Source organism: Aliidiomarina sp., from assembly GCF_047920995.1.
Lineage (GTDB): Bacteria > Pseudomonadota > Gammaproteobacteria > Enterobacterales > Alteromonadaceae > Aliidiomarina.
In genome coordinates this window covers 57672-115342 of the sequence record NZ_JBLRWZ010000003.1, presented here as the reverse complement: position 1 = coordinate 115342, position 57671 = coordinate 57672, and the positions used below count along the sequence as shown (strand labels likewise).

Here is a 57671-nt window from a genome sequence, read left to right as displayed (position 1 = left end):
TATCGAATTCACGAGCGTGATTATCGCGGCAATGCATTAGGGCTGCAGCAGCCCCGCGAAGATCGGCACAACGTGCTGGATGCTCGCTTTGAAGTTCCGGTTTGGCAGCGTTTAATGGCAATTACCCAGCTTGAACATGGCGATTATCAATCTAATTTAGCCAGCGCAGATTATTCAGAAACACGCATTTCTTTGGGTGTTGCACTGCATTTCTAATTGTTTTACGGGTGCAGTAGGCCAAAGCCAAACACGCTATCGCGGCCTGTGGCACCCATTTCTCTTGCGTGTTCACGCAAACTAGCTCTGGTGCTTTCTACGCTCTCTTGTGCATGGCAAGCCGCAAACGCGCTTACAACCGGTGCGGCGATTGAAGTTCCTGATTCTTCGCCCCAAAAACCTTCAGCTTGCGCAGTAAGTACGCCAACACCGAATGCTGAGAACTCTATATACTCCCCCTGATTTGCCCAGCGATAGATGTTCTTCGATTTATCTACGGCCGTTACCGCAATCACTTCCGGATATGCAGCCGGATATAAAGGCTCAGCAAATGGCCCGGCATTGCCGGCGGCCGCTACAATGGTGATATTTTCTGCATACAGCCTGCGAACTACACTGTGTAACGTATTATTAGCAGGGCCTGTGAGGCTCAAATTAACCACTTGCACATTGCTTTCAATTAACCAATTGAGTGCGCTGAGTAAATGCGTAAGCGTAGCGCCCTGATGTTCTGGCGATTGGCTGTAGAATGCCTCGGCATGAAAAATGTGCGCATTGGGCACTAGCCCTTGCAGCTCATTAGCTTGCGAAATCAATAAGCTGGTTATCGCAGTACCATGATGTTGCTGTTGAGTAATACTGGTATCAAGAATCGCTTTGCGAACCAAGCGCTGCTCTGCAAGAGCTGTTTTAAAAGCGGGATGGTTTTCCTGCAATTGCGTATCTACCACGCCAATGCGAACGTTATCATTGCAAACTGCATCAGCAGGCCATGTTAATTCGGGGGGATTTTCTTGGCGAGGCTGCGCTGAACTGGTTGCCTGATACACGTGATTTCTATCGAGGTAAGGATGATAGGCCGCAGGTAACAATCTCTCTACACCTTCGCGATTATCTAAATGCCGAGGTACGGAGAAACTGAGCATCACTTGGCCTAGCGCTGTTAATGGTTGGTAGCTACTTAGGTAACGCCATAATTCTGGCGCTTGCTCAGCGAATACTTGGCGATCTTCATAATCGATTAGTAACACCCATTCGCGTTCAATCGCTCGGCGGCCAGGCTCTATTTCCACCTCAATGAAGCGTTCAAAGCCCTTGGCATCAATGATACGCAGCTGCGCCGGCAGGTTGCCTACGTGCTCAGGCAGGGCGGCGAGAGTGAAGGCGAGCTCTGCGCCATTCTCTGCAGCTGCAAGAATACGCTGTTGCGCGGAATCCGGAATTACAGTGCGTGCTCGCTCAATACGCTCTATTTGTCGTGCGGCCCGCTCAATATTGCGTTCAGCCGCTCGCTCCGCCGGCGTAGGCACCGGTGGAATAGGTAATGTAGGCCGTTGTTGCGCAACGGCACTTGTGGCCATAACAAGGGCAACAAAGAGAATGCCGTAACGCCACGCGCGTAAAACTAACTTCATGTATTTCAATGCCTCAATATGATTCGCAGTACAGGGCTTAATTCTGTAGTACGTTACTTCTACTATAGTAACGAATCAGTGCATACTTTATTTCATTTTATGTTTGTTTTAAGGAATAACTTACACTGTGAATCGTTAACAGTGCATGTAGGCATGCTTGTTATATAGCTTTATAAGGATTCGATCATGCGGAAAAGTTCGGCATTGCAGGCGGAAATAGCCAGCGTGCTACCCACATTACGGCGCTTTGCATTTTCTTTAACAACATCAATTGCGGATGCAGATGATTTAGCGCAACAAACGGTAGAAAAGCTGCTAACCAAGCCGATACCTGAAGATGCCGTATTACTGCAATGGGCGTTTCGTGTATGCCGCAATTTATGGATTGATGAATTTAGATCACGCAAGGTTCGCGAGAACACACGATTTGATAGCGAGCTGGCGCAAACGCAAGAAGTAGACGAAGGAAAAACCATTGAGCTGCAACAGGAATTGCAGGCGGTAGGCAATGCAATGCAGTTACTGCCGGAAGATCAGAAGGCTATTTTGGCATTGGTTGCGATGCAAGGTATGTCATATCGCGAAGTTTCGGAAACACTTGAGATTCCGATTGGCACTGTAATGAGCCGCCTTGCCAGAGCGCGGGGAGCGTTAGCAAAACAGCTCTACGGTAAAACAGAGGAGTTACACTAATGTATTATTCTGATGAAGAGCTATCGGCTTTTTTAGACCAAGAGCTTCCAGCGGAGAAAATGCATGCGATTCGCGAGAGCATTGTAAATGATGATTCATTGGCGGATCGATTGGCAATATTAAGCCAAGTTGATACGAGTGTGTGCGAATTCATTCACCACATCGACCGTGTGCCTGCGCCGCAAGCATTGCTGGAAAAGGTAACGGCGCCCTTCGCACAGCCGGAAGCGCAAGCCGCGGATGCAGCCGCAAATAACGTAGTGGCGTTTGGCATCTGGCGTAAAACTGAAAACTTTATGCGTGATCATATCGCCATGGCGGCAAGTGTGGCGTTAATTGTAGGGGTTACGGCTGGCAGCCTGCTGTTGGAAAATCCGATGCGTTCGGAAAACTCGCAATGGGCAGAATTCAACCAGGTGCTGAATTCATTGCCAAGTGGTGAATACACAGTGTTAGCATCAGGTGATGAGCTGCAAGCGCAGTTCTCATTTACTACTGCAACGAACGAATTATGCCGTAGCTATTTAGTGAGCAACCAACGAGTTAGGCAAGAGGTTGCGTGTCGTGCAGAAAAAACCTGGCAAGTAATTGCTTCAGCGTATCAAGCGAGCCCAGAATTAGGTGAGTACGGGGTAGCATCGGCATCACCGGTGGTAGATGCAGTGCTTCTACAATTGGGAGCCGGGGCAACATTATCGCTTGCAGAGGAAAACGCCCTGCTGAAGGGTACAACACAGCGATAAGCGTATGCGTATCGCTGTGTTTAGTTTACCCAAGTGACCTGTTAGGAAGTACTTTCCGCAGCCGATTCTACGGGCGTATCTGTGTTAGCCCGAATGGGCCCGATGATCAGGATAGTAGCAACGGCTACCACTGCTAAAATAAAGCAATAGAAGGTATTTACACTAACCGCTAATGGCGAAATCCCGAAAGTAGCCCCCATTAATAATGCTTGTGCACCATAAGGCAGCACTCCTTGCACCACACACGCAAAGATATCCAAGTAACTTGCCGCCTGTTTAGGCGCTACATTGCCTTCTTTAGCAAGCCTTTTACTTACTTCTCCAGATAGCAAAATGGTAACGGTGTTGTTGGCAACGGCAAGATTGGTAAAGGCGGTAAGGCCTGCGATACCAAACGAAGCGGAACGCTCTGGGCGCTTACTTAACCGGCTAGTGATGCGTTCAACAGTATTTGATAAAAACGCTAAACCACCTTGCTGGCGAATGAGTGCCGATAAGCCACCAATTAATAGCGAAAGCAAGAAGATTTCCTGCATGCTGGCAAAGCCGGTATAGATATCTTGGCTAAATGCCACAATTTCATAATCTACCGCCACGATGCCAAACAGCGCCGCCAGAATAATACCAAGTGTAAGCACTACGAATACATTTAAGCCGGTTACCGCGAGGGCGATGATAAAGAAGTAAGGTAACGCCAGCCAATAATTGGCCTCTGGAACTTCTATTGGTGCATTTCCCGTATCGAAGAACGCCAATACAATTACCGTAATTACCGCGGCCGGCACAGCAATGCGTAAATTGGCGCGAAACTTATCTTTCATTTCACAGCCTTGGGTGCGGGTTGCAGCAATGGTGGTATCGGAAATAAAAGAAAGGTTATCGCCGAACATTGCGCCACTTACGAGCACACCAGCCATTAGTGCTGGGTTGATACCCGCGGCTTGGCTTAAACCTAAGGCAACGGGCGCAAGGGCAGCTAAAGTACCCATCGAAGTACCCATGGCGGTTGAAACCACCGCTGCAATTAAAAAGATACCGGGCAAGATAAAGGATGCCGGAATAATACTCAGGCCAAGGGCCACCATTGCATCTACACCACCGGTGGCAGCCGCTACCGTAGAAAATGCACCAGCTAGCAAATAAATCAAACACATGGTGATGATATTGTTGTGGCCAACACCTTCCACAAAGGTTTGGATGCGCTGATTAAGCTCTTGCTTGCTTAAAAACACCGCTAAAATAATAGCCGGTAAAATTGCTACCGGGCTGGCAAGCTGGTAGAACGCCATTTCCACGCCATTGAGGTGAAAATAGATACCAGTGCCGAGAAACAGCGATAGAAAAACTGCTAGTGGCAGCAATGCAATGGCGCGCGGTTGAACAGAGGTTACGGGTGTTTGTTGCATGAGTTTGATTGCATCCTCAATGGAGGGTGTACTGCCAATTACTACAGCGCACCGAAATTTCATATGTACGTTTAGACGTCCAGAAGCATAAACATCTTGAGCCATTCATGCAAGTAGCAAATCCAGCAATATTTTCCGTGTTACGGTGAATCGGTGTACACTGAACGCTCTTAAATAGTTCAATGAGGGAAGCCAATGAGCCCAGAAGATCTGCATTTACAACTCCGAAATCTGCGCGATGAAGATTATCCTCAGCTAAAGCAGTTAATGGATAGAGTGTACGATGATATTGGCGGTGCTTGGGAAGAGCATACCATTCATGCACTTATTCGGGATTTTCCGGAAGGCCAGATTTGTTTAGAAGACAATGGAGTGATTGTAGGTGTAGCACTTACGGTACAGGTTATTTACGACAAATTCAGCAACCCCCACCAATACGACGATTTGCTGAGTAAACGCGATAAAATTCTTAATCAGGCTGAGGGCGATGCGCTCTACGGGCTCGATGTGTTAATTCACCCAGATTATCGCGGCTACCGGCTGGGCCGGCGCTTATATGATGCGCGGAAAGAACTCTGTATTCAGCAAAACCTGAAAGCTATTTTGGCGGGTGGCCGAATTGTTAATTTCCATAAGTACGCGGATGAGATAACGGCCAGCCAGTACCTTGAAAAAGTGCGCCGACGGGAAGTATATGATCCTATTTTAAGCTTCCAGCTTTCCAATGATTTTGTGGTAAAGCGCTTGTTGTACAAGTATTTGCCAGAAGATAAGCGCTCGAAGGGCTATGCCACTTTATTGGAATGGAGCAATTTTCTTTACGAAGCTTCGGAAACAGTAATTCACTCGCGTTCACGTAATGTGCGGGTAGGCGCAGTGCAGTGGCAAATGCGGGCGGTAAATTCGGTGGAAGAATTACTGCAGCAGGTAGAATATTTCGTAGATGCGGTATCGAGCTATAAAAGCGATTTCGCGCTGTTCCCCGAGTTTTTTAATGCCCCGCTTATGGGCCTTACTGATAAAAGTGAGCAGATGAGTGCTATTCGCTTCTTGGCTGGATTTACGGAACGTTTCCGCAAAGAAATGTCGCAAATGGCGGTGAGTTACAACGTTAATATCATTACCGGTTCAATGCCCCTGAGCGAAGGCGATTCTTTGTATAACGTTACTTACTTGTGCCGCCGCGATGGCTCGGTAGAAGAGCAACGCAAGATTCATATTACTCCCCACGAAAAACGCGATTGGGTAATTGAGGGCGGCGATCGCGTAAAAGTGTTTCAAACCGATGCCGGCAAAGTAGGAATTCTGATTTGTTACGATGTCGAGTTCCCAGAGCTCGGCCGGCTAATGGCTGAAGAAGGTTTGGAAATTCTCTTTGTGCCGTTCTGGACCGATACTCGCAATGCCTACTTGCGTGTGCGCCACTGTGCCCAAGCGCGAGCAGTAGAGAATGAGTGTTATGTGGTAATTTGTGGCAGTGTTGGTAACTTGCCAGAGGTAGAAAGTTTGGATGTGCAATACGCCCAATCATCGGTGTTCTCGCCATCAGATTTTGCTTTCCCGCACGATGCAGTAATGTCGGAAACTACACCGAACACGGAAATGTTGATGTTTTCCGATCTGAACTTGGATGAATTGCGTTATTTGCACCACGAAGGCTCGGTTACCAATCTAAAAGATCGCCGTACTGATTTATATGATGTGGTACGTAAATGGCACGATTAGTTCGCGTGAAACGTTAGGAGCACAAGATGCCACGTGCGGCGCTGGCGGAAATCCCAATTACCAACCTGAAAGGCGTTGGGCCAAAAATGGCCGAGCGCCTTGCGCGTTTGGGCTTGAACACGGTGCAAGATGCATTGTTGCATTTACCTGCCCGGTATCAAGATCGTACTAAAATAACCCCCATCGCAGCACTGCGAGTGGGTGAGTATGCCACCATTGTTGCAGATGTACTTGATAATCGAGTACACATGGGGCGCCGCCGTTCTTTGTTGGTGCGGGTAAATGATCGTTCGGGCACTCTTACGCTGCGGTTTTTTCGCTTTAGCGCGGCGCAGCAAAAGCAATTTACTACCGGCACAACCCTGCAATTGTATGGCGAAGTTCGGCCTGGCCCAACCGGGCCCGAGTTGGTGCATCCGGAATACAAATCACTAGCTGCTGGCGCAGCCATTGAAGTTGAAGAAACCCTTACGCCAATCTATCCGGCCACAGAAGGTGTGCACCAACTAACCCTGCGCAATATTGCCAGCCAAGCACTCACTTACCTAAATGCGGGCAGCGTGCCCGAGCTATTACCGGCAAGCTTACGTACTGGCCTGCCTACGCTTGAACAATCGATACGAGTGTTACACGAGCCTCCTACATCGGCAGACCAACATCAGTTGCTGGAGGGAATGCACCCAGCGCAGCGGCGTTTAGCGCTTGAAGAACTGCTCGCCCACCAGCTCAGCATGTTGTATGTGCGCCAACAAGCACAGGCAGTACAAGCTCCACCTATTCAGCCAGGGCAGCAACTGAAGCAAGCATTATTGGCGCAATTGCCATTCTCACCTACGAGCGCGCAAGCTCGGGTAGTAGCGGAAATAGAGGCCGATTTACAGCAAGAAATGCCGATGTTGCGCTTAGTGCAAGGTGATGTAGGTTCAGGTAAAACCTTAGTTGCAGCGCTTGCTGCAGTATCAGCATTGGAAGCAGGCTATCAAGTAGCGTTGATGGCCCCTACAGAATTGTTAGCCGAACAACATGCGCGCAGTTTTGCGATGTGGCTTGAGCCTTTAGGTGTTCGTGTAGGTTGGCTGGCCGGTAAATTGAAAGGTAAGGCTCGTGAACACACCCTGCAGGGGCTTGCCAGCGGCGAACTTCAGTTTGTAGTAGGAACGCACGCGTTGTTTCAAACCGCTGTGCAGTTTGCCAATTTAGCGTTGGTAATTATTGATGAGCAGCATCGTTTCGGCGTACATCAGCGTTTGGCATTGCGGGAAAAAGGTGAGCAGCAAGGCCGTCATCCCCACCAACTGGTAATGACCGCTACCCCGATTCCGCGTACGTTGGCGATGACGGCTTATGCGGATTTAGCCACCTCAATTATTGACGAACTGCCCCCTGGGCGAACCCCGGTGCAAACGGTGGCGATTCCGGATAGCCGCCGCGAGCAAGTAATTCAGCGTTTGCAGGATACGGTGCAGAACGAAGGGCGGCAAGTGTATTGGGTGTGTACGCTGATAGAAGAATCGGAGTCCTTGCAATGCCAAGCGGCGGAAGATACCGCAACCTATTTACAGCAGTATTTGCCTAATTTGCGCATTGGCTTGGTGCATGGGCGTATGAAAAGCGCTGAAAAAGAAGCAGTGATGCAACAGTTTAAAGCGCATGAACTGGATTTGTTGGTGGCCACTACGGTAATTGAAGTAGGCGTAGATGTACCGAACGCCAGCCTGATGATTATCGAAAACCCAGAGCGTTTGGGGTTGGCACAATTACACCAATTACGCGGCCGGGTTGGCCGTGGCTCGGTGGCAAGCCATTGTGTATTGCTGTATAAAAGCCCGCTTTCGCAACAAGCCAATGAGCGATTAGCAGTGTTGCGTGATACCAATGATGGCTTTGTTATTGCTGAGCGCGATCTAGAATTACGCGGGCCCGGAGAGCTTTTGGGTGCGCGGCAAACAGGGTTGGTGCAAATGAAAGTGGCCGATTTGGTACGTGATCATGATTTGCTGCCACAAATTCGTGCACTCGCTGAACGTTTGTTTGTAGATTACCCAGATTTAAGCGAGGCATTGATGCAGCGCTGGTTACCGGATAAAGATCGTTACGCGCAAGTGTAGGAATACCTGCCCTTAGTTATTGGGCAAATCGCTTGCATCGTTTACACTAGGCTAGAATTTTCAGTAGTAGGCATTGGGCATGAACAACAATATGAACGACCAAAACGACGATACGCACTTTGGCTTTAAAACCGTAGCGAAAGATCAGAAAGCGAACTTAGTAGCAGGTGTATTTCACTCGGTAGCGGGTAAGTATGATCTGATGAACGATGTGATGTCGTTTGGTATTCACCGCCTTTGGAAACGCTACACCATTGATTGCAGTGGCGTTCGGCCAGGCCAGAAAGTACTTGATTTGGCCGGTGGTACCGGCGATTTAGCCGCTAAATTTGCGCGCATTGTAGGCCCTACAGGTGAGGTAGTGCTTGCCGATATTAATGATTCGATGTTGCGGGTGGGCCGCGATAAGCTGCGCGATAAGGGCATTGTGGGTAATGTAAGCTATGTTCAGGCCGATGCCGAGAAACTGCCCTTTGAAGACAATACCTTTGATTTAATTACCATCGCGTTTGGTTTGCGCAATGTTACCGATAAAGATGCTGCGCTGCGCTCAATGTTACGTGTGTTGAAGCCAGGCGGGCGCTTGTTGGTGCTAGAGTTTTCTAAGCCAAATGTAGAAATGCTCTCAAAAGCATACGATCTGTACTCATTCCATATTATGCCGAAAATGGGTGAGTTTATCGCGCAAGATAAAGATAGCTATCAGTACCTTGCTGAATCAATTCGCATGCATCCCGATCAGGATACGCTAAAGGGAATGATGGAGAGTGCCGGGTTTGAAAAAGTGGATTACCACAACCTTACCGGCGGGATTGTAGCACTGCATCGAGGCTTTAAATTTTAATGAGTGTTATGCAAGTACTTCGCGCTAGTGCTGAACGCACGATTAACTTTGCCCTTGCGAATGATGCAGGGGCAGAGCAGCGCTTGGCTGCAGTGCAAGGTAAAAGCTTTCGTTTAACGGCGAAAGGCTTGCCCGACCCTATTACCATTGTGTTTTTAGCGGACCGAGTAAGCCTTATGGGCCCGCTTTATGAAGCAGTGGATTGCGAAGTAACCGCCGCGTTAGCGGATTTACCAGAGTTAAGTGATGCCAGTAATGTTACGCATATGCTGCAAAGTGGCCGCGTGAGCATTGTGGGAGATCCGGTACTAGCGCAGCAAGCTGCCAATGTATTTACCAAGCTAGATGTAGATTGGGAAGAATTATTGGCAAGCTACCTTGGTGATGTACCCGGCTATTGGGCCAGCCAAGCGATACAAAAGCTTCAGGGCCTGAAACCCAGCACGCAGGCATGGCAAACGCGTGCCAGTGAGTTTTTAACCCAAGAGTATAATGTAGCGGCAAGCCCGCTTAGTATGGCGTTGTTAAGCGATGATGTGAAAGCGTTGGAACGGCGTTTAACGCGGCTAGAGCAGCGCGCGCAGGATTTTGTTAGCGCGCCGCAAAATAACGATAAAAAAGGGTTAGCCTAGTGCGAGCAGTTCGATTTTATAAAATATTAAGCACCCTGTTACAGCACGGTATTGATGAAATGATACCGCGCCGCTGGTTGCCTTGGTATGTGCGGTTTGCTCGGCGCTGCGCCTTTTGGCTACGCAATAAACACACCGATAAGCCCCTTGGTGTGCGCTTACGCTTGGCGCTCGAAACCCTTGGCCCAGTGTATGTAAAGTTGGGGCAGATGCTATCAACGCGGCAAGATTTACTGCACCCGGATATGATTATTCAGCTGGCGATGCTGCAAGATCGGGTACCGCCATTTCCTGGCGAAGAAGCCCAAGCTATTGTTTGTAAAGCGCTTGAACTGAAAGATATTACCGATGTATTTACCGATTTTGCGGTGCAACCGTTAGCCTCAGCATCGATTGCACAAGTGCACACTGCTACCATTAAGCGGCCCGATAACGGTGCATTGCAAGAGGTAGTGGTAAAAGTGCTGCGCCCTGGTATCAACCACACGATCGATGCCGATCTAGAATTAATGGAAGCTGTAGCAAAATTAGCGGCACGTTATTTGCCAGATGGCCGCCGCTTGAAGCCAGTAGAAGTAATAAAAGAGTATCAAAAAACGCTGTATAACGAGTTGAATCTAGACCGTGAAGCGGCAAATGCGATTCAGTTACGCCGTAACTTTACTAATTCTGAGTTGCTCTACATTCCGGAAGTATTTAGTGATTTCACGCGCCATAATGTAATGGTTATGGAGCGTATCTACGGTATACCGATCAACGATATAACTGCCTTGCAGCAACGCGGTATCGATTTAAAAGTGCTAGCTGAACGCGGTGTTGAGGTGTTTTTCACGCAAGTATTTCGCGATAGTTTCTTCCATGCGGATATGCATCCGGGAAATATTTTTGTTGATCCGAAATCCGGCAATAACCCGCGTTACTTCGCCGTTGATTTTGGTATCGTGGGTACCTTAAATAAAGAAGATAAGCGTTATCTTGCCGCTAACTTCATAGCCTTCTTCAATCGCGATTATCGCAAAGTGGCAGAGCTGCATATTGATTCAGGTTGGGTGCCTAGCCACGTAAATGTGGAAGAGTTCGAATCGGCAATTCGTACGGTATGTGAGCCTATTTTTGAGAAGCCTTTAGCCGATATTTCTTTCGCCCATGTGTTGTTGAACTTGTTTAATACGGCGCGCCGCTTTGAAATGGAAGTGCAGCCACAGTTAGTGCTGTTACAAAAAACCTTACTGTACGTAGAGGGCCTTGGAAGGCAGCTATACCCGCAACTTGATTTGTGGAAAACCGCTAAGCCTTTCCTAGAGCGCTGGATGGATGAGCAAATGGGCTGGCGCGCTCTAGTGCGTAACGTGCGCGAGCAAGCGCCGTTTTGGGCCGAGAAACTGCCAGAAATGCCCGGCTTACTGTACGATACACTGCAAGAAGTTCGCCGCGGTAGCCACACGCAAAAAGAATGGGCGGAAAAGTTTATTGAACATCAACGTAAAGCTGCAATTAGCCGTTGGTGGAGTTTGCTAGCGGCCAGCTTAACAGTATCTGCAGCCATGCTGGTGTATGCTAGTGATACGGTGCTGTGGCCTGCAGCTGCCGGTGCCGCGGCGGCATTCAGCTGGCTGCAAGCATGGTTTTGTAAGCCATAGGAATTCGAAAACCATATAAATTCGGGAGCCACAGTAAGTAATGGCCCCATGTTATTACTGGCATATTTTTGGCAAACAAGTTAATCATGAGTTTGCCAATTGGTAAAAGGGGAATGAAATGGGTGGCATAAGTTTTTGGCAAGTACTGGTTATATTAGCGGTTATCGTGCTGTTGTTTGGCGGCAAGCGCTTGCGTAGCTTTGGCTCTGATTTAGGCACTGCAATTAAGGGCTTTAAAAAAGAGATGGATGCAGAGAAGAAAGAAGGCGAAGACAAGCCGCAAATCGATAAGAACGATGATGATGAGCCTACCAAGCACTAATGCAAACGTGCTTATCAGTACAAATTTAGGCGTAGCCAATGTTTGATATCGGATTCTGGGAGTTATTGGTAGTAGCTGCGATTGGCCTGTTTGTGCTGGGGCCAGAGCGGCTGCCGGGCGCTATTCGTTCGCTGCAGCGTACGATTGCGCAGGTGAAATCGTTCGGTAGCAAGATGGAAGCCGAGCTTAACCATGAGCTGCGGGTAAAAGAGTTGCATGAGCATTTAAAGCAAATTGAATCAGCGGCTGATATGGAGAACCTATCTCCAGAACTAAAGCGTTCGCTACAAGAATTAGAAAATGCCGCGGCTTCGGTACGCACTCCTTACGCGGCAAAAGATATGGATAAAGCAGTTGCTGAGCTGGAAGCGGAAGCCGATGGCAGTAGTGTAAGCGATGGCAACGCCACAAATACCGATACGCCAGCTGCTGATACAACAGCGGTTGAGCAAACGAAGCCTACTCATGCTGCTACCGAGAAAAAGGATAAGTAACCATGGAAAGCCAAACAGGGTTACTTGATCATTTGGTAGATCTGCGCAAAACCCTATTGCGTTCATTCGCTGCGGTAGCCCTGATATTTTTATCGCTGATTTATTTCGCTCGGGATCTTTACCGTTTCTTAGCCGAGCCATTAATGGTGCATTTGCCTGAAGGCACCAGCATGATTGCCACCGATGTAGGTGCGCCATTTTTTGCGCCCTTTAAGTTAACCTTAATGGTGGCTGTGTTACTGGCCATTCCCTTTTTATTGCACCAAATTTGGCGTTTTATTGCCCCTGGCTTATATAAGCATGAGCGTAGGCTTATTGCGCCATTGTTGATTAGCAGTAGCTTGCTGTTTTATGCGGGTATTGCCTTTGCGTATTATGTGGTGTTGCCGTTAGCTTTTGGGTTTTTCACCAGCATGGCACCAGAAGGGGTAGCCATCGCCACAGATATCTCCAGCTACCTTGATTTTGTAATGAAGATTTTCTTTGCTTTTGGTATCGCCTTTGAAATCCCTGTAGCAATACTCCTATTATGTTGGAGCGGTGTAGTTACTCCTGCTCAGCTTCGCGCTAAGCGGCCGTATGTGATTGTGATTTTGTTTGTGGTGGGAATGTTGCTTACGCCGCCGGATATTATTTCACAAACGTTACTTGCGGTACCCATGTGGATTCTGTTTGAGTTAGGCGTGTTTTTAGCGCGGTTCTATACGAAAAAAAGCATCACAACCGAAGAGGAATAAACTGATGAATAAGCTATTCAACATGAAATTTAAAGGAGCGGTGGTAGCCCTCGCCTCGGGATTTGTAGTGTTAGCAACGCCGGTAGTGGCGGGGCAAGGTAACTCACAAGCAAATGAGCGAGCTCAAGATGAACATCAACTCGCGCAACAACTCAGAGCCTGTGCGCGCATTAATAGTGCCATTGAGCGGCTCACTTGCTTTGATCAGTTGGTAACAGAGTTACCCGCTGCAGCTAGAGGGCCTGCAGAGCAAGGCCAACGAGGCGCTGGCCAGGGGCGCGGCGCTAATCAACAGATTCCGCCAGGGGCAGCTCGTGGTGAAGAGCGCTCTGAGCGGGCGCAGCAAGAGGCAGAGGAACGAGCAGCAGCCGCGGAAAGGCGTGCCGAGGAAGCAGAACGGCGATTGGCTCAACAACGAGCAGAACAGGCGCAACGGCAAGCTGCGCAACAACAGGCAGAAGAAGAGGCGCGTAAAAACCGACCACCTACTGAAAAAACGTATTACACTATTGCCGAAGTATGGCAAAACCCACGCGGCTTGCAACGAGTGCGTTTAGATAATGGCCAAGTATGGGAACAGATTTCATCAGATGGTAATTTTGCGGTACGCGAAGGCGAGCAGTATTATATTGAACCTGCTCGCTTTGGTGGCTTCTTTCTCGGTACCGATGGCTCAAATAGACGCATGCGCGTTCGGCCTAGTAACTAATCTGCTATGGGGCTTATTGATGTTGGCGTGAACCTCACTGCAGCTTCGCTTCATAAGCGAGCTGCTGAGGTAATTGCAAATGCTAGCGCCGTAGGCGTAACCCGAAATGTAATTATTGGTACCAGTATTGATGCATCCACTGCGGCAGTGCAATTAGCGGAACAATTGCTAGGTTGCATCGCCACCGCTGGAGTGCACCCGCACGATGCTAAATCTGTTAGCGCTGATTTTATTGAGCAATTGCGCAGCTTAGCCCAGCATCCGCAGGTGCGAGCTATTGGTGAATGCGGCCTCGATTATAACCGCAATTTTTCTCCGCCAGATGTGCAACGAAAGGTATTTGCAGCGCAACTTGAGCTTGCAGCAGAGTTGGCAATGCCGGTTTATTTGCACGAACGCGATGCCATTGGTGATCAATTAGCAATTTTAGATCAGTACATTGCACAACTGCCAGCGGTAATTGTGCATTGCTTTACTGGCGATAAAACCGCACTTTCAGCATATCAAGAGCGTGATTGCTATATTGGCATTACCGGTTGGGTATGTGATGAGCGTCGTGGTTTTGATTTGCAGCAAGCGGTGCCGCACATCCATGATAACCGGTTGTTATTAGAAACTGATTCTCCCTATTTAATGCCCCGAACGATTAGGCCAAAGCCGAAAAGCGGTACTAACACACCCGCGAACTTACCGTGGGTATTAGCTAAAGTGGCTGAATTGCGTAAGCAAACTGCGGAAGAATTAACAGCCCTTACCACTACCAATGCGATACGGGTATTTTCGGCTTGGCCGGAGGCAACTAAATAATCGCGATAAAAGGCAGGGGCAGGCAGTTACCTATATTATGAGCTAATTGTTACTTGTAGTTGATTGCGATGTCGCAAACATTGGAAAAACTGCCACTGTCATTTAATTGTCACATTACAGCACTATGATACTTCCAGTTTAATTCGCAATATCTGTGCCTTCTATAGGAACTGGAGAGAGACATGAAGAAGACAATTATAGCAACTCTAACGGCCGCAGTGTTCACTATGAGCGTCTCAGCGTCAGCGAGTGTTGACCCCCGTTTACCTGAGTATCAGCGTGTGTCTGGTGTATCTGGCAACATGAACTCTATCGGTTCAGATACGTTGAATAACTTAATGACGTTGTGGGCTGAAGAGTTCAATAAGTTCTATCCAAATGTAAACGTACAAATTCAAGGTGCTGGCTCATCAACTGCGCCGCCGGCTATCACCGAAGGAACAGCGAACTTCGCACCAATGAGTCGGGCGATGCGCCAATCTGAAATCGAAACTTTTGAAGCGCGCCATGGTTATGCACCATACGCTATGCCAGTGGCTATAGATATGCTGGCGGTATACGTAAATAACGATAACCCAATTGAGTGCTTATCATTGCAACAAGTTGATGCCATTTTCTCTGCTACTCGCCGCGGTGGTTATGAGCAAGATATTACTCGTTGGGGTCAAGTTGGTTTAACTGGTTCATGGGCGAATCGTGATTTCGCTTTGTACAGCCGTAATGCTGTATCTGGCACCTACGGTTACTTTAAAGACAACGCCTTGTTCGGCGGTGATTTCAAATCGAGCATCAATGAGCAGCCTGGCTCCTCTTCTGTAGTACAAGGTGTAACTGAATCATTAAACGGTATTGGTTACTCAGGTATTGGCTACCGTACTTCTGGTGTTCGTGCTATCGCTTTATCTGCAACCGAAGGCGGCGAGTGTTTCGAACCAACAGCAGAGAATGCTGCTACCGGCAATTATCCACTCGCCCGTTACTTGTACGTGTATGTAAACAAGCACCCAAATCGTGATTTCGATCCAATGACGCGCGAATTCGTAAAAATGCTGTACTCAAAAGTAGGCCAAGAAGTTGTTGACCGTGACGGTTACGTGCCATTGCCTGAATCATTGGCAGCGCGTATTCGCGGTGAATTGAACGTGCAATAACTGGATGATGTTATGCACCATAAAAGAGGCACAAAACGTGCCTCTTTTTGTATTTAATAGACAAAGGAAATATGACAAATATGTGACGTTTTTATGTTGCTGTCATATTGCTGTCACAATAGTTGACTATATTTGCGTTCAAGATATCCATCTATCTGCCACAATGAGACTTTCGTATCATGACAGATTTTACTGCTAGCTCACTGCGCCCTACGCGTGAGTCCCGATTGCCGAATTCGGAGTTGCGCGCCAAGCGTCGCCGTATTCGGATGTTTAAAAATGGTTTCTCGCGCTGGGGAATTACTGCTGCCGGATTCGGTGTGGTGTTATCATTAGCAACGATATTTATTTACCTGTTTTATGAGGTAATGCCGATTTTTAAAGGTGCTGAGGTTACTCATGAAACAACCTTCCAGCTGCCTGGTGAATCACCCTCCTTACACCTCACTATAGAGCGTTACCAAGAGCTGGGCCTCAATTTTGATGCGGGCGGCCAGGTTACCTTCTTTGCGCTTGATTCCGGTCAGGTGCGTTATCAAGACCAAGTTACTGGCAACGAAGGTGCCGCTATTAGCACCTTTGCGAAAGGTGAAGATATTGGTGGATTGGTTGGTTTTGCCTATACCGACGGTAGTGTTACTTTAGCCCGCGCAGAATACCAAATAACTTTTCCAGACGATCAGCGTTTAATTACGCCATCTATTGCTCGCCCCTATGGCAACGAGCCTATTCAACTTGATCCTGAAGGGCGGCCAATTACGCTGATGAGCCTACAAGAAAGCACTCGCGGCGCTCGCTCGGCGATGTTGGTAGGCTATACCGATGATGGCCGTTATGTTACGGCGCGCCTTACAACGCGGGAAAACCTCTTTACTGGCGAAGTTGAAACCCAGATATCCCGTGGCATTCTTCCTGAGTTGCCAGCTGCTCCCGTGGGCATTTTGGTTGATAAAGAAATGCGCAGCGTGTTTGTGGCGGATACTGCCGGCTATCTGCACTACATTGATATTCGCAACCCTCGTGAACCTGAATTAGTACATAGCATTAGAGCGGCAGAAGGTGAATATGTTACTGCCATGGATTTTCTAGTGGGTTCAGTATCGATTATCGTGGGTACCGATAAGGGAACACTAAGTCAGTGGTTCTTGGTGCGCGATGATGAGAACAACCGCGTACTCGTTCGTATTCGTGATTTCAAATCGCATCAGGCTGCTATTACGCATATTGCCCCCGAACATACACGGAAAGGGTTTCTTGTTGGTGATGCTAAGGGCAGCATTGGTGTGCACTACGGCACGTCTGCCCGTACTTTATTGCAACAGCAGTTGCTGGATGAACCGGTACAAGGTATCGCTTTATCGCCCGTTAATCGTCGCATAATGGTATTGGATAAGAGCAACCAGTTGCACGTAAACGAACTGTGGAACCGTCATCCGCAAATCTCGTTCTCAGCGATGTGGAACAAGGTTTGGTACGAGGGGCGCACTGATCCAGAATATATTTGGCAATCATCGTCGGCCAGTGATGAATTTGAATCTAAATTCAGCTTAGTGCCTCTATCGATTGGTACGTTAAAAGCGGCGTTCTTTGCCATGTTGTTCGCGATGCCTTTGGCCATTATGGGTGCTATCTACACGGCTTACTTCATGACGCCGAAACTGCGTGGCATGGTGAAGCCCACTATCGAAATCATGGAAGCCTTGCCTACGGTTATTTTGGGCTTCTTAGCTGGCTTATGGTTGGCACCATTTATGGAAAATAACCTGCCGGCAGTATTCTCGTTGCTCATTGGGATGCCCATCGTTATGTTACTGATGGCGTTTCTGTGGCGCTATCTTCCTGTAATGCTGCGCAACCGCGTTCCAGATGGCTGGGAAGCCGCCATTCTAGTGCCAGTTGTGCTGGTTTTTGGCTGGAGCATGGTAACCCTTAGCCCCTACGTTGAAATTTGGTTCTTCGATGGCAGCATGCGGCAATGGTTTACCGATAACGGCATTACCTACGATCAACGCAACGCCATGGTGGTTGGTGTAGCGATGGGCTTTGCCGTTATTCCTACTATCTACTCTATTGCTGAAGATGCAGTGTTCAACGTGCCACGGCATTTAACCCAAGGCTCATTGGCACTTGGGGCTACGCCATGGCAAACCGTGCTAGGTGTGGTTATCCCCACTGCCAGCCCCGGTATCTTCTCTGCGATTATGATTGGCTTCGGCCGGGCGGTAGGTGAAACCATGATTGTATTAATGGCAACGGGTAATAGCCCTATCGTGAACTTCAATATCTTTGAAGGTATGCGCACCTTGTCGGCCAACATTGCAGTGGAGTTGCCAGAAACTGCTGTGGGCAGCACGCACTTTAGAATTTTGTTCTTAGCCGCACTAGTGCTACTTACCTTCACCTTTATTCTAAACACTATCGCTGAAGTGGTTCGTCAGCGATTACGTAAACGTTACAGCAGCCTGTAATTACAAGGGGTAGATAAACGATGAAACAATGGTTTAGAAGCGGTACACCTTGGATTTGGTTAACCGGCGGTGCGGTAACTATTAGTATTGTGATGGTGGTTGGGCTTCTCAGCTTGATCGCCGTGCGCGGCCTCAGCCATTTTTGGCCCGGTAATGTAGCCGAAGTGGAAATCACCAACTTTCGCACTGGCGAAGTAAGTTCGGTAATGGGCGAGATAGTGCGCAGTGAAACGATCACTGCCACTTTGGCCCGAGAAGGCGGTAATCCAATCGATGAAGACCAAGATTTGGTAACGCGGTACTTGTTCAAGCAAGGCAACCGGGATCAACTCGGTACCGATTTTGTGTGGCACTTTGGTAATACCATGCAAACGGTGAATTACCCGAAAGGCGCATTTGTGGTTGAGCGCCGAGAGTGGGGAAATTTCTATGGTTTTCCAGTTGCTTTAATGACCGATGGGTTAGTAACGGTAACAGCCGATGAAGAAGCGTTTCCTGAGCAATTGTCGGTAGCGCTAGAACGTGCAATATCGCGTGCTAATGAGCAGCGCCAAATTGAACGCCGGGAAGTAGGGCGCATTAACACAGCAATGGAGCGCATTCGCTTGGAACTGCGCGGCATGGAATTGCAGGGCTTAGATGAAGCTCAGGTTGCTGCGCGCCGCGCGGAGTTGGATCAGCAAACTGCTGCGTTAGATGCTGAATACGATGTGCTGCGGCAACAAATGGACGCGTTGCAGCAGGAGCGTCGCCGCGATGCGTTGGTGATGCGCATGACCGATGGACGCGAAGTAACTCTAAACCTGAGCACCATCATTGCTATTACTCAGCCGAATGATATGTCGTTGATGGCTAAGTTTGGTCAGTATTTTGCCAAAATCTGGGAGTTTCTAACTACCGAACCGCGGGAAGCGAATACTGAAGGCGGTATTTTCCCAGCTATATTCGGCACCATTACCATGGTGTTTATTATGTCGATTATGGTAACGCCTTTCGGTATTTTGGCCGCCATATACTTGCGCGAATACGCCAAGCAGGGGCCGCTTACCCGTATCATCCGTATCAGCGTGTATAACCTTGCTGGCGTACCATCTATTGTATTTGGGGTGTTTGGTTTAGGGTTCTTCGTTTATTTCCTTGGTGGTAACATCGATCGGATATTCTACGAAGCAGCGTTGCCTTCACCTACCTATGGTACCCCAGGTTTATTCTGGGCGTCTTTAACCTTAGCCTTACTTACTTTGCCGGTGGTAATCGTATCTACCGAAGAAGGTTTAGCCCGGATTCCAAGTACCGTGCGGCAGGGTTCGCTGGCGCTTGGGGCAACGAAATCAGAAACCTTATGGCGTGTGGTAGTGCCGTTGGCAACGCCGGGAATGATGACAGGGTTAATTCTTGCCATTGCGCGTGCGGCCGGTGAAGTAGCGCCACTAATGTTGGTAGGTGTGGTGAAGCTGGCGCCAAACTTGCCAGTAGATGGCGAGTTCCCTTTCATTCACTTAGAGCGGAAGATTATGCACTTAGGCTTCCATATTTTTGATGTGGGCTTCCAAAGCCCGAACGTTGAAGCCTCAAGGCCTTTGGTTTACGCAACCGCCTTAGTTTTAGTGCTGTTGATTGTGATGTTGAATCTAACCGCAATTAGTATCCGCAACCGTTTGCGTGAAAAGTATCGCAGTGACTCGGATTAATCCGAGTTGCCGAATCGCTGCAATGAATTCAACTTGAGAGCAAAGTGAATACTATGGAAAAACAAACTGAAAAGCTAACCATTAAAACCCATTTGTCGGCGCCGAGTGAAGTAGATATCAATAGCTTGCCGAGCAAATTGGAAGTGAAAAATCTACGCTTATCGTACGGCAAAGACGAGGCGTTGAAGGGGATTGATCTAGTAATTCCTGAAAAGAGAGTAACCGCTTTTATCGGGCCTTCGGGTTGCGGTAAATCAACCTTGTTACGCTGCTTTAATCGGATGAATGATTTGGTGGATAGCTGCACCATTACCGGTGAGATTTTGTTGGATGGCGATAATATTTATAAGCCTGGTGTAGATGTAGCCGAGTTGCGCCGGCAAATCGGTATGGTGTTCCAGAAGCCGAACCCATTCCCGAAATCGATATACGAAAACGTGGCTTATGGGTTGCGTTTGCAAGGTGTAAATGATCGCCGCACCCTAGATGAAGTAGTTGAACAATCGCTGCGTGGCGCTGCCTTATGGGATGAAGTGAAAGATCGCTTAAACGACAATGCCTTTGGTTTGTCTGGTGGTCAGCAGCAGCGTTTGGTGATTGCGCGTGCCATTGCCATTGAGCCTGAAGTATTACTGCTAGATGAACCAGCATCCGCTTTGGACCCGATTTCAACGCTGAAAATTGAAGAGTTAATTAACGATCTCAAAGAGCAATACACCATTGTGATCGTTACCCACAATATGCAACAGGCAGCAAGGGTTTCAGACCAAACAGCCTTCTTGTATATGGGTGAATTGATAGAGTACGCCGACACCAATACGTTGTTTACCACGCCGGCGAAAAAACAAACTGAAGATTACATTACCGGACGCTACGGTTAAGCGCGATAGAGGTGAGTTATGGAAAATAAAGGCAAACACATTTCCGAACAGTTCGACAACGAACTAAAAAGCGTTCGTAACGCGGTGCTTTCGATGGGTGGCATGGTTGAGAAGCAGCTAACCGATGCATTGCTGGCGATTGAGAGCAATGATGGCGAATTAGCCGATGCGGTGCTTTCAAACGACAAGAAGATCAATTCATTGGAGATGGATATTGATGGCGCTTGCACACGCATTATTGCCAAACGCCAGCCAACGGCCAGTGATTTACGTTTGATTGTGGCAACTTTAAAAACGATTGCCGATCTGGAACGCATTGGTGATGAAGTAAAACGCTTAGCCAGAGTGGCAAAAGAGAGTTTCAGTAGCGATCAGAAACATTTATTGGTGAGTTTAGAAAACTTGGGGCAGTTGGTAATTCATATGTTGCGCCAAGCCTTAGATGCCTTCGCGCGTATGGATGGCGAGGCGGCGTTTGAAGTGCACAAGGCAGATGGCAATATCGATCGCCAGTATGAGGCTATGATGCGGCAGTTAATGACCTATATGATGGAGGATCCGCGCAGTATTCCGAAGATTATGGATGTGGTGTGGTCGGCTCGCTCTTTGGAGCGTATCGGGGATCGTTGTCAAAATATTGCCGAATACATCATTTATAATGTGTACGGTAAAGACGTACGCCATATGTCGAGTGAGAACATGGCAGACACGGTGCAGCGCAAGCGCTAAGCAAATAAACCACCATTACTGTACATGCATTACGTGTATTCGGAACTAGCTCGGTTTACAATAGCAATGAAATTATTGTTTCGTGCCTAGCGCGGATTGTGGTTTTATTGTTTGTGTTGTTTCGCAAGCATGTTGTTCATGGAGATATGGTATGTACCCCTACGGTGGTTTCCCGATTCGGCGTTTACGCCGCTTGCGTAAGCACGATTTTAGCCGGCGCTTAGTAGCTGAACATCAGCTTTCTGTAGCTGATTTAATTTATCCGATGTTCGTATTACCTGGCGAAGGCCAGCGTGAAGCGATTGCTTCAATGCCGGGTATCGAGAGGCTTTCGATAGATTTGCTGGTTGCTGAAGCAAAAGCAGTGCATGCGTTGGGTATTCCAATGATCGCGCTGTTTCCGGTTACTCCTGCTAAGGCGAAATCGCTGATGGCAGAGGAAGCCTACAATCCAGATGGCTTGGCGCAAGAAGCGGTGCGCGCAGTTAAAGCGGCAGTGCCAGAACTAGGCGTAATGACGGATATTGCCCTTGATCCATTCACTAGCCATGGCCAAGACGGCATTATTGATGACGATGGTTATGTGCTCAATGACATCACCACGGAAATACTAAAATTACAGGCGATTTCCCACGCTGAGGCCGGCGCTGATGTGGTGGCACCTTCCGATATGATGGATGGCCGCATTGGTGCTATTCGTGAAGCGTTAGAAATGGCGGGCCATGTGAATGTACAAATTATGGCGTACTCGGCTAAGTATGCTTCTCACTACTACGGCCCATTCCGTGATGCGGTAGGTTCAGCTGGCAATTTAAAAGGTGCTGATAAGAAAACTTACCAAATGGACCCCGCCAACTCAGACGAGGCATTGCATGAGGTAGCTCTTGATATTGAAGAGGGAGCCGATATGGTGATGGTGAAGCCGGGCATGCCATACCTAGATGTAGTGCGCCGCGTGAAAGACACCTTCAAAGTACCTACGTTTGCCTACCAAGTTAGCGGTGAATATGCGATGCATATGGCGGCAATTGAAAATGGTTGGCTTGGCGAAGAGGTAATCCATGAATCACTGTTAGCCTTCAAACGCGCTGGCGCCGATGGCATTCTTACCTATTTCGCTAAGCGCGTAGCGCAGGATTTGGCTAAGTAAATTAGCTTTTAAACATACCCGTGAAGGGCTTTTGCAACCGCTGCTCTAGCAATGCAAAAATAAGCCCTTCGCGAAGCGCTCCTTCGGTGGCTTCAAGGCTATCAATCTGCAGTGCTCGGAAAAGGCCGATCAGTATACATAAACCGGAAATAAAGGTTGGTTGGCGGCTGCTTAGTAATCCTCGGATATCCAATTCAGTGATATTGGTAAACTGTAATGATTCTTCTAGCAACTCTTCAAGCCAAGGTAATGTGATTAGCCCAGCCATTTTTCGAGCGAAGGCTACTTCTTGTAGTGCCTTAAAGGTTCCTGATGCACCCAGAACAACATCCCAACCATGCTCGCGATAAAGCGGCGCATGTTCAGCAGTAATACTTGTTACCTCAGCAATTGCATCGCTACAACCTTGCTCGCTAATGAGTTGGTTTGGGAAAAAACGAGTATTCCAAGTTACACAACCAAAATCTAAACTGCGTAATAGCTGAGGCTGAAAATCTTGCCCTAACGCTAGCTCGGTACTGGCTCCGCCTATATCGATCGCTAGCAACCGGCCATTATGGGCGGTGGTATGTGCAATACCTTGGAATATTGTAGCAGCCTCTTCCTCACCACTAATTACCCGCAAGGGGTGGCCTAAGGTTTGCTGAATTTGTGCCAGAAAAGGATCGTTCGAATTGATTTTTCTCAGTGTAGCGGTGCCCACGGCGGTAATATTCTCTGCGGGAATGCCTTTTACTTGTTCGGCAAAAATCGCTAAGCAATCGAGGGCACGAACACGGGCGCTTGCTGAGAGGCCACCATTGTTGGTTAAGCCACTCGCCAAACGCACTTTACGACGTGTTTTTGATACCACTTCAATAGAACCTGCTACTACGCGAACTACCAACATATGAAAGCTATTAGAGCCTAAATCGATAGCGGCGTAGTAATCGGTTGAACGCATTAGCACTGTTCCTTCATTGCGCGAGCGCGGTTGTTAGCTGCGGCGCTGGCGTGGGCCAGAACTGCGCCGGTTACCGCCCTGTGGGCGGCGTTTCTGCGGAATGTGTGGGCGTTTTAAATCGCTTAACAATGCCTCAGAATCATACTTAGTAACCGGAATTTCGTGCTGAATATAAGCTTCGATTGCCGGTAAGTTATACACGTATTCTTCACATGCAAAACTAATGGCTTTGCCGCTAGCGCCAGCCCGGCCAGTTCTGCCAATACGGTGCACGTAATCTTCGCAATCGTCTGGTAAATCGTAGTTAAATACATGACTAACCGCTGGAATATGCAAACCACGTGCGGCCACATCGGTAGCAACGAGAATATCGAGTTTACCTGAGGTGAAATCTTCTAAGATTTTTAACCGCTTACGCTGAGGCACATCACCCGTGAGTAAGCCAACTCGATGTTTATCAGCTAATAACCAGTGATATACGTAACTGCAGCCATGCTTAGTGTTACTAAACACAATAGCTTTATCGGGCCAATCTTCTTCCATGAGCGAAAGCAGTAATTTAATTTTCTCTGGCTTGGAAGGATAAAATAACTCTTCCTCAATGCGTGCACCGGTCATTTGCTCTGGCTCGATCTCTACGCTTGTAGGATCGTTCATTTGCTCGTAAGCAAGCTCACGTACGCGGAACGAAAGCGTTGCTGAGAAGAGTAAATTCAAACGCTCTTCAGCAGGAGGCATAGCCCGCAGCATGTAACGAACATCATCGATAAAACCAAGATCGTACATACGATCGGCTTCATCAAGCACTACTACATCGATATTATTAAGTTTGTAAGCGCCTTGCTTGAAGTAATCAATTAAACGGCCACAGGTACCGATGAGTACATCAACACCCTCTTGTAATTCTGCTCGCTGCGATTCATAGCCTTCACCACCGTACACTACAGCCATTTTTAGGCCACAGCTGGCGGCAATTTTTTCAGCATCGTTAGCGATCTGAACGGCAAGTTCCCGCGTAGGTGCCATAACGAGAGCGCGAGGCTGTGTTTCACCGGGTACTCGTTGCGGTTGAATCATTAAATGGTTGAATAATGCGACGAGAAAAGCGATAGTTTTCCCGGTGCCGGTTTGTGCTTGACCGGCCACATCTTTGCCCTGTACAGCAATAGGCAAGCTCATTGCTTGAATTGGTGTACAGTACTCATAGCCGATTTGATTGAGGGCATCTAGCACTTTAGGATGCAATCCGAGCTCGGCAAACTTGGTTTCAGTTAAATGTTTTTTACTCATAAGTCGCAAGTTTAACAGGTTTAGACTTGCATTAAAAAACAGAATATAATGCAATGCGTTAAAAGATACCCACGAATGCAACCAATTGGAGATGCAACATGAGTGATAATATTGTTCAGCTAAGCGACGGCAGCTTTGAAGCAGACGTACTAAACGCTGATCAACCAGTTTTGGTCGACTTCTGGGCCGAATGGTGTGGACCATGTAAAATGATCGCGCCAATCTTAGATGAAGTGGCAGCAGAATACTCCGGTAAGTTGAAAGTTGGCAAGCTGAATGTAGATCATAACAACGAAACACCTCCTAAATACGGTATCCGTGGTATTCCTACCCTGCTACTGTTCAAGAATGGTGAAGTGGTTGGCACTAAAGTTGGTGCAATGTCGAAAACTCAACTTGCTGAGTTCTTAAACGAACACGTTTAAGCCTGAGTAAACAAACAGTTCTGAACGCTTTTGCGCGAAAATATATAAGTATTCGCGCAGAGGCGTTTAAAAACTGGACGATTTTTAGTTTTAGTGTTAAATTTATTTCGCAGCGTTTGAGTTCCTATCTAGCTGCCGTTTGTAAACAAACCTGTTACAAACTTGAAATCCGAATTTTGAAATATCAATACGAGCAGATTAACCAACGCAACCTAGTCGTGAGAGCGTATCCTTTAACGCACGATTCTGAGTGCATGGTCTGAATAACCAGCGTACTAAGGCACGTGTAAAAAGGTCGGTGTATCCGAACCTACTTAGAGCTGGTTGCCCACATCCCAAAACCTAGATAAACCTACCTACTATGAATCTAACCGAATTAAAGAATAAGCCTGTAAATGAACTGGTAAACCTCGCCGCCGAAATGGGCTTGGATAATATGGCGCGCTTGCGCAAGCAAGACATCATCTTTGCAATTTTAAAAGCGCACTCGAAGAGTGGCGAAGATATTTTTGGCGATGGTGCACTCGAAATTCTGCAGGACGGCTTCGGCTTTTTACGTTCGGCAGATTCGTCTTATTTAGCTGGGCCAGATGATATTTATGTATCGCCAAGCCAAATACGCCGATTTAACTTGCGTACGGGTGATACTGTAGCCGGTAAAATTCGCCCACCGAAAGAAGGTGAGCGGTACTTTGCACTACTTAAAATCCGCGAAGTAAACTTCGATAAGCCAGAGAACTCGCGCAATAAAATATTGTTCGAAAACTTAACTCCGTTACATGCAAATGAGCGTTTGCGCATGGAGCGTGGTAATGGTTCTACCGAAGATATTACCGCCCGTATTTTAGATTTAGCCTCGCCAATTGGTAAAGGGCAACGTGGTTTGATTGTTGCACCGCCAAAGGCTGGTAAAACCCTATTATTACAGAACATTGCACAATCAATTGCGGCGAACCACCCAGATTGTGAGCTGATGGTATTGCTAATCGATGAACGCCCAGAAGAAGTAACAGATATGCATCGTTTGGTAAAAGGTGAAGTAATTGCTTCAACCTTTGATGAGCCGGCGAGCCGTCACGTGCAAGTAGCGGAAATGGTAATCGAGAAAGCGAAGCGCTTAGTTGAACACAAGAAAGACGTAGTGATTTTGCTGGATTCTATTACTCGTTTAGCGCGAGCTTATAACACTGTAATTCCTAGCTCAGGCAAGGTATTAACTGGTGGTGTAGATGCCAACGCACTGCATAAACCAAAGCGTTTCTTTGGTGCTGCACGAAATGTAGAAGAGGGTGGTTCTTTAACCATTATTGCAACTGCGTTAATCGACACTGGTTCGAAAATGGACGAAGTAATCTATGAAGAATTTAAGGGCACCGGTAACATGGAGTTGCACTTAAATCGGAAAATTGCTGAGAAGCGTGTATTCCCAGCTATCGATTACAACCGCTCAGGTACGCGTCGTGAAGAGTTACTTACTTCACCAGAAGAACTACAAAAAATGTGGATCTTGCGGAAAATTGTGCACCCAATGGGTGAAATTGAAGCAATGGAATTCCTCATCGATAAATTATCGATGACCAAAACCAACGATGAGTTCTTTGAATCGATGAAGCGTTCTAAGTAGTATTTCGGAACGAGCAAAAAACCCGCTGCGGCGGGTTTTTTAATTATTGAGATCCCTTTCATAGTTAGCACCGTTCTTAACTGCGCACCCTACATCTACATTGGCTGCAGCAAAACTGATATACTTCATTCACTTTTAACCGAATTGGCAGTACGCATGAAATATCGTGATTTACGGGATTTTATTGCCCAACTTGAAGAACGCGGCGAATTAAAGCGTATCACTCAAGAAATAGACCCCTATTTGGAAATGACCGAAATTGCCGACCGCACTTTGAAAGCGGGCGGGCCTGCGCTGTTATTTGAAAACCCCAAAGGCCATAGTATTCCTGTATTGGCCAACTTGTTTGGCACGCCAGAGCGTGTGGCTATGGGCATGGGCCAAAATGATGTAGCTGCTTTGCGAGAAGTGGGTAAGTTACTTGCATATCTGAAGGAGCCAGAGCCACCTGCTGGCTTTAAAGATGCTATGAGCAAGCTACCGCTGCTGAAAAAAGTGCTGAGTATGGCGCCAAAACAGTTAAAGAACGCGCCGTGCCAAGAAGTAGTAATGAGTGGCGATGAGATAGATTTAAATCAGATTCCAATTCAACATTGCTGGCCAGGCGATGTAGCGCCATTGGTAACGTGGGGCTTAACGGTAACTAAAGGGCCGCATAAGAAGCGCCAGAATCTCGGTATTTATCGGCAGCAGCTTATAGGCAAGAATAAATTAATTATGCGCTGGCTTAGCCACCGCGGTGGTGCCTTAGATTTCCGTGAATTTTGCCAACAGAATCCAGGCGAACGCTTTCCTGTAGCGGTAGCGCTAGGCGCCGACCCGGCAACTATTTTGGGTGCGGTTACCCCGGTACCTGATACGCTTTCTGAATATGCATTTGCTGGTTTACTGCGCGATAGTAAAACCGAAGTGGTAAAATGCGTGAGTAATGATTTACAAGTGCCTGCTCATGCTGAGTTTGTGCTGGAAGGTTATATTGAGCCGGGTGAAATGGCAGCTGAAGGGCCATACGGCGATCATACCGGTTACTACAATGAAGTAGATGAGTTCCCTGTATTTACGGTAACGCATATTACTCACCGTAAAAATCCGATTTATCACAGCACCTATACTGGGCGGCCGCCAGATGAGCCAGCAATTTTGGGTGTGGCATTAAATGAAGTGTTTGTGCCCATTTTGCAGAAGCAATTCCCGGAAATTGTTGATTTTTATTTGCCACCGGAAGGCTGCTCGTACCGTATGGCTGTGGTAACGATGAAGAAATCTTACCCAGGCCACGCGAAGCGAGTAATGCTTGGTGTATGGAGCTTCTTGCGCCAGTTTATGTACACAAAGTTTGTGATTGTATGCGATGACGATGTAAATGCGCGAGATTGGAAAGATGTGATTTGGGCGATTACTACTCGTATGGACCCCGCCCGAGACACAGTAATGATTGAAAATACACCGATCGATTATCTTGATTTTGCATCACCAGTATCAGGTTTAGGCTCGAAAATGGGCCTAGATGCCACCAACAAGTGGCCTGGTGAAACAAATCGCGAGTGGGGCACACCCATCGTAATGGATAGCGCTGTGAAAGAGCGTATCGATACCCTGTGGGATGAACTAGGAATTCTGGATTCGTAACCTATGCCAATTGTAAAAAGCCAAGTTCGCCGCTGTGAGGCGGTGAACGAATTTGTGTATCTTGTTGATATCGAACTACCAGAACCCATTCAGTTTATCGCTGGCCAATATTTAATGGTGGCCATGGCTGCAGATGATTTGCGGCCTTTCTCGATAGCATCTAGCCCGCATGCGGGCGGCAGTACGCATGTGCAATTGCACATTGGTGCTAGCCCAGACAATCCGTATGCCTGGCAAGTTATTGAACGTATTCATGCCGAAGGTGAGCTTACTTTGCATATACCAGCAGGAGATGCTGGCTATCGTAGTGATAGTGAACGGCCGTTGTTGTTGGTAGCTGGCGGTACCGGTTTTTCTTATACTTGGAGCATACTGAAAGCGCATTTAGCGAGCAGCTGTAAGCGTTCACTTACGCTGTATTGGGGCGTTAGAAACGCCAACGATCTTTATATGCATCAAGAACTGCGTCAGCTAGCAGAGCAACACGCGCATTTTACCTATATTCCGGTAATCGAAAACATGCCTACGCCGGCTATTGGCAATGGTGTTGCGGGTACACTGATCCCTGCGGTGTTAAATAGTGGTTTAGTGCTGGCAGATTATGATGTGTATATCGCTGGGCGTTTTGAAATGGTAGGCGTTGCCCGCGATGCATTTAGCAAAGCGGGCTTACCGAAAAGCCAATTGTTTGGCGATGCATTAGCCTTTATTTAAAGATTCCACATACTCGATTTTGTGTAAGCGAGATTAGTTTTTAACGATTGTTTGCTGGTAATTTGTCGCCGAAATCTTGCAAACATTGCGGCTTTCGTTATACTGCCGCCGCTGCAGTGAAAAACTGACAGTAATTACCAAAGGGGTGCCGCGCTTCGAAATTGGAAGCAAGGCTGAGATACAGATGTGAACCCTTTGTACCTGATCCGGTTAATACTGGCGTAGGGATTGGTAATCACCTTTGCTATTAGTGCTATCGATGTTTGTTATAATTGATACTGCGAATACGCTCACCAATACGGCGCTTAACCGGATCTCATCTTTTAAAGCATTAACAAAAGAAGAGATCCTTATGAAGTTTGCAAAACTTTCCATCGCGGTTGCCGCGGCCTTATCCACAACTCTCGTTGTTCCGAGCACCAGTTTCGCTACCGAAGAGGCGATTGAGCGCATTACTGTGCGTGGTGATTTCCGCAGCCGCGATATTGATGATGTTGCGGGCAGCATTTCTGTGCTGAGTGCGCACGATATTGAAAATCGCTCTGCCGCACATTTAGAAGAAGCATTAATGCTGGCGCCGAATGTAAATTTAGCCTCTGGCGCATCGCGCGCAAGCTTTTTACAAATTCGCGGTATCGGTGAGCGCAGCCAATTTGTTGATCCCATTAACCCTTCTGTAGGTTTGGTAATTGATGGCATCAATTACAGTGGCATTGGTGCTGCCGGCACCTTATTCGATATCGGCCAAGTAGAAGTATTTCGGGGGCCGCAAAGCACGCGCTTTGGTGCCGATGCTATGGCGGGCGTAGTGTATTTGCATAGCGTGGAACCCACCTATGCGCCAAGTGGCCAAGTAGAGGCGATGTGGGCGAATTACAACTCGTATGCTGCTGGGGTGGCGTTTGGCAATCGCGTTACTGATAACTTCGCAGTGCGTGGCTCGCTATATTCCAATACCAGCGATGGGTTCACCGAAAATACCTTTCTAGAGCGTAAAGACACCCAAAATATTGATGAGCTTACCCTACGTTTGAATGGCGTTTGGGAAGTAAGTGATGATTGGCAATTGCAGCTTACCTACCATCGTTTTGATATCGATAATGGCTACGATGCATTTAGTTTAGATCGTACGCGGGAAACCCTTTCCGATACTCCTGGCAGAGATACCTTAGATAGCCACGCTGGCCGCATTGCTGCAACTTACTCAGGTGCAGAAAGCTTTGCTGTGCAATTGTTCGCGAGCTATTTAACTGCTGATTCAGAATATAGCTACGATGAAGATTGGGCTTTTGAAGGGATTCGGCCAGGTTGGGAATACAACTCGTTTGATGCGTATTTCCGTGAGCGTGATCAACTTGAGCTCGAAACGCGTGTGCTTTCGGCCGCCCCGATAGAATTTTTGGGCTATAGCACTGATTGGTTAGCGGGCGCCTATGTGCAGCAGCGTACGCAAGATCTGAACCGTGAATATACCTTCTTAAGCGCACCATTTTCGAGTAGCTATGATTCTGATCGAACGGCTGCCTACGGTGAACTACAGCAGGAATTAAGCGATCGCCTACGGTTAACTTATGGCGTGCGTTGGGAACGTTACGATAATGATTATGCCGATAGCCGCGGCATTATTGCGAGCCCTACTGCAAGTGCTTGGGGCGGGCGCGCTAGCTTGGAATATAGCCTTGCGCCGCTGCAGCAAGTGTACGTAACGGTAACCCGCGGCTTTAAAGCGGGTGGCGTAAATGGCGAAGCCCTCGGCCGAGTTGAAGATCGTAATCTTGAAGATCATCGTGAGTTCTTAGAATCTCGCGCTACCTTTGCACCGGAATACCTTACTAGCGCAGAAGTTGGCTACAAAGTATTTTTGCCTGAGCAGAGCTTACGTTTGCATGTAAATGCTTTTTATAGCTGGCGCGATGATATGCAGGTGAATGCCTATGTAGAACGTGAAGGTGTATTTGTTACTTATACCGATAACGCATCGGCTGGTAAAAACTATGGTATTGAAGCGCAGCTTGATTATGTGCCAACTGCGGCACTGCGCGTGTTCTTGAACCTAGGTTTATTACAAACGGAGTTTAATGATCTATTGTTGCGTGACGGCACTAACCTTGCGGGCCGTGACCAGGCCCATGCACCAAATTATCAAGTAAACCTTGGTGGTGAGTGGTTATTGCGCGATAACTTGAGCCTACGGGTAGAAATGGATGCGCGGGATAAGTTCTACTACTCGAACAGCCATGATATTCAATCTAGTAGCTACCAACTGTTGCACGCGCGTTTGAATTACCAAGTGCAAAACTGGGAATTTAGCTTGTGGGCGCGGAATTTGTTGAACGAAGATTACACCACCCGCGGGTTCTTCTTCGGCAATGACCCACGCAAAGAATATGCACCAGAAAATTATGTGCAATACGGCGAGCCAAGCCGTGTAGGTGTAACGGCCCGGTATCGTTTTTAATTCGCTATTATATCGTTACCGATAATTTCCAGAAGTATGGGCGAGGGCTAAGATGTGAGAGCTTAGTTCTCGCCCAATTTCTCGTCCAGTTTTTTAGAGCAGGGCCAATTTGAGGTGAAAACCTTATTCGGAGATCAGAACATGCAATTATCAGCAGAAATTAGCTTGTATCCATTAGCAGATGAATACCTCAGCGTAATTAAGGAATTTGTTGAGCGTTTGGCGAAATACGAAGAAATTAGCGTAAATACCAACACCATGAGTACACAGGTTTTTGGTGAGTTTCGTACCGTAATGGCGATACTCACCGAAGAGCTTGAGCGCGTGTATCAGCATGTGCCTTCACAAGTGTTGGTATGCAAGTTTATTAATCGCGATTTAAATCCACATGGATAGTGTTTTAGAGCTTCTCGCACTTTCTTCTAATGCGGAGTTGTTGGCGGTTGCATTAGCAATCGCCTACGTAATTTTAGCGATTCGGCAAAGCCTTTGGTGCTGGCCGGCTGCGGCCATTAGTGCCAGTATTTATACAGTGCTGTTTTTTACCGGCCGGCTGTATATGGAATCGGTTCTGCAAGTTTTTTATGTGCTTATGGCAGGCTACGGTTATTGGAACTGGCGCTACCGCGCTGCTGTTCGTGTGGGTGAACCGCGCGCAGGTGAAGAGGGCAAAACACCCGCAGTTAGCGATATTCTGCAGCTACAGTGGCAATGGCACGCGAAGTGGTTTGTGATATTAAGCGTACTTAGTTTGCTTATCGGTACCCTGCTGGTGCGTTTTACTGATGCCGATATGGCGTACCTCGATACCTTTACTACGGTGTTTAGTTTCTTCGCAACTTTTCTCGTGGCTCGCAAGGTACTCGAGAACTGGTTATATTGGATTGTAATTGATGTAGTATATGTAGGGTTATTTTGGGCAAAAGGCTTTCATGCTACCGCGCTACTTTTTGCCATTTATACTATTATGGCTGCAATTGGTTATTGGCGCTGGCGGCAAAGTATGCAGGAAGCGCCGCAACCTCAGGCACGCTATAACTAAGTTACTCATTCAATCTAATAAGGAACTATAATTTATGGCATTTCCCACCTGGTGTCTGGCTGAGCTGCCAGTTCATGGTGTTTGGAAAACGCGCTCAATAGGGGGCGATTTAGCTAATTCAACCTGGTGCATAGAGAATGGCGAACACACATATGTAGTGAAGCAATATGCCCATGATGAGGCTTTTGGCCGAGCCCAGGGTGATGCCGTTGCGGCAGACATTGAGCTGGCGAATAGCGGCCTTGCGCCAGCCATAATTTATAGTAACCCAGAGCAAGGGGTGGTGATTACCGAATGGATTGCTGGTGAGCCCGTTGCCGCGATTTTCGATCCCATCACCCGAGCTGAGCAACTTGGTAAAGCACAAGCAGCGATTCACCAACTTACACCGCAACTTCCGCATTGGTCTTTATCGCAGCGTGTACATGGCTATTGTGATGCTCTAGCGCAACTTGATCGTAAAGCAGGTGAGCAGGCTCGCGAAGATTGTGCAAGTTATCGGGATCTTTTTACCGCTTGGAATGAAGGGCCACGAGTTTTTTGCCACCACGATTTAAATGCCGAGCACGTATTTTTTGAACCCAAAATTCGTATTATTGATTGGGAATATGCAGGTTACGGCCATCCCGGCTTTGATGCTGCCTCCACGGTAGTGGTGAATGATCTATACGATGATGAAATTGTTGAGTTTTTAGAGGCCTATAATGCTAATGCGAGTAACGTGGTGAGCCGTGATGAACTGCGCGATTGGATTCGCCTGATTGCCTTAGTGAATCGAATTTGGTTTGCGTTACAAGATGCATTAGCGAAAGGGTTAGTAAATGAATCAACCCACTAAACCTGATCTCAACGAGCGGTTATATCAATATCTTGCCGAAGATGAAGATGCTCGGGTATGCAAAGATATTCCTGATGCTGCCTGCAATGAACAACCGAAAGCATTTGTACTGCACTTATGGAGCCTTACCCTCACCAAACTCGGTGATTCATTAGTAAGTGCGCGTTTAGTATTACCTTGGATGCTTTCGGTGGTTGGCGCACCGGCATTCTTTATCAGCATGTTAGTTCCCTTACGTGAATCCCTTTCTTTGTTACCACAATTATTTGTGGCCCAACGCATGCGTGAAAAGCCGGTGCGCAAGTGGTTTTGGGTTGTGGGTAGTGTTGGCCAAGGCATCGCCTTGGTAATGATAGCCACAGGATTTCTCCTGCTCAGCGAACAATTAACCTGGCAGTTATCGGCCACTGGGTTTGGTTGGTGGGTAATTGGCTGGCTATTTATTTTTAGTTTGGCCCGAGGAATTTGCTCAGTTGCCAGTAAAGATGTTTTAGGCAAAACCATTTCAAAAACACGTAGGGGCCGGCTCACTGGCTTGGCGGCCTCCACTGCCGGAATGCTTACCTTAGCCACTGCGTTAGTGATTATTTTTGCTCCAGAAGTTGCAGGCAGTTACGTGTTGTTCGTATTTTTACTGCTGGGTGCTGCTTTGCTTTGGTTTGTGGCAGCATTTACCTATGCCTGCATTCCGGAAGTAGCCGGTGCTACCGAAGGTGGTGGTAACGCTATTACGGAAGCGCTGAAATCCCTAGCGTTGCTTTGGCAAGATAAGCAGTTTGGCAGCTTTGTTGCTACGCGAGCGTTGTTAGTGTCATCTGCGTTTTCCATTCCTTACATTGTGGTGTTAATTCAGCGCCAAACCGAAGGTGTATTAACCGGGTTAGGCGGCATGCTGTTAGCCAGTGGCTTAGCAGGTATGCTGGCTGGGCGCTTTTGGGGCAAGTGGTCGGATAGTGCCAGCAACCATGTAATGGCCGCAGCTGCGTTTTTGGCTTCCGCAGTAATGGCGCTAACGCTGTTGCTTGATGTTACTGTGCAGAATTGGTTAGGTAGTGTGGTTGTTGGGGGTGGGTTAATATTTCTTGCCGCGGTGGCGCATCACGGTGCGCGGGTGGGGCGCAAAACATACCTTATAGATATGGCTAGCCAAGAAAACCGTGCCCAGTATACAGCAGTGAGTAACACGGTAATTGGCGTGCTACTCCTGCTCGGTATGTTGCTCGGTGTACTCGACCAGTTCCTGGGTACTTACGCGGTGCTCGGCTTGTTGATTGTGGTTGGGGTGATTGCCGGTGTACGCGCACTTACGTTGCCGAATGTAACTGATTAACTGGAGCCGTCATTGCAACGTTATTTTCCTTTGATACAAGGCACACCACAAGCTATTGCGGCAGGAGCGGCATGGGTTGTTATCGCGACCCTTTTGGGAGCTTTGTTTTTACCTTGGCTAACGATTGGCAACATCTCATTACTATATGTTGCAGGAATTGTTTTTGTGGGTGTTCAGGGAGGGTTAGTTGCGGCGATCACCACGGCAATTATAAGTTTTTTGAGCTTTAATTTCTTTCTTACCAGCCCGCAATTTACTTTTCGTGTGGATTCCCAAGACGATATTATTACTTTAGTTTTTATGATGGCCTTTAGTTTGCTCGTAGCACCGGCTGCATCATTAATTCGTAAGCAGATCATAACAACAGAATCTCTGCGCAAAGCGAAGTTAGAAACTGAAATGGAGCAGCTAAAGAACGCGCTTTTATCGTCAGTTTCGCATGATCTACGCTCGCCATTGAGCGCCATCATGGGATCTGCGGAAATGCTTCGTGATAAGCAAAATATGCTCTCAGATAGCAACAAGCACGACCTTGTTAGCGGTATTTATATGGAAACAAAGCGGCTAGATAAATATATTCAAAACCTTCTTGATATGACCCGGCTAGGTTATGGAGAGCTTGAACTGCAGCGAGATTGGGTAACGTTAGGTGATATCATTGCCTCCTTAACTAAACGGTTAATGTTATATCCTGTTCGATTAGATGATAATGAATACCGCCATGGGCCCCAAATCGATGTTGCCTTGCATGATAATGATGCACTTTTATATGTTCATGCGGCATTGATCGAACAAGCCCTTTTCAATATTGTTGAAAATTGTTGTCGTTTCGCGCCGGTAAATATCCCTGTTCGGGTTCGTTCTTACTTGATAACTGCTGATACCCTACGAATAGAAATTGAAGATGAAGGCCCGGGAATACCGGAAGGTGAAGAAGAACAGATTTTCACGATGTTCTTCTCAAAAAGCTCTAACCTTAACGAGAGTTCATCGAGAGGAATGGGGCTCGCGATAAGTAGAGGTATGCTCGGCGCCCATGGGGCCTCTTTAAACGTGGATACAGAATACGCAATGGGAGCGCGGTTTATAATCGACTTACCAATGCATAGAAACGAAAGTAGCTGAATGTGTGCCATTGTTAAATCGGGTGGTAAGTAGAGGCGTGGTGAGCAGTAAAATTCTAATTGTTGAAGATGAAGCGAATATTCGCCGAATGTTACAAATTGCTCTTCATAGCGAAGGCTATCAAGCGCTTGAGGCTGAAAGTGCATTTGCAGCGAAGCAGTGGCTGAACAGCACAGCGTTTTCCTGCATTCTTCTCGATCTGGGGCTTCCTGATGAAGATGGAAAATCGCTGGTGCGTTTTATTCGAACGCTAGTTGATACACCTATCATCGTGATCTCGGCGCGAGAGCACGAGCAAGAAAAGATTGCGGCACTCGATGCAGGCGCAAACGATTATATTACAAAACCTTTCAATGTAGGTGAGCTGTGCGCGAGAATTCGTGCAGCAACCCGCAATAAAAAAGTAGTTCAAGTAGCTGAGCAGCTAAGCGACAAAATTTTAACCATCGATTTCGCCGCTCGTTTGGTAACCTTAAATGGTGAGCCACTTGAGCTAACTCGTAAGGAATACCAAGTGCTTGAAGCGCTCGCTCGTGCGCCTGAAAGGGTCGTTACACAAACGCAGCTGCTGTGTGATATTTGGGGACCAACGCACGCCGAAGATAGCCATTATCTCCGTATCGTTATCAGCCATTTACGCCGTAAACTAGATTGCCGTGAACTTGATCACGACCATCAGTATATCCACACCGAACAAGCCGTAGGTTATCGGCTCAAGCTTTTATAGCCATTAACCAATCGGTACTTTTACCTCAGGATAGCCTAAGTGTTTAGGTTTAGGGCTCGCAAGAAAATATGCCATAGTGAGTGGGCCCAAGCGGCCAACGAACATGAGCACCATAATCAGCACTTGCCCGAATACAGATAACTCGCCTGTGAGGCCTCGCGATAAGCCTACCGTTGCAAATGCGGATACCGCCTCAAACACAACATCTAAAAATGGTTGATGCTGAAGAACTGTAAGTAAGAATATAGCTATCCAGATAAGCGCTACAGATATCAAGGTTAGCGCCAATGCTTTACGAACCGTGTTACGTGGAATAGTGCGGCCTAATAAAACAACTTCATCACGCTGGCGCAGATAAGCGTAAGTTGCCATAACCAACACGATAAATGTCATTACTTTAATACCGCTAGCGGTACTTAATGAACCACCGCCAATAAACATCAGTAAAAGCATTAAGGTAGTAGTGCTGTCTTCCAAAGCGCTAATATCAATAGTATTAAAGCCTGCAGTGCGTGTTGTGGTTGCTTGGAACCATGCCGCCCACCATTGTTCCGATGATGTTAGTGATTTTAGGGTTTCTGGGTTATCTAACTCGAGTATAAAAATAATTAGCATAGCGAAAACGTTGATCAATACCACGCTTGTAAGCAATGCTTTGCTGTAAATACTGAGCTTTCTCCAGCGTCGCCGTTGCCAGATATCCATCCATACGCCGAAGCCCAAACCACCGGTAATAAACAAGCCGGTGATAATGATATTAATCGTGGGGTCGCCGACATACTGCATTAAGCTGTTAGCATCGAGAGCAAATCCGGCATTATTAAAGGCTGAAATTGCATAGAAGAAGCTATGAAATAATGCTTGTTGCCAGGCCATCTCAGGCAACCACCGCAAAAATAAGATGAGCATTCCCGCGCTTTCAACAATTAAAGCGAAAACAATTACCGCCTTCGCAGTTTGTACTACAGTGGCCCAAGATGTTTGATTGAACGCCGCGGTAGCAATGATTTGTTGCCGAAAGCCGATTTTTCCACCAATAGCTATCAGCGCAACAATAGCGAAGGTCATTAAACCAAGGCCTCCGGCTTGAATTAGCAAAGCGATAATGAGCTGCCCGAACATAGTGAAATCTGTGCCGGTATCAACAACAACTAGCCCGGTAACCGTAACTGCTGAAGTAGCAGTAAAAGCTGCTTCAAGTAGTGAAATGTTGGAATTAGCAGACATCGGCAACATTAATAAAAATGTACCGATAACAATCAATCCTGCAAACCCTAAAGCTAGTATTGTGGGTGGGCTGAGCTGAATTTTCTTGCGGCTATGGTTAACTTTAGGATGTAAAGAAATATAGCGGCTATTCATTTCAACAACGGTCCAAGTTTGGTGAGTACATCGCGAGTACCCACTAAAACTAAGTGATCTTTATTCTGCAGGGATAAATTATCGTCTGGATGATGAAATATCTCTATGTCGCGTTTAACCAAAAGAATATTAACTTGGTTTCCAGTTGCTTTACGCAGGTGCCCTACAGTTTTTGAGCTTATTTTCTCGGTGATATTTACATCCACAATGAACGTGTTGTGTCCTAATCCGATGTAGCTGTTGACTATTGGGTAGTTTAGCGACTGTGCTACGCGAATACCCATTTCTTCTTCGGGATGAACAATATTGCGTACGCCCAACTTACTCAGAATAGAGTGATGCGCAGAATCACCCGCCTTAACCCATAGACAACGAATTCCTAAATTTAAAAGGTTTAAAGTGCATAGTAAACTTGCTTGTAAATCTTCACCAATTGCTACAACTATCCCATCACAATTGCTCAGATTTAGCTCTTTAAGTGCGCGCTCATCGGTGGCATCAGCAATAATAGTTTGTGATAGGCGTTCGGCAAGAGGCTCGGCAGCTTTTGGGTCGATATCAATACCTAGCACTTCATTCCCAAGGTGCATTAGCTCAAGCGAAGTAGTAGTACCAAATCGACCAAGGCCAATAACTGCAAAATACGCCATGATTCTTCCTTTTTAAATCATATTAGATAGCCATTATTTTAAGAGGTAATGCGATTCAAAGGTGTAAAATTTCCATAAAAAAAACCTCGAACTTCAGAAAAGATCGAGGTTTCTATCGGTAGCTATCTGGCGCTAATTAACCTTCCAAACGCCCATCACGAATGTGTTTCTCGCCGCGTGCTTTGGCGAGCTGAACTTGCTTCTCGCGCTCAGCATACCGCTCTTTCTGGCTTGGCGTAGTTTTAGCAAAACAATGCGGGCAGCTTACGCCTTTTTCATATTGCTCTGATTGCATCTCTTCTGCAGTGATTGGCATGCGGCAAGCGTAACACTGATCGTAAGAACCTTGCTGCAAACCATGTTTCACGGTTACGCGTTGATCGAATACAAAGCACTCGCCATCCCACATACTTTCTTCAGCTGGCACTTCTTCAAGGTATTTCAGAATACCACCATGCAGGTGATACACCTCGTTGAATCCAAGCTCTTTTAAGTACGCAGTAGATTTCTCACAACGGATACCACCGGTGCAAAACATGGCTACTTTTTTGTGCTTTTCTTTATCTAGATGCTCTTTCACGTAATCAGGGAATTCGCGAAAGGTTTCCGTTTTCGGGTTGATCGCCCCTTTGAAAGTGCCAACGGCGTACTCATAATCGTTGCGGGTATCAATCAACAGCACTTCAGGATCGCTGATAATGCGGTTCCACTCTGCCGGTGCCACGTATGTGCCCACGATATTTTTGGGGTCTACCCAATCGAGGCCCATAGTAACAATTTCTTTCTTCAGCTTAACCTTGGTGCGGTAAAATGCTTGGGTTTCGCTAGGCGATTCTTTGTGTTCTAAATCAGCAAAGCGGATATCGCTTTTTAACCAATTAAGCACATTATCGATAGCTTGGCGGGTACCGCAAATGGTGCCATTAATGCCTTCGCGGGCGAGTAAAAGAGTACCTTTTACCTCGTTTTCGGCCATAACATCAAATAATGGTTGGCGAAGATCTTCATAATCATTGAGCTCTACGAACTTGTAGAGCGCTGCACAAATATACTGCATTGCTATTTCCTTTCGGCTGCCTGAATCGTAAATCCAGCGCGGTTAAAATCGCCGCGAATTATAGCAGAAAGAGAAGAGCCACGCATAGCGTGGCTCTTGTTTGCATTAATCATAACATTCGCTTTTTTCAATGCAGTTGCGCTGAATCAATAACCACGATGATTGGGTCATGATCTGAAGAGCGAAATGGTGTTGGGGCATAAAAATGCTCTTGCTGCCACTCTGTTTTCCCGTTTAACGGATACTCAAAAGCAACCGGCTCATCGGCATTAATGTGCCAATGTGCCATACCTTGTACTGCATCCCAAATGGATTCGTGCACAAGAATATGATCGAGGCTGCCCATTTCACCACGAAACACATACGAAGCTGCTTCTGAATCAAAGTGCTTGGCTAAGTTAGGGTAGCCAGCGGCCTCTAGCACCGCGAGAGGGTCTTCCATCTTGTAAGCATTAAAATCACCTAGCACCACGTAGTTCGAATGGCTTAATTCTTTCGGGTTATCGGCAAGCCAGTTTGCTAACTCTTGCGCCGTTTCGGTGCGCAATACATTCCAACACGCTTGACCATCATTTTGGTTGGCATTCACATCATCGCGATCACGCGGGCAGCCACCTTTTGATTTGAAATGGTTGGCCACCACGGCGATTTCTTTGCCGCTGTTGTTAATGCGGAAATTTTGCAATAGCGGTGGTCTGCTACCCCAACTAAAGGGCCCTGCGCTGGTCCAGGTTGCTGTGCCTTCGGCAGTTACGCGATCGCTACGATATACAATCGCCTGAGTAATTGCGTCGCCGCCGATACCCGGTGCATCGGCAGAGATATAGCTATATGGGGTGCCGGTTACCGCTGCATTCAACCCGCGGGTTAAATCAGCTAGGGCACTGTTATTATCGAAGCCATCATTTTCCATTTCCATCAGGGCATAAATATCAGCATCAAGCGCTATCATCGTGGCGATGGTTTTTGCGCGTTGGCGCGCAAACTCTTCTGCTGTTGCAGCGCCGCGCGGGGTAGGGAAACCAGCACCTTGGCCATCGCCATTAAAATAGTTCAATACATTGAACGCAACAATGCGCACATCGCCTGCTGGCAGTTCCGGAACCTCTGGACGCGGATTGGTGGCTATAAATTCAGGAGTAGTTACCGGATGAATGTGGTAGTTGCTGCCCACACGCACCAGTATACCTTCGATATTGCGCACGGTATCCCCGCTACGCACCGGATTATCCATACTCAAGCCGCCTGTTGGGTAGGGAATGTGTTCAGGATTCTCCACCCATGAGCCATCGTCGAGCACTAACCTGCGGGCATTATTATAAGCCGAACGAACCGGCACATCTGGCCCGGGTTGTACTACTTGTGTTGGTGTATAAAGCCGTTCTGTAGCAATATCGAGGGTGCCAAAACGAGCCAGCTGGTAGTGGCCAATTACCAGCATATCTTGGCTTAGTTGCACGCGATGATGGATGAGATCATCAAGTGATTCATTGCCTGTTAGCGGTAAGCTGATGGATACTTTGGGTATCTCACTAGTGCCACAGTTGGCGATATTACTTAAATCGCTGAGCTGCCAACCACCGTAGTAGCTGCTTACGCTACCCGTTACTTGTAGCTCTTGGCCTTCTGCAACTGAGGCTAGCTCTCCGGCATCGGCTACGAAGGCAGCACCATCTTCGCCTTGAATAAAGAAGCCACCAAGTTGTTGTTCACCATGGAAAATACCCTGTACCACGCCACTTACAACTACGTTTTGCCCTTCACTTAATTGCTGAAAAGGCGTTACGTTGCCATCACAACTGGCTGTTGTGGCTAGTTCAGAAGATTGCTCACCCGTACAGCCGGCAAGCACCGCAATACTCAGTGTGGCGAATAATAGCTTGGGGATTACCAAATTATTTAACAATGTAACGTTCATAGGTGTTCCTAGTTTTTCAATGCAAATGATTATGCTGAAGGTGCGGCTACATGGGTGGCTTTTACGCGCTCATCGGCATAACAACCGAGCACCTTAACAAAGCGGGTAATGGCTTTTAGTTCTTGCAGTGCGGCACGCCACTGTGGGCTTTGCTCATGCACTGCCAAATCAACATAGAAAAGCTCTTCCCAAGGGTTGCCAGGCATCGGCCGCGATTCCAGCTTAATTAAGTTCAATTCGTGCTGGCGCAAGGTAATCAATGCATCAGCAAGCGCGCCGGGTTGATTGTGAGTTGCCATAATTAAGCTCGTGCGCGCTGGCAGTTGCTGGGGTACATGGCAAGGTTCGCGTTGAATAACAATAAAACGCGTTTGGTTGCCCGGCTGATCGGCAAGATTATTGGCAATCGCCACTAAATCGAATAGGGCACCACCACTTTGCGAACCTAATGCCGCAACACCAGGTTCGCCGCTGGCCGCAACGAGCTCCATTGCATGCGCCGATGAGGGGCAAGAAAGAACTTTCACGTTGGTTAAGTGGCTTAAATAGCGAGAACATTGTGCTATGGCTTGTGGATGGCCATAAATAGTGCGTAAATCGGCAGATTCCATACCTTTGCGAACTAAAATCTGGTGCTCTACAGACAGATAGGTTTCCGCCACAATGTGCAAGTGAGTATGGCGCAGTAAATCGTATACTTCATTAATTGAGCCGGAAGTGGAGTTCTCGATCGGTAAAATACCTAAAGTGGTATTGCCATCTTCAACGGCCTTCAACACATCATTAAAGGTTTCACAAGACATGCCCTGCATTAAGCATTGGCGCCGATTAGCGTATCCTTGTGCAGCTAAGTGCGAGTAGCTACCGGCTGTGCCTAAGTGGGCAATGGCAAGTGAGCCGGTATTATTGCTTTGCTGCATCCATGCTTGTTGAGTAAGCACCGAATCTTCGATAATAATGTGGTATAGGCGGGTTAAATAGCCGGCATCAAGGCCTAGCTCGCGGCCTATGGCCATTAATTTTAATAATAATGAGGCTTCGCGCTCAGTATCACGAACAGCCCCTTCTTGCTGTGCTTTGCTTTTTGCTACTGCAAGTACTATATCGCGGCGTTCCGCTAGGGCTTGTAGAATGCGTTGATCGATGTTTTCTATGCGTTCACGCAACTCACCAAGCCCGAGTTTCTCACTCGCGTTAGAGGTGGTTTCTAATTCAGTTTTATTTGCTTTATTCATGCTGGCCGCGCCCTCAGCTCTACGTTTACTACACTGAACTTCCGAAGATAGCATGAAATAAACGCGAGAGTTAGGTACAGTAGCGCAATAACTATGGCAGTTTGCTGAGATATTAAACACACAATAACGGGGTTTCTAATGCAGCCTTATGTACAACAAGAATTACAACAAAAATTACCACAAAAAGTACAACAACATAGTGTAGGTGGAGCGCGTGTACTTCGGGGCGCGCTAGCTGCTGCAGTAGTGATCGCAATTAGCGGCTGTTCAGCAGAACAAGCAGCGCCAACGGAAGCGCCGCACGTGGCCTTTTTTAATGCTCTGCATAGCTTGTGTGGCAATGCTTATGCAGGTGAGCGTATTGTGGAACGGCCGGGGCAAGATTTACTCGAAGGTGATGAAGCACTAACCGTGCATTTTCGCGAGTGTTCGGAAACGGAAATTAAAGCACCATTCCACATTGAGCAGCCGGCCACGAACACTTGGGATCGTTCCCGTACCTGGATTTATTCTTTAGCCGGCGATCACCTAACCATTAATCATGATCACCGCGAACCAGATGGCTCTCATTCAGAACATACGTTTTATGGCGGTGCAACAGTAGATAGCGGAACTGCTGAGCAACAAATGTTTATTTATACCGAACGCACAGGAGATGCTGGTGAGGTGTTGGGCTGGCGCATTGAAGTTGTGCCAGGTAAGCGTTATAGCTATGGCACTATGGCAGATGGTGAGTGGACATGGCGCATTGATTTTGATTTAACTACAACAATTGCATTGCCTCCTGCGCCATGGGGATTCGAGTAGAACAGCCAATTAGGTGCGAAAATTTCGCGATCGGTGGGCGATTTGCGTTGATTTACCGAATTACATGTTTATAAATTCGCAGTAATTCGGGATAATGCGCAGCTGTTGCACAATCACAGATGTAAAATAGGGCTTCTTGTGGGAAAAACAACGATTATCGCGATTGCTGGGCCTTCGGCTTCAGGCAAAAGCTTGTTCGCTTCAACGGTATATCAAGAGCTTGTGGCTGAGCTGGGTGGAGAGCGGATTTCAGTGCTTTCAGAAGATGCTTATTATCGGGATCAAAGCCATTTATCACTCGAGCAACGAGTGCTAACGAACTATGATCATCCGAGTGCTTTTGAGCATGAATTATTAGCCGAACATATGAAGCAACTGCGCAATGGCGAGGCAATCGCCATGCCGCAGTATTCCTACAAAGAGCATACTCGCGTGAGCGTCACGATTCCGGTTACCCCGGCTCGAGTGATTTTGGTGGAAGGTATTTTATTGTTATGCGATGCCAAGTTACGCGAACAGTTTGATATTTCCGTATTTATGGATACGCCATTGGATATCTGTTTACTTCGCCGTATTAATCGGGATATTGAAATGCGTGGCCGTTCGCTTGCTTCAATTACCGAGCAATATGAACACTATGTGCGCCCAGCGTTTTTCGAGTTTATCGCGCCCTCAAAACAGTTTGCTGATTTGGTGGTAACGCGAGGCGGCCAGAACGAAATTGCCATTGATATAATTAAAACTAAAATCCGGCAACTTTTAGCAGAATAAGAAAGGAAAACAGGATGATTAGCCTCGTAGGAATGGCGGTATTGTTGTTAGTTGCGTTTGCATTCTCAACTGCCCGTAAAAGTATTCGTTGGCGTACCATTGTACTTGCTTTTGCTTTGCAAGCTGGGCTAGGTGCGTTCGTACTATATGTGCCGTTGGGGCAAGATTTACTGGGCGGCATAGCATTTGGTGTTGCCAGCATAATTGATTACGCCGGTGCAGGTATTACTTTCTTGTTCGGTGATCTGGGTAACTATTCACAAGGCTTTATTTTTGCTATTCACGTACTTAGCGTGATCGTGTTTTTCTCTTCATTAATTGCTGTGTTGTATCACTTAGGCGTAATGACCAAAGTAATTCACTTTATTGGGGGTGCTTTGCAGAAGTTGCTTGGCACGAGCCGGCCAGAATCAATGTCGGCAGCTGCCAACATTTTTGTTGGCCAAACTGAGGCACCACTCGTAGTTCGCCCTTTTATTCCTAATATGACCCGCTCAGAGCTTTTTGCCGTAATGGTTGGTGGCTTGGCATCTATTGCTGGTTCAGTGCTGGCGGGTTATGCGGGTTTAGGGATTGAACTGAAATATCTTATTGCCGCATCTTTTATGGCGGCGCCAGGCGCACTGTTGATGGCGAAAATTTTAGTGCCGGAAACGGAAGAGCCGAATAATGATTTAAGCCATGTGCCCACAGAAGAACGCCGTGCAAATGTAATTGATGCAGCTGCTGCTGGCGCATCAAGCGGTATGCAACTAGCATTAAACGTAGGTGCAATGTTATTGGCGTTCGTAGCCTTAATCGCATTGATTAATGGTTTACTGGGCTTTTTCGGTGGTTTCGTTGGCCAAGAAGAATTAACCATGCAGCTGATTTTTGGTTATATATTTCAGCCATTGGCATTCATTATGGGTATCCCATGGGACGAAGCGCAGATTGCAGGCAGCTTTATTGGTCAAAAATTAGTAATTAATGAATTTGTGGCGTACTTGGATTTCGCCAACTTCAAAGATGATATGAGCATGCAAAGCCAGGTAATTATTACCTTTATGCTGTGCGGTTTTGCGAATTTCTCATCGATCGCGATTTTACTTGGTGGCTTAGGCGGTATGGCGCCAAGCCGACGTAAAGATATTGCAACTATGGGTATGCGCGCATTGTTAGCTGCTACACTTGCTAACTTGATGAGTGCTTGCATCGCTGGGTTCTTCTTTGCATTAGCGGCGTAGGCCGCGTAACTTTTTGTAGTTAGCGATGTCTTAGTAAGAGTTTTGTGAATTAGGAGTATCACATGAAAAAATTAACAACATGGTTTGTTGCAGTAACGATTGGCTTAACCCTTGGGTTCGGCAACGTTCATGCTGAGGAAATTGATACCAGCAATCCATTTAAAATGCTTGAGCAAATCGCTGAACGTATGACAGTGCGCATTGGTGAAGAGCGTTCTTCAATTGAACAGAACCCGGGCTATTTGCGCGATATTATGGCGCAAGAATTAATGCCCCATTCTGACTACCAGTTTGCTGCTCGCCAAGTACTAGGCAGAAACTTTCAGCGTTTAAGCTCGGAACAACAGCAAGAGTTTATTGAAGTATTTCGTGAGTATCTAGTTACTACCTATGCTCGTGTATTTACCCAGTACGATGAAACTAAGCATAAAATTATTTTTGGCCGCCAAGGTAATTATGAAAATGAGCGCCGCGTAACCGTTCGTGCACAGTTGGTAGAAGAAGGTGGTCGGCCACCAGTGCGGTTGGATTTCCAATTGCAGCGTCGTAATCCGCAAGCCCCTTGGATGGCGTTTGATTTAGTGGCTGAAGGTGTGAGCATGTTAAACGCTCAGCGGTCAGAAGTGGAAGCATCATTACGCCAAAACGGTATTGATGGCACCATTCAATTGTTACGGGATCGCGCAAATCGCGAAATACGTTTAGATGAAGAATTAGATGTATCGGATTTCACTAATTAAGCACTGCGTGAGAATACGATAATAACCATGAAAACGGTGCTCAGAGTGCCGTTTTTTTATACGGTAGTTAAGCATACGGCGCTATCCGCCGTACCACATCTCTAACTCAATACCCAAAATCCAGCGCGCTTCGCGCCGTTCAATTAATTCTTCGCGCGGCCAATGCAGCCCGCCCCAAGCTTCTAAATACATCCATTCGCGGACAAAGTTGCGCCGGTGTATTGCGCGCAGCCCCCATTCGCGCAACGGAACGGCACGTTTGCTTTCACCTTCGTACCAAATTTCTCCTGCTACTGCTTTTTCTTTTGTATATACATGATAAGTGGCGAAACTGCTGCGCCAACGAATGCCCTCGGTGCGTTCAGCTCGGGTACCGTCAATGGAAAAGCGATTTAACCATTTTGGGCTTGGGCTAGTTTCTAGATCTAAGCGTTGATTCACGCCAAAGCCATCACTCGCCCGCCAGAACAAGCTCGAGCGAGTACGAACTTGCTTACTTTCATCGATACGATACTGATAAAGGTACTGGGCATGAGTGTACAGATCAAAACGCAGCCCGCCGCGAATACCTGCACTAACGGAAAAGCGGTTGGTTTCTCCTTGGCTCGGATTAAAGCCTAAACCTACTACCCATTCCCGATCTCCGCGATCAGTACCAATTACAGACCCACGCCTGCCGCTAGTATCGCCAATTGAGTAATCGTCTACATTGGCGCGGCCAATTATTGCGGAAAAGCGTTCTTGAGTGTTAGGAAGAGTGAATTGGGCGCGAAAACTAGAGCGTACTTTCCAGCCATCATACTGGCTCCATTCTGGCCCCACTGTTAGCCTACCGTGGCTATCGTAACTATCCTCGAAGCTGCGGCTATCACCAAAGAATGTATCAATCCAGCGTGCCGTATTATCTACAGAGGTTTCCACCCCTGATTGAAATGAATCTAGCCAAGTCAGCTCTAGTTCGGTTTTTTCTTCTTCTACCTCTACAGGCCTTGGTTTACCAAGAACTTCTAAGGGAAGTTGTACATCCTTTTCCTGCGCCCAACTGGTATCGCACACTACAGCACTGGCGGTGAGCCCAGCTAGGCTCACCGCTATAAATGTTACATTCCTTGTTATACTGAAGTTGTTGCGCACCGGATTTCCTCGTTCGATGTAGTGCTCTAGATTGCCCTAATGTAGACATAAGGTCTAGATTACGTTAATCGAATTTACCTTTTTGTAACCGAAAAAAGTTGCAGTAACCCATGATATACTGCGTAATTGATTAAATTTAAGTAACCAGATGTATAGGGAACGTGGAATGAGTAAGCATTTTGATTATTTAAGCATTGGTGCTGGAAGTGGCGGAATTGCTTCGGCAAACCGTGCAGCAACTCTAGGCGCGAAAGCGGCAGTGATCGAGGCTAAAGCGGTAGGGGGCACCTGTGTGAATGTTGGTTGCGTTCCTAAAAAAGTAATGTGGTACGGCGCTCACATTGCTGAAGCAGTGAAGTATAGCGAAGCCTATGGCTTCAATTTGCAGCAGAATGGTTTTGATTGGGGCCGCTTGGTAGCAAACCGCGAGGCTTATATTGAGCGTATTCATGGCGCTTATCAGCGTGGTTTTGAAAGCAACAATGTAGAGTTTATAGAAGGTTTTGCCAAGTTCGTGGGCCCGAATGAAGTAGAAGTAAATGGTGAGCGTATTACAGCCAACCACATCACCATTGCGGTAGGTGGGCGCCCCACAATCCCTCCTGTGCCAGGTGCTGAGCACGGTATCGATTCCGATGGTTTCTTTGCCTTAACCGAGCAGCCGAAAAAAGCAGTGATAGTGGGCGCTGGCTACATCGCTATAGAGATTGCTGGCGTGCTGCATGCGCTCGGTACGGAAACCCATTTATTAGTGCGCCAAGATAGGCCATTACGTTATTTTGATCGCGATATTATTGATACGCTCATGGAGCTTATTAAACGCCATGGGCCAACAGTGCATCAGTTTTCCGAAGTTAAAATGGTAGAAAAAGATAGCCAAGGCTTACTCACCATTACTACTTTGGATAACGAGAAAATCACCGATGTTGATTGCTTAATTTGGGCGGTAGGGCGAGAGCCGGCAACGGATAAAATTGGCTTGGAAAACGCGGGTGTAACAACCGATAAGCAAGGCTTTATTCGCACCGATAAATATCAGAACACAAATGTACAGGGCGTTTATGCCGTTGGCGATATTACCGGTGAAGCGCAACTTACCCCGGTAGCCATTAAAGCAGGCCGGTTACTCGCCGAGCGTTTGTTTAACAAAGATATGCCTGATGCGCACATGGATTACAGCCTGATTCCTACCATTGTATTTAGCCATCCACCCATCGGCACCCTAGGTTTGAGTGAAATGGATGCCATTGAGCAATATGGTAAAGCTAATGTGAAAATTTATAGATCTAGCTTTGCGGCAATGTATAACGCTATTACACCATATCGCGAATTGAGCAACTTTAAACTCATTTGCGCGGGCGAAAACGAAAAAGTAGTAGGCTTACACGGTATTGGTGAAGGCATGGATGAAATATTACAAGGCTTTGCTGTGGCTATTAAAATGGGCGCTACCAAAGCGGATTTTGATGCCACGGTTGCACTGCATCCAACTTCTGCAGAGGAATTCGTTACCTTACGGTAGCCGCCCAAGCAATTACCTTTTACCTTGCATAGGGCGCGTAACTCGCGCCCTTTTTTTTCGCATGCGACAAAGCGCGCACTAAATATGATTTAGCAGCCTTGTTCACTATTCAAGAAGTGGCTTAATTAGGTTATTGTATAAGGCAAATAATTGCGTAACAATTGAGCAACAATAACAATAATAAAGCCTTTCAACGAACAACAGGAACTTCGATTATGAAACTTATGCTTCGTGCGTTACTAGTAGCATCGCTAACCCTACCTATTATGCTCGCGCCACCAACGGCTGGTGCATTTATGCAGACCCAAGCTAATGAAGCACAAAACTTCACCACTGGCTTAGCGTTAATGCAAGATGAGAAACACGCTGAAGCGTTTGCTGTATTCGCAACCTTGTTGCCGTTGGGCAGTGGCGATGCGGCCTACTTAATGGGCATGATGAAAATTCAAGAGTTGGGCGTAGATTATGATCCTGTAGGTTCGTTAGCGCTATTGAAAACAGCTCATGAATGGGGGGCACGAAGCGCGGCAGATGTGATTGCGCAAATAGAACCACATGTATCCGCCGAAGAGTTAGCGCAAGCAGAGCAACAGAGCGCGGAATATCTGCAAGCACTGCAGATTTCGTTTCGTAATGAGCGCTTTGTGGGTGAGCCTATAAGCCGAGAAGCTACGCGCAGAGCGCCACCAGAGTTTCCTGAACAGCATATTCAAGAAGGCAATCATGGTTGGATGGATTTAATTCTCGGAATTGATTCGCGGGGCCGTATTATGGCCGCGCAGCCACTAAATAATGCCGATCGCCGGCATGTTCGTGCATTCAATCAAGTAGCACCACGCTGGCGTTTTGAGCCGAATGAATCCGTTACTATTCAAACCCTACGTTTTAATTACACGCTGAACCCACAAAATGAAGAAGAATTGATTGCAGATATTCAACAAGGCTTCAATAATTCGCTGCAGCTTGCCAATGCTGGTGTTACTGAACAGCAAATGCGCTTAGGTGGCTTAACGCAATACTGGTTGGAGCATGAGCCTGCAGCAGCGGAACGCCTACCTACCGCGCTGTATTGGTATGAGCGCGCTGCTCGAAACGGCAATGTATTAGCCCAGCGCTATCTGGCAATTAACGAAGCCCAAGTTGAATGGGCCGAATACTTAATTGCAAAAGGTGATTTAGATGTAATGGTGTGGCATGGTATGCGGCTTGTAACTGAAACCAATAATGCCGAACAACAAGCGCGTGGCAAAAAGCTTATTGATGATGCTGGGCGAGCTGGCCATCAAGTAGCGCGGGATTTCTTACGGCACATCTAAACTCGGCTTTTCGCAAATGATCATGGAGTAGTAAATGAAGTACGTGAAGCGAACTGCGTTAGCAATTTTTTTAGGTTTAGGGCTGCAAAGCGCAGTGGCTGAAGAGTTACCAGGCCCGATTCAAATGTTAGCCGATCAAGGCTTAACCATAGTAGGTAAGTTTGCCGCGCCAAGTGGTTTGCAAGGCTATGCTGCAGAGTTTCAAGGCCGCGCCATATCGCTTTATTTAACGGCCGATGGCGAACACGTAATGATCGGCAATTTGGTGAACTTAGCAGGCGATGATATCGCTGCAGAACCATTGTACGAATTAGTTACCGGCCCTTCATTAGAGAACGCTTGGGCACAGTTTGCAAGAGCTACATTGCTGCAAGACGGTAACCCTGATGCGCCACGTATTATTTACACCATGACAGACCCGAACTGCCCTTACTGCCATCGTTTTCGTGAGGCTGCAGAGCCTTGGATAGCTGCGGGTAAAGTGCAGTTACGCCATTTAATGGTAGGTATTATTCGTGAGGAAAGCCCAACGCAGGCAGCCGCAATTATGGGTTCACCGGATCCTGCCGCGGCGTTAGCGGAGCATGTTTCGCGCCGCAACCGCGGTGGTATTGAAGCGATACCGCGCTTTGTAAGAATCGGCGAGCCGGTTATCCGTGAAAACCATCGTATTATGCGCGAACTGAATTTGAGTTCAACGCCTGTTACTTACTTTCGCGATGAAAATAATCACGTGCAGATGATTCGTGGTATGCCTCGGCCAGAACAGTTCGAAACGATTTTTGGGCCGCGGCCATAATGTCAATTGAGAATAAAAAAGCGCCGGTCGGCGCTTTTTTATTCACTAGATACTGAGCATTAACTCAGAACACCGCGTTATGGTAAACCTGCTGTACGTCATCGCAATCTTCCAGCATGGTGAGTAGGCGCTCCATCATCGGTAAATCGTCTGCTGGTATTTCCATTGATGTTTGCGGAACAAATTGAATTTCATCAATTGCAAACTCGATATCCGAAAACGCATCTAATAAGGCTTGCTTGGTTTTTGCGTACTCGGTGTGCGGTGCAAACACAGTAATATTGCCATTTTCACACTCTACATCAGTAACATCTACATCGGCTTCCATGAGTGCCTCGAGCACACTATCTTCATCATCGCCTGCAAAACCGAAAATAGCGCAGTGATCAAACATGTGAGAAACCGAACCTGGAGCACCAAGCTTTGCTTTACTTTTGGTAAAGCAGTTGCGTACATCACCAATAGTGCGGTTAGCATTATCGGTAAGGCACTCAACAATCACCATACAGTTACCCGGGCCAAACCCTTCATAACGTGCCGGTACATAATCTTCACCACCAACGCCACTAGCTTTTTCCAGTGCATTGGCAATTACGTGGGCAGGAACTTGATCTTTACGAGCGCGATCAATAAGCCCGCGTAGTGATAAGTTGGCATCGGGATCGGTGCCACCAGATTTCGCCACTACATAGATTTCCCGGCCATACTTGCTGTACACCTTACTTTTGGCAGTGGCTGTTTTAGCAATTGATTCTTTTCGGTTTTGATAGGCGCGGCCCATAACATGCTTCCGTTTAAGTTGGTTGAGCGCTGCTTGACGCAGCCACGCTCAGTAAATAATTGGCAAAATGTGCGCTGAATTCTACCGCTGTGCCTGCAACTGCTCAAGTACTTCGGGCGATACACTTTTTAAATGCAGATCGCGTTGCGGGTATGGAATCGTAATTCCGTGTTCTTTGAAGGTTTTCCAAATTGCCATGCGTATAGCGGAGCGTACACTCTCGAAACCATTCTCGGGGTCGGAAATCCAGAAGCGTAGCTCTAAAGTAATGCCGTTATCACCAAAATCAGTAAGCCAAGCGTTTGGTACAGGAGTTTGTAGCACTCTTTCGGAAGCAAATGCGCAAGGTAGCATTAACTCAATTGCCTGTTCTGGATCGTTATCGTAACTAATATCAACGTTAACCGTCATCCGTACTTCACGATCGGAATAGCTCCAGTTTATTACATTGGAGGTGATGAGGTTTTCATTTGGAATCAGCGTATCTACACCAGAACGATTACGGAGCACAATGTAGCGTGCTTTTAGCTCCTTTACCCAACCAAACTCGGTACCAATAGTTACAACATCGCCAGGTTTGATTGAGCGATCCATAATCACAATAAATCCGCTGATAAAGTTTGCGGCAATACGTTGCAAACCGAAACCTAAACCAACCCCGAGGGCTCCTCCGAATACAGCAAATGTAGATAGATCAAAGCCAACTGAGCTCAGTACAATCACAACGGCAATAGTAACCACGGCAAATTTAATAAACTTGATAAGCCCTACGCGAGTGCTGGCATTAAGCGCCTTAGTTTCAGCTAAGCGTGATTCAATTAAGTGGGTAATCCAACCAGAAATTGTAAGCGCGATTAGAATAAGTACGAGCAACTTCAAACCGGAAAGTACTGAGAGCCGGAAATCGCCAATATTTGTGCCAACAGAATCTAAAGCGGCCATGGCTTGCGGTAGAACACCGAGTAAATGCATGCCAACGATTATCCAAATCGTTGCCGCAATAAAGCTTTCCGAGGCCTTCAGTAAAGGTCCACCTTTAATACTCTTTCGCAGAAAGTAAACGATAAATCGAATTGCTGCAAATGAGAACAATAAGGCCACGGCGACATCGAGAATCGGGGTGGTTTGCAAGCTTGCCAAAGCAATTTGGCCGAGCCATACCACAAGAAGCATGCTCATCGGCCATGCTAGGCGTTCTATGGAACGAATAGCGAACTGGCGCAAACCTTTACTTTGGCTGCCGCGATCACCGAGTTTTTGAATTAACCGCCGGCGAGTAATCATGCCTATTAATATTGCAACTAATAGCACCGCCCATTCGGGCAATGTTTGCATACTGAATACTTGCTGCAATGTAGATAAAACGTGTTCCATTATGGAATAGCTCCTTCTTAAAACAACATCTATACAAGCATGCGGCGGGGTTGTTTAGTCTAATTCATTAATAATGTACTAAATCTTACTGCAGTGCCAGAGCTCAAATGAAGAGGTGTAAAGTAACAATAACACAGTTTATTAAGGGGTATTTTTGTATGTTTTTTGGATATTTAATCGCCAACTTGGAAATAATGCGGTAACATATCTGTAGTATTATAACGGTTAAAAAGAGAATAAAAAAAGTTGCTTCAATGTAAAGCTTCTCCACCGATACTCGGCGTTCAACTAACCAGCGCTACCAACAAATCTTTACCGAATGCGCTTGTTCGCGCGTTCGTTTGTGTTCTATTCGTTCTGTTTGCTACCAAGCTTTTCACCTTTCCAGCTAATGCCTTTGCTGATGCAGATATTACCGAACCAGCGTTAGAGCTGCGCTTAGATGCTTACCTGAGGATGAACGATAAAGAGCTAGCCACTGCCGAATTAACCGATATACTCGCTAGCATCAACCCTGATAAGCATCCCTCTACTTATGTGCGTGCTCGCACCTATCAAGCATTCGAACGTGCAGAACAAGGCAACATTGAAGGTGCTATTGCTATTGTTGCTGGCATGAATACTTTTACTGAACTGTACCCTTACCCTGATGTGATATCTGAAGTGCAGGCGAATTTAGTAGCGTTACATTGGTTTAATCGGGAAACCGCGAAGGCCTTGATCATTGCTGAGCAACTGATTGAATCGCTCGAAAATGCCACCAACCCGCGTATTCGTTACTACGCCAACAGTGTGATGGTGGGGATTTTTCGAGCGAATAGCCAATATGAGCGCGCTTTGGAGCGTGGTGTTGCAGCTCTCGAGGCTCTCTCAGAAACTAATGATGATCGCACAGAACTGCGGCGCATATCGTTAACGCGCGATATTGTAACGATTCATGCCGATTTAAGAAATTACGATGAAGCGCTAGCCATGGTGAAGCGCAACGTTGCTGATGCAATTCGTATCGAATTAAATGACAGTATTCCCGGTTTGTTGCTGCAGCAAGGTTATGTTGAGGCACAAATGGATTTGCTGGAGGATTCTATTGTTACCCATCATCGTGCGATTGAATGGAGCAAGCGATTAGGCGATGAAGATGTTGCGTTAGTTAGTAAGAACAATATTGGCAGCACCTATATTCAAATGGAGCGTTACGATGAAGCGCGAGTAATTTTACGCGAGGCGCTTAGCTATCTTGATATTGAAGGTGAAACGCAAAACCCAATGGCTTACTTGCTGCATTTTAACCTTGGTTATATTGATGTATTTCAAGGTGAAATCGAGCGTGGTATTGAGCTTGTTGAAGCAAGCTACGCACAGTTAGTAGAAACTTACTCGCCCTCGGAGAAAGCTGATTTACTCGATTACTTGGCCCGCGCTTACGCGCGAGCAGAGCTGTATCAACAGCAAGCGGAAGCATTAATTGAACAGCGTGATTTGCGCGCTGAAATATTTAGCAATGATCGCGAACAGAGCCTTGCTGAACTACAAACTCGCTATGAGGCGCAAGATCAGCTGCAACAAATACAGTTGCTTGAGCAGCGCAATGCTTTGCAAGAACGGGTAATAGAGAATAAAAAACTACAAACCCAGATATTTATTTTGTTTGGCATTGTAGTGATATTTGGTTTGATACTCGTGGTTATTATGTATCGTGCTGCTCGCAAAGCGAATTCAAAACTAAAAGTGGCGAATAAGCAACTCGAGTTTCATTCACTGCGAGATCCGCTTACCGCATTGCTGAATCGGCGTGCGATTCAAGAAAAAATGGCGAAGCGTTCACCCACCGAGCGCAGAGCCACGAAAAATGCATATCCTGATGCGTTAATTCTGCTCGATGTAGATTATTTTAAACGGATTAACGATAACTTAGGCCATGCTGCCGGTGATGCGGTGTTGAAGGTGCTTAGTGAGCGGTTGTTAGCTGTATCTCGCGCAACGGATATGGTGGTGCGCTGGGGTGGTGAAGAGTTTCTTATTTTCCTGAATAATATGAACCCAGAGAAGCTGCCAGAGCTTACTGAGCGGGTGCTAACCATTATCGCTGAAACACCAATTGAGTTTGAAGGCCAAATTATTCCTGTATCTGCCACAGCTGGTTTTATTAGCCTACCGTTTGCGGATGTTAATGAAGCTGAGTTGAATTGGGAGAAAGCCCTACAGATTGCCGACATGGCGCTTTACATTGGTAAAGTGCATGGGCGTAATCGGGCCTATGGTATTACTGGCTTAAAAGCTCCGTTTGCTGAAGTGAAACAATACTTGGATAACGATTTAGCCGAAGCTATTGAACGGGATTTAGTTGATTACGTGCTGATTGAAGGGCCTGAATTCGATAGAGAATACTAGCGAAAGCGGAACTGCTTTCGCTAGTATGTTTGAGGTTATGTTACTGCGCGTTTACTGGCACAGTTTCCCAGAAGAACTCGGTCATCATAGTGCGTAAGTGCAAGCTCGTGCCTTCACCTTCACGAATACCATGCGTACGATTCGGATAAGCCATAAAGCGGAACTGCTTCTGATGCTTAATTAATTCATCTTGTAAGCGCTCACTACCTTGATAATGTACGTTGTCATCGGCAGTGCCATGTACTAACAGCAAGCTACCTTGTAGCTTAGCAGCATGGGTAACCGCCGAGGTTTCTGCATAGCTTTCAGCAGCTTCTGGCAGTAATCCTGAATAGCGCTCTTGATAAATCGTATCGTACAGGCGCAAATCTGGCACTGGTGCCAAAGCTATGCCCGAGTGAAATTTATCTGGGTGGCGGAATAGTGCATTTAAGGTTTGGGAACCGCCACCGCTGTGGCCCCACATGCCTACCCGCTCGCCATCAATCCAATCCCAACGCGCAAGCAATGCATCAAGCGCATCCGCCTGATCTTGCACAGTGATAATACCAAGCTGCATATAAATCGAATGGCGCCATTCCTGCCCTCGTGGCGAGCGTGTGCCGCGGTTATCGATGGAAACCACTACATAGCCCAACTGGGTCATGTAATCGTGCCATAGGTGCGTTTGCCCTAACCAACGATCGGCAACGGTTTGGCCCCACGGTTCGCCATAAATGTACATAATAAGTGGATATTTTTGCGTTGGATCGAAGTTCGCAGGGCGTTTAATGTAGCCATCAAGCATAAGGCCATCTCGCGCCGGTACCTGGAAGAACTCCACATCAGCAGTAAGCTTTTCTGCCAAAATTTCTTTTAGTTCGGTATTCATCTCCAGCTCGTTAATTACACTGTGATCAGGTAAACGTATCATCCGTGTTTCGGAAGGTACGCCCATGCGGGTAACAGTGTGCAAGGCAAATCGACCATCCCGAGATACCGTATAGCCATGATAACCAGGCCAATCTTGCGGAGTAATGCGCTCTGCTGGGCTGATGCCATTTAGATTAACTCGATACAAATAGCGTTGTAGAGGGTTCTCGGGTGAGGCAATAAACCAGGCATAACCATTGCCTTGCTCATCAGCAACAATTTCTAACATTTGCCAAATATCGTACTCGCCCGATGTAAGTGGCGTTAGCCCATCGCCATCGCGATCATAACGATATAAGTGCCGGTAGCCAGAACGTTCGCTCTGCCACAGAAAGCTTTGGCCGTTACGGAAAAAGCGCACATCATCTACTTGCTCAACCCAAGCGTTGCTTTGCTCGGTAATCAGCGATGTTGCGTTGCCCGTTGCGCGTTCGGCTAACCAAAACTGCATATTGTTTTGCGCTCGGTTCATGTGTTGAACCATCAGCTCATCACTATTGCCAGCCCATTCCATGCGCACAATATAATGCTGGCGCGGATCGCCCGGTAGGTTTACCCAGGTAGTATCACCGCCCGTTGCAGCAATAGTACCCACCCGAAGTTCGGAATTGGTTTCACCTACTTTTGGATAGGGGAACTGAGTAAGCGTTGGGTAGAGTTCACTTACGTTATCAATCATGGTGAACATTGGCACGCCACTTGTATCTAGCTGCCAGTAGGCAATGTATTCACCATTCGGAGACCAGCGGAAGCCATCGCGTAGTGAAAATTCTTCTTCGTTCACCCAATCGAATGTGCCATTAATAATGGTGCTGCTGCCATCGTGAGTAAGCTGGGTAATATCCAAGCTATCGAGGTTTTGCACATAGATGTTGTTTTGCATTACATAAGCAACACGGGAACCTGCGGGATCAAACTTAGCAAACTGCAGGGTAGATTCGGGGAAATCGGCACCAAGTTGTATAAGGCG

The 57671-nt window shown here is 47.1% G+C and carries 50 protein-coding genes, 1 pseudogene and 1 riboswitch (2 of these 52 cut by a window edge); of the genes and pseudogenes, 38 read left to right on the top strand and 13 right to left on the bottom strand.

The features are described from left to right. Nucleotides 1-216, top strand: the 3' end of a protein-coding gene (locus ACNA7P_RS01765; protein WP_416256881.1) for a hypothetical protein. Its footprint begins 714 nt before the window's first position; only the last 216 of its 930 coding nucleotides appear in the window; its start codon lies beyond the left edge, outside the window; its stop codon occupies nt 214-216. 5 nt (nt 217-221) lie between these two features. Here the strand turns inward: ACNA7P_RS01765 and ACNA7P_RS01760 are convergent, their stop codons facing one another. Beyond that, on the bottom strand, nt 222-1631 hold the full coding sequence (locus ACNA7P_RS01760; protein ID WP_416256880.1) for a S8 family serine peptidase: 1410 nt from the start codon (nt 1629-1631) through the stop codon (nt 222-224). A 186-nt stretch (nt 1632-1817) separates the two neighbouring features. On the opposite strand from ACNA7P_RS01760, the gene ACNA7P_RS01755 reads away from it, so the two are divergent. Then, on the top strand, nt 1818-2324 hold the full coding sequence (locus ACNA7P_RS01755; protein ID WP_416256879.1) for an RNA polymerase sigma factor: 507 nt from the start codon (nt 1818-1820) through the stop codon (nt 2322-2324). Then, nucleotides 2324-3067 carry an anti-sigma factor family protein gene (locus ACNA7P_RS01750; RefSeq protein WP_416256878.1) on the top strand — a complete coding sequence of 248 codons (744 nt, stop codon included), beginning with the start codon at nt 2324-2326 and terminating at the stop codon, nt 3065-3067. Before ACNA7P_RS01755 ends, ACNA7P_RS01750 begins: the two co-directional genes overlap by 1 nt. Nucleotides 3068-3108: 41 nt before the next feature. Here ACNA7P_RS01750 and ACNA7P_RS01745 read toward each other — a convergent pair whose 3' ends face one another. Further along, nucleotides 3109-4473 carry a Na+/H+ antiporter NhaC family protein gene (locus ACNA7P_RS01745; RefSeq protein WP_416256877.1) on the bottom strand — a complete coding sequence of 455 codons (1365 nt, stop codon included), beginning with the start codon at nt 4471-4473 and terminating at the stop codon, nt 3109-3111. Nucleotides 4474-4668: 195 nt separating this feature from the next. Here ACNA7P_RS01745 and ACNA7P_RS01740 point away from each other — a divergent pair, with 195 nt between their 5' ends. The 16 genes and pseudogenes from ACNA7P_RS01740 to hemB all read left to right on the top strand — a co-directional run bounded on the left by ACNA7P_RS01740 (nt 4669) and on the right by hemB (nt 22561). Next, the gene (locus ACNA7P_RS01740) at nt 4669-6198 is read left to right on the top strand and encodes a GNAT family N-acetyltransferase (RefSeq protein WP_416256876.1); all 1530 of its coding nucleotides are present in this window, start codon (nt 4669-4671) and stop codon (nt 6196-6198) included. Between the two features lie 26 nt (nt 6199-6224). Continuing rightward, nucleotides 6225-8306, top strand: a complete 2082-nt coding sequence (gene recG, locus ACNA7P_RS01735; protein WP_416256875.1) for an ATP-dependent DNA helicase RecG — start codon at nt 6225-6227, stop codon at nt 8304-8306. 91 nt (nt 8307-8397) lie between these two features. Further along, complete coding sequence (gene ubiE / locus ACNA7P_RS01730; protein ID WP_416256885.1) at nt 8398-9150, top strand: bifunctional demethylmenaquinone methyltransferase/2-methoxy-6-polyprenyl-1,4-benzoquinol methylase UbiE; 753 nt, start codon at nt 8398-8400, stop codon at nt 9148-9150. An 8-nt stretch (nt 9151-9158) separates the two neighbouring features. Beyond that, entirely contained in the window at nt 9159-9782 is a 624-nt protein-coding gene (locus tag ACNA7P_RS01725; RefSeq protein WP_416256874.1) for a ubiquinone biosynthesis accessory factor UbiJ, read from the top strand. Then, nucleotides 9782-11422, top strand: coding sequence for a ubiquinone biosynthesis regulatory protein kinase UbiB (ubiB, locus tag ACNA7P_RS01720; protein ID WP_416256873.1), 1641 nt, complete (start codon nt 9782-9784; stop codon nt 11420-11422). Before ACNA7P_RS01725 ends, ubiB begins: the two co-directional genes overlap by 1 nt. A 118-nt stretch (nt 11423-11540) precedes the next feature. Next, nucleotides 11541-11744 carry a twin-arginine translocase TatA/TatE family subunit gene (gene tatA / locus ACNA7P_RS01715; RefSeq protein WP_416256872.1) on the top strand — a complete coding sequence of 68 codons (204 nt, stop codon included), beginning with the start codon at nt 11541-11543 and terminating at the stop codon, nt 11742-11744. 38 nt (nt 11745-11782) lie between these two features. Then, nucleotides 11783-12238 carry a Sec-independent protein translocase protein TatB gene (tatB, locus tag ACNA7P_RS01710; protein WP_416256871.1) on the top strand — a complete coding sequence of 152 codons (456 nt, stop codon included), beginning with the start codon at nt 11783-11785 and terminating at the stop codon, nt 12236-12238. A gap of 2 nt (nt 12239-12240) precedes the next feature. Then, complete coding sequence (tatC, locus tag ACNA7P_RS01705; RefSeq protein ID WP_416256870.1) at nt 12241-12975, top strand: twin-arginine translocase subunit TatC; 735 nt, start codon at nt 12241-12243, stop codon at nt 12973-12975. A 22-nt stretch (nt 12976-12997) separates the two neighbouring features. Beyond that, on the top strand, nt 12998-13684 hold the full coding sequence (locus tag ACNA7P_RS01700; protein ID WP_416256869.1) for a hypothetical protein: 687 nt from the start codon (nt 12998-13000) through the stop codon (nt 13682-13684). Between the two features lie 6 nt (nt 13685-13690). Next, a complete protein-coding gene (locus ACNA7P_RS01695) occupies nt 13691-14491 on the top strand; it encodes a TatD family hydrolase (protein ID WP_416256868.1) in 801 nt (266 codons plus the stop codon). A gap of 182 nt (nt 14492-14673) precedes the next feature. Beyond that, nucleotides 14674-15642 carry a PstS family phosphate ABC transporter substrate-binding protein gene (locus tag ACNA7P_RS01690; RefSeq protein WP_416256867.1) on the top strand — a complete coding sequence of 323 codons (969 nt, stop codon included), beginning with the start codon at nt 14674-14676 and terminating at the stop codon, nt 15640-15642. Between the two features lie 179 nt (nt 15643-15821). Further along, nucleotides 15822-18110, top strand: a complete 2289-nt coding sequence (locus tag ACNA7P_RS01685) for an ABC transporter permease subunit (protein WP_416256866.1) — start codon at nt 15822-15824, stop codon at nt 18108-18110. 20 nt (nt 18111-18130) lie between these two features. Beyond that, entirely contained in the window at nt 18131-19801 is a 1671-nt protein-coding gene (gene pstA / locus ACNA7P_RS01680; RefSeq protein ID WP_416256865.1) for a phosphate ABC transporter permease PstA, read from the top strand. A gap of 137 nt (nt 19802-19938) precedes the next feature. Next, nucleotides 19939-20682, top strand: a pseudogene (gene pstB, locus ACNA7P_RS01675) (phosphate ABC transporter ATP-binding protein PstB); the annotation flags it as partial. A gap of 18 nt (nt 20683-20700) precedes the next feature. After that, nucleotides 20701-21411: a phosphate signaling complex protein PhoU gene (gene phoU, locus ACNA7P_RS01670; RefSeq protein WP_416256864.1), complete on the top strand. Its 711-nt coding sequence runs from the start codon at nt 20701-20703 to the stop codon at nt 21409-21411. A 151-nt stretch (nt 21412-21562) separates the two neighbouring features. After that, nucleotides 21563-22561: a porphobilinogen synthase gene (gene hemB / locus ACNA7P_RS01665; RefSeq protein WP_416256863.1), complete on the top strand. Its 999-nt coding sequence runs from the start codon at nt 21563-21565 to the stop codon at nt 22559-22561. A 1-nt stretch (nt 22562) separates the two neighbouring features. Here hemB and ACNA7P_RS01660 read toward each other — a convergent pair whose 3' ends face one another. Both ACNA7P_RS01660 and rhlB read right to left on the bottom strand, forming a co-directional pair. Then, nucleotides 22563-23504, bottom strand: a complete 942-nt coding sequence (locus tag ACNA7P_RS01660; RefSeq protein ID WP_416256862.1) for a hypothetical protein — start codon at nt 23502-23504, stop codon at nt 22563-22565. Nucleotides 23505-23537: 33 nt separating this feature from the next. Next, the gene (rhlB, locus tag ACNA7P_RS01655; RefSeq protein ID WP_416256861.1) at nt 23538-24794 is read right to left on the bottom strand and encodes an ATP-dependent RNA helicase RhlB; all 1257 of its coding nucleotides are present in this window, start codon (nt 24792-24794) and stop codon (nt 23538-23540) included. A 98-nt stretch (nt 24795-24892) separates the two neighbouring features. Here rhlB and trxA point away from each other — a divergent pair, with 98 nt between their 5' ends. The 11 genes from trxA to ACNA7P_RS01600 all read left to right on the top strand — a co-directional run bounded on the left by trxA (nt 24893) and on the right by ACNA7P_RS01600 (nt 36706). Next, nucleotides 24893-25219 (top strand): thioredoxin TrxA, encoded by a 327-nt coding sequence (gene trxA, locus ACNA7P_RS01650; RefSeq protein WP_416256860.1) that lies wholly within the window; start codon nt 24893-24895, stop codon nt 25217-25219. A 361-nt stretch (nt 25220-25580) separates the two neighbouring features. Then, entirely contained in the window at nt 25581-26843 is a 1263-nt protein-coding gene (gene rho / locus ACNA7P_RS01645; RefSeq protein WP_416256859.1) for a transcription termination factor Rho, read from the top strand. 156 nt (nt 26844-26999) lie between these two features. Next, on the top strand, nt 27000-28472 hold the full coding sequence (gene ubiD, locus ACNA7P_RS01640) for a 4-hydroxy-3-polyprenylbenzoate decarboxylase (protein WP_416256858.1): 1473 nt from the start codon (nt 27000-27002) through the stop codon (nt 28470-28472). 3 nt (nt 28473-28475) lie between these two features. Continuing rightward, nucleotides 28476-29186 carry an NAD(P)H-flavin reductase gene (fre, locus tag ACNA7P_RS01635; protein WP_416256857.1) on the top strand — a complete coding sequence of 237 codons (711 nt, stop codon included), beginning with the start codon at nt 28476-28478 and terminating at the stop codon, nt 29184-29186. Between the two features lie 131 nt (nt 29187-29317). Then, nucleotides 29318-29431, top strand: a riboswitch (TPP riboswitch). 107 nt (nt 29432-29538) lie between these two features. After that, complete coding sequence (locus tag ACNA7P_RS01630) at nt 29539-31644, top strand: TonB-dependent receptor (RefSeq protein ID WP_416256856.1); 2106 nt, start codon at nt 29539-29541, stop codon at nt 31642-31644. Between the two features lie 141 nt (nt 31645-31785). Further along, nucleotides 31786-32040, top strand: coding sequence for a YkoF family thiamine/hydroxymethylpyrimidine-binding protein (locus ACNA7P_RS01625; protein WP_416256855.1), 255 nt, complete (start codon nt 31786-31788; stop codon nt 32038-32040). After that, complete coding sequence (gene pnuC, locus ACNA7P_RS01620; protein WP_416256854.1) at nt 32033-32686, top strand: nicotinamide riboside transporter PnuC; 654 nt, start codon at nt 32033-32035, stop codon at nt 32684-32686. The genes ACNA7P_RS01625 and pnuC overlap by 8 nt, the downstream gene beginning before the upstream one ends. A 34-nt stretch (nt 32687-32720) precedes the next feature. Next, nucleotides 32721-33524 carry a phosphotransferase gene (locus ACNA7P_RS01615; protein WP_416256853.1) on the top strand — a complete coding sequence of 268 codons (804 nt, stop codon included), beginning with the start codon at nt 32721-32723 and terminating at the stop codon, nt 33522-33524. Further along, nucleotides 33508-34854, top strand: coding sequence for an MFS transporter permease (locus ACNA7P_RS01610; RefSeq protein WP_416256852.1), 1347 nt, complete (start codon nt 33508-33510; stop codon nt 34852-34854). Before ACNA7P_RS01615 ends, ACNA7P_RS01610 begins: the two co-directional genes overlap by 17 nt. 12 nt (nt 34855-34866) lie before the next feature. After that, nucleotides 34867-35979, top strand: a complete 1113-nt coding sequence (locus tag ACNA7P_RS01605) for a DUF4118 domain-containing protein (RefSeq protein ID WP_416256851.1) — start codon at nt 34867-34869, stop codon at nt 35977-35979. A 4-nt stretch (nt 35980-35983) separates the two neighbouring features. Then, nucleotides 35984-36706, top strand: a complete 723-nt coding sequence (locus ACNA7P_RS01600; protein WP_416256850.1) for a response regulator transcription factor — start codon at nt 35984-35986, stop codon at nt 36704-36706. 3 nt (nt 36707-36709) lie between these two features. Here ACNA7P_RS01600 and ACNA7P_RS01595 read toward each other — a convergent pair whose 3' ends face one another. The 5 genes from ACNA7P_RS01595 to pheA all read right to left on the bottom strand — a co-directional run bounded on the left by ACNA7P_RS01595 (nt 36710) and on the right by pheA (nt 42928). Further along, on the bottom strand, nt 36710-38068 hold the full coding sequence (locus ACNA7P_RS01595; protein WP_416256849.1) for a TrkH family potassium uptake protein: 1359 nt from the start codon (nt 38066-38068) through the stop codon (nt 36710-36712). Then, on the bottom strand, nt 38065-38718 hold the full coding sequence (locus ACNA7P_RS01590; RefSeq protein ID WP_416256848.1) for a potassium channel family protein: 654 nt from the start codon (nt 38716-38718) through the stop codon (nt 38065-38067). Before ACNA7P_RS01590 ends, ACNA7P_RS01595 begins: the two co-directional genes overlap by 4 nt. 136 nt (nt 38719-38854) lie before the next feature. Further along, nucleotides 38855-39775, bottom strand: coding sequence for a rhodanese-related sulfurtransferase (locus ACNA7P_RS01585; protein WP_416256847.1), 921 nt, complete (start codon nt 39773-39775; stop codon nt 38855-38857). 127 nt (nt 39776-39902) lie between these two features. Continuing rightward, entirely contained in the window at nt 39903-41693 is a 1791-nt protein-coding gene (locus ACNA7P_RS01580; RefSeq protein ID WP_416256846.1) for an ExeM/NucH family extracellular endonuclease, read from the bottom strand. A gap of 29 nt (nt 41694-41722) precedes the next feature. Then, nucleotides 41723-42928 carry a prephenate dehydratase gene (gene pheA, locus ACNA7P_RS01575; protein WP_416256845.1) on the bottom strand — a complete coding sequence of 402 codons (1206 nt, stop codon included), beginning with the start codon at nt 42926-42928 and terminating at the stop codon, nt 41723-41725. A 138-nt stretch (nt 42929-43066) separates the two neighbouring features. On the opposite strand from pheA, the gene ACNA7P_RS01570 reads away from it, so the two are divergent. The 4 genes from ACNA7P_RS01570 to ACNA7P_RS01555 all read left to right on the top strand — a co-directional run bounded on the left by ACNA7P_RS01570 (nt 43067) and on the right by ACNA7P_RS01555 (nt 46472). Continuing rightward, nucleotides 43067-43735, top strand: coding sequence for a hypothetical protein (locus ACNA7P_RS01570; RefSeq protein WP_416256844.1), 669 nt, complete (start codon nt 43067-43069; stop codon nt 43733-43735). 138 nt (nt 43736-43873) lie between these two features. Next, on the top strand, nt 43874-44506 hold the full coding sequence (udk, locus tag ACNA7P_RS01565) for a uridine kinase (RefSeq protein ID WP_416256843.1): 633 nt from the start codon (nt 43874-43876) through the stop codon (nt 44504-44506). A gap of 14 nt (nt 44507-44520) precedes the next feature. Further along, nucleotides 44521-45732 (top strand): NupC/NupG family nucleoside CNT transporter, encoded by a 1212-nt coding sequence (locus ACNA7P_RS01560; RefSeq protein WP_416256842.1) that lies wholly within the window; start codon nt 44521-44523, stop codon nt 45730-45732. Between the two features lie 62 nt (nt 45733-45794). Beyond that, nucleotides 45795-46472 (top strand): MlaC/ttg2D family ABC transporter substrate-binding protein, encoded by a 678-nt coding sequence (locus tag ACNA7P_RS01555; RefSeq protein ID WP_416256841.1) that lies wholly within the window; start codon nt 45795-45797, stop codon nt 46470-46472. Nucleotides 46473-46553: 81 nt separating this feature from the next. Here the strand turns inward: ACNA7P_RS01555 and ACNA7P_RS01550 are convergent, their stop codons facing one another. Next, nucleotides 46554-47606: a hypothetical protein gene (locus ACNA7P_RS01550; RefSeq protein WP_416256840.1), complete on the bottom strand. Its 1053-nt coding sequence runs from the start codon at nt 47604-47606 to the stop codon at nt 46554-46556. A 166-nt stretch (nt 47607-47772) separates the two neighbouring features. Between ACNA7P_RS01550 and gorA the strand changes: the two genes are divergently transcribed. The 3 genes from gorA to dsbG all read left to right on the top strand — a co-directional run bounded on the left by gorA (nt 47773) and on the right by dsbG (nt 51243). Beyond that, nucleotides 47773-49128, top strand: a complete 1356-nt coding sequence (gene gorA, locus ACNA7P_RS01545; protein ID WP_416256839.1) for a glutathione-disulfide reductase — start codon at nt 47773-47775, stop codon at nt 49126-49128. Between the two features lie 215 nt (nt 49129-49343). Next, entirely contained in the window at nt 49344-50444 is a 1101-nt protein-coding gene (locus ACNA7P_RS01540; protein WP_416256838.1) for a hypothetical protein, read from the top strand. 34 nt (nt 50445-50478) lie between these two features. After that, nucleotides 50479-51243, top strand: coding sequence for a thiol:disulfide interchange protein DsbG (gene dsbG / locus ACNA7P_RS01535; RefSeq protein ID WP_416256837.1), 765 nt, complete (start codon nt 50479-50481; stop codon nt 51241-51243). 64 nt (nt 51244-51307) lie between these two features. On the opposite strand, the gene ACNA7P_RS01530 is transcribed toward dsbG, so the two are convergent. Next, on the bottom strand, nt 51308-52024 hold the full coding sequence (locus tag ACNA7P_RS01530; RefSeq protein WP_416256836.1) for a YebC/PmpR family DNA-binding transcriptional regulator: 717 nt from the start codon (nt 52022-52024) through the stop codon (nt 51308-51310). A gap of 81 nt (nt 52025-52105) precedes the next feature. Next, nucleotides 52106-53398 carry a mechanosensitive ion channel family protein gene (locus ACNA7P_RS01525; protein ID WP_416256835.1) on the bottom strand — a complete coding sequence of 431 codons (1293 nt, stop codon included), beginning with the start codon at nt 53396-53398 and terminating at the stop codon, nt 52106-52108. Nucleotides 53399-53644: 246 nt separating this feature from the next. On the opposite strand from ACNA7P_RS01525, the gene ACNA7P_RS01520 reads away from it, so the two are divergent. Further along, nucleotides 53645-55789: a diguanylate cyclase domain-containing protein gene (locus ACNA7P_RS01520; protein WP_416256834.1), complete on the top strand. Its 2145-nt coding sequence runs from the start codon at nt 53645-53647 to the stop codon at nt 55787-55789. Between the two features lie 40 nt (nt 55790-55829). On the opposite strand, the gene ACNA7P_RS01515 is transcribed toward ACNA7P_RS01520, so the two are convergent. Next, nucleotides 55830-57671, bottom strand: the 3' portion of a protein-coding gene (locus tag ACNA7P_RS01515) for a S9 family peptidase (RefSeq protein WP_416256833.1). Its footprint extends 453 nt past the window's final position; only the last 1842 of its 2295 coding nucleotides appear in the window; its start codon lies off the right edge, out of view — the gene reads right to left on this strand; the stop codon is at nt 55830-55832.

What these genes read in the sequence shown, in the direction of transcription:
- tatC (WP_416256870.1), top strand. Translation starts at nt 12,241, where the DNA reads ATGGAAAGCCAAACAGGGTTACTTGATCATTTGGTAGATCTGCGCAAA.
- ACNA7P_RS01700 (WP_416256869.1), top strand. Translation starts at nt 12,998, where the DNA reads ATGAAATTTAAAGGAGCGGTGGTAGCCCTCGCCTCGGGATTTGTAGTG.
- ACNA7P_RS01630 (WP_416256856.1), top strand. Translation starts at nt 29,539, where the DNA reads ATGAAGTTTGCAAAACTTTCCATCGCGGTTGCCGCGGCCTTATCCACA.
- ACNA7P_RS01740 (WP_416256876.1), top strand. Translation starts at nt 4,669, where the DNA reads ATGAGCCCAGAAGATCTGCATTTACAACTCCGAAATCTGCGCGATGAA.
- hemB (WP_416256863.1), top strand. Translation starts at nt 21,563, where the DNA reads ATGTACCCCTACGGTGGTTTCCCGATTCGGCGTTTACGCCGCTTGCGT.
- ACNA7P_RS01525 (WP_416256835.1), bottom strand. Translation starts at nt 53,398, where the DNA reads ATGGAACACGTTTTATCTACATTGCAGCAAGTATTCAGTATGCAAACA.
- ubiE (WP_416256885.1), top strand. Translation starts at nt 8,398, where the DNA reads ATGAACGACCAAAACGACGATACGCACTTTGGCTTTAAAACCGTAGCG.
- ubiD (WP_416256858.1), top strand. Translation starts at nt 27,000, where the DNA reads ATGAAATATCGTGATTTACGGGATTTTATTGCCCAACTTGAAGAACGC.
- rho (WP_416256859.1), top strand. Translation starts at nt 25,581, where the DNA reads ATGAATCTAACCGAATTAAAGAATAAGCCTGTAAATGAACTGGTAAAC.
- ACNA7P_RS01570 (WP_416256844.1), top strand. Translation starts at nt 43,067, where the DNA reads ATGCAGCCTTATGTACAACAAGAATTACAACAAAAATTACCACAAAAA.
- tatA (WP_416256872.1), top strand. Translation starts at nt 11,541, where the DNA reads ATGGGTGGCATAAGTTTTTGGCAAGTACTGGTTATATTAGCGGTTATC.
- recG (WP_416256875.1), top strand. Translation starts at nt 6,225, where the DNA reads ATGCCACGTGCGGCGCTGGCGGAAATCCCAATTACCAACCTGAAAGGC.
- pnuC (WP_416256854.1), top strand. Translation starts at nt 32,033, where the DNA reads ATGGATAGTGTTTTAGAGCTTCTCGCACTTTCTTCTAATGCGGAGTTG.
- ACNA7P_RS01540 (WP_416256838.1), top strand. Translation starts at nt 49,344, where the DNA reads ATGAAACTTATGCTTCGTGCGTTACTAGTAGCATCGCTAACCCTACCT.
- ACNA7P_RS01530 (WP_416256836.1), bottom strand. Translation starts at nt 52,024, where the DNA reads ATGGGCCGCGCCTATCAAAACCGAAAAGAATCAATTGCTAAAACAGCC.
- ACNA7P_RS01745 (WP_416256877.1), bottom strand. Translation starts at nt 4,473, where the DNA reads ATGCAACAAACACCCGTAACCTCTGTTCAACCGCGCGCCATTGCATTG.
- ACNA7P_RS01660 (WP_416256862.1), bottom strand. Translation starts at nt 23,504, where the DNA reads ATGCGTTCAACCGATTACTACGCCGCTATCGATTTAGGCTCTAATAGC.
- trxA (WP_416256860.1), top strand. Translation starts at nt 24,893, where the DNA reads ATGAGTGATAATATTGTTCAGCTAAGCGACGGCAGCTTTGAAGCAGAC.
- ACNA7P_RS01695 (WP_416256868.1), top strand. Translation starts at nt 13,691, where the DNA reads ATGGGGCTTATTGATGTTGGCGTGAACCTCACTGCAGCTTCGCTTCAT.
- ACNA7P_RS01750 (WP_416256878.1), top strand. Translation starts at nt 2,324, where the DNA reads ATGTATTATTCTGATGAAGAGCTATCGGCTTTTTTAGACCAAGAGCTT.
- ACNA7P_RS01625 (WP_416256855.1), top strand. Translation starts at nt 31,786, where the DNA reads ATGCAATTATCAGCAGAAATTAGCTTGTATCCATTAGCAGATGAATAC.
- rhlB (WP_416256861.1), bottom strand. Translation starts at nt 24,794, where the DNA reads ATGAGTAAAAAACATTTAACTGAAACCAAGTTTGCCGAGCTCGGATTG.
- ACNA7P_RS01725 (WP_416256874.1), top strand. Translation starts at nt 9,159, where the DNA reads ATGCAAGTACTTCGCGCTAGTGCTGAACGCACGATTAACTTTGCCCTT.
- fre (WP_416256857.1), top strand. Translation starts at nt 28,476, where the DNA reads ATGCCAATTGTAAAAAGCCAAGTTCGCCGCTGTGAGGCGGTGAACGAA.
- tatB (WP_416256871.1), top strand. Translation starts at nt 11,783, where the DNA reads ATGTTTGATATCGGATTCTGGGAGTTATTGGTAGTAGCTGCGATTGGC.
- ACNA7P_RS01615 (WP_416256853.1), top strand. Translation starts at nt 32,721, where the DNA reads ATGGCATTTCCCACCTGGTGTCTGGCTGAGCTGCCAGTTCATGGTGTT.
- ACNA7P_RS01560 (WP_416256842.1), top strand. Translation starts at nt 44,521, where the DNA reads ATGATTAGCCTCGTAGGAATGGCGGTATTGTTGTTAGTTGCGTTTGCA.
- pstA (WP_416256865.1), top strand. Translation starts at nt 18,131, where the DNA reads ATGAAACAATGGTTTAGAAGCGGTACACCTTGGATTTGGTTAACCGGC.
- ACNA7P_RS01610 (WP_416256852.1), top strand. Translation starts at nt 33,508, where the DNA reads ATGAATCAACCCACTAAACCTGATCTCAACGAGCGGTTATATCAATAT.
- ACNA7P_RS01755 (WP_416256879.1), top strand. Translation starts at nt 1,818, where the DNA reads ATGCGGAAAAGTTCGGCATTGCAGGCGGAAATAGCCAGCGTGCTACCC.
- ACNA7P_RS01580 (WP_416256846.1), bottom strand. Translation starts at nt 41,693, where the DNA reads ATGAACGTTACATTGTTAAATAATTTGGTAATCCCCAAGCTATTATTC.
- ACNA7P_RS01685 (WP_416256866.1), top strand. Translation starts at nt 15,822, where the DNA reads ATGACAGATTTTACTGCTAGCTCACTGCGCCCTACGCGTGAGTCCCGA.
- gorA (WP_416256839.1), top strand. Translation starts at nt 47,773, where the DNA reads ATGAGTAAGCATTTTGATTATTTAAGCATTGGTGCTGGAAGTGGCGGA.
- pheA (WP_416256845.1), bottom strand. Translation starts at nt 42,928, where the DNA reads ATGAATAAAGCAAATAAAACTGAATTAGAAACCACCTCTAACGCGAGT.
- ACNA7P_RS01555 (WP_416256841.1), top strand. Translation starts at nt 45,795, where the DNA reads ATGAAAAAATTAACAACATGGTTTGTTGCAGTAACGATTGGCTTAACC.
- dsbG (WP_416256837.1), top strand. Translation starts at nt 50,479, where the DNA reads ATGAAGTACGTGAAGCGAACTGCGTTAGCAATTTTTTTAGGTTTAGGG.
- ACNA7P_RS01690 (WP_416256867.1), top strand. Translation starts at nt 14,674, where the DNA reads ATGAAGAAGACAATTATAGCAACTCTAACGGCCGCAGTGTTCACTATG.
- ACNA7P_RS01595 (WP_416256849.1), bottom strand. Translation starts at nt 38,068, where the DNA reads ATGAATAGCCGCTATATTTCTTTACATCCTAAAGTTAACCATAGCCGC.
- ACNA7P_RS01760 (WP_416256880.1), bottom strand. Translation starts at nt 1,631, where the DNA reads ATGAAGTTAGTTTTACGCGCGTGGCGTTACGGCATTCTCTTTGTTGCC.
- phoU (WP_416256864.1), top strand. Translation starts at nt 20,701, where the DNA reads ATGGAAAATAAAGGCAAACACATTTCCGAACAGTTCGACAACGAACTA.
- ACNA7P_RS01590 (WP_416256848.1), bottom strand. Translation starts at nt 38,718, where the DNA reads ATGGCGTATTTTGCAGTTATTGGCCTTGGTCGATTTGGTACTACTACT.
- ACNA7P_RS01585 (WP_416256847.1), bottom strand. Translation starts at nt 39,775, where the DNA reads ATGCAGTATATTTGTGCAGCGCTCTACAAGTTCGTAGAGCTCAATGAT.